Source organism: Maricaulis sp. (genome assembly GCF_048268525.1).
Classification (GTDB): domain Bacteria; phylum Pseudomonadota; class Alphaproteobacteria; order Caulobacterales; family Maricaulaceae; genus Maricaulis.
The window spans coordinates 1-54,587 of record NZ_JBLWVH010000023.1; the positions used below are offsets into that span (position 1 = coordinate 1).

Consider the following 54,587-nt stretch of genomic DNA (forward strand, 5'->3'; position numbering starts at 1 on the left):
GGGCGTCCAACATGCTGGAAGGTCGATCTTCGGCCTATATTGATGGCGTCGAGCAGGCGGTGGATGGTGATGATGCGCAGGTCGAGGAAACCCGTTCTGCGCTGCTGGCCTCTGCCACCTGGATCCCGACACCCAGTGTTTCGGCGACCTTCGGGACCCGGTTCGAACAATTCTCCCTGGAGTCATCCAATCAGGGCGGGGCTTCGCTCAGTCTGACCGATGTCGCACCGCGCGCCGATCTCAACTGGTCCGTGTCCGATCAATGGACCGTACGGTTGAGTACCGAGCGCAATGTCGGCCAGCTCGACCTCGATCAGTTTCTGGCCTCGACCGATCTGAACAATTCCCTCAATACCGCCGGCGCGTCGACGCTGGAGCCCCAACGCGACTGGACCCATATGATCACCCTCGAGCGCCGCTCGGGCGAGCGTGACCTCGTGCGCCTGGAAGCAGCGACGCAGGAGATTGAGAATCCGATCTCCAGCATCCTGGATGGCGACGGTAGTGTCCGTCCGGCCAATGTCGGTCCGGAGAGCATTCAATGGGTCAATGCGCAGTTCGAACTCGAGCTGGACCGTTACGGCCTGCCCGGCCTGAGTGTTGAAGGCAGTGCCAATCGCCGCTGGTCGGACCGGATTGACCAGCTGCAGGGCTTTGCGCGCACCACATCCGGTCATCGCGACTACAACATCAAGCTGATCATTCGCAAGGAATGGTCGGAAGGGCGATATGTGGCGTCGTTCGAGGTCGAAGACCGGGCCCCGGCGATGCATTACTGGCTGACCGAGATCCGTGAGGAGAACAACGGGATCCGGCTACGCTTCGACAGCGAGTGGCGGCATGTTCCCGAATGGCGGTCGGGCTTTTTCATGCGCTGGAACGGTGACCGGCGTGACACGATCCAGGTGTTTGATGGCGTTCGCGAGCCGGGGGTCGATCCCCTGCTCATCAACACGATCGACCGTTCCGAAGGCGTGTTCGCGTCGGTCTGGTCGGAGTGGGAGGTGCGCCGCGCGGGCTTCCTGCGTCTGTCGCTCCGGTCAGGACGCGACGAATCCGGTGTCAGCCGGGTCGACTCGCCAGCAGGCGCCTTTCTCGACCAGATCGCCAGCCAGTCCGACAATGTGCCGTCAGTGAATGTGCGCCTGCGATTCCAGCGCTAGCGTCGGCTGATCCGCATCGGCATCGGTGTGTCGGGCTGAAGGGTGATGCGCATAACCGGCACCGGGTCGCGTTCGCCGCAAAAGTCGAGACGGAGCCGGCTGGCCAGGCAGGCCATGACGATCACCATCTCCATCATCGCGAAGCGGGCCCCGATGCAGACACGCGGCCCAAGGCCGAAGGGCAGATAGGCGTCACGCGGGATGGCACTGGCGGCCTGGCCCAGGAAGCGGTCGGGCCGGAAGTCATCGGGATGCTCCCAGATGTCACGCTGCCGGTGCAGCAGCCAGGTTGAAACCAGCACGTCGGATCCGGCGGGGACAGGCAGGCCGGCGACGAGATCCCAGGCTCTCGATGTCCGCGCCAGGATTGGCGCCGAAGGGTAGAGGCGCAGGCTTTCCTTCAGAACAGCCTCGGTGAAGGGCAGCAGGGACGACCAGTTCGCCGGATCGGTCCCGGTCAGGTCCGCAGCGTCCACCTCGGCCTCCAGCCTTGTGCGGGCCTCTTCGTCACGGGAGAGCAGGTAAAGCGTCCAGGCGAGGGTTCGGGCGGTGGTCTCATGGCCGGCGGCCAGGAAAGTCAGCAGATTGTCGATAACCGCCGTGTCGTCGAGCCCCGCGCCGAGCAGAAGGTCGAGAAAGTCGGGTGTGCGACCGGCTTCCTTGGCCGACGGCGCGGCACGGCGGGCACCGGCCACGGTGCCGACCTGCTCGCGCAGGTCCTTGATGACCCGGCGCGACTTGCCCTGACCGATACGCGGTATCCAGCCGGGCAGGTGGATCAGGTCGAAGGGATGGGGGATGCCGGAAATCTCAAGCAGATCACAGATGCCGCGTGTGAAACGCGCCTTGTCGAGGGCCTCGTCGCCGGAGAACAGGGTCTCGATCAACACGTCCAGCGTCAGTTCGACCATCAGGTCGGAAGCGTCGACAGTCTGGCCATCACGTTCAGCCAGCGCTGACAGCGTCGCATCGCAGACGGTCCGGATCTGGGGCGCGAACCCGTTGACCCGCCGTGGTGTGAAGACGGGCGAGACAGCCTTGCGTGCGGTCTTCCAGACATCGCCTTCAGCGGTGAGTAACCCGTCGCGCAAAAAGGGCTTCAGTACCGCCTGGCGCACCGGGTTCATGCCGTAATTGGCGGCATTGGTGACGAAGCAGTGGTGGATGCCGGCCGGATCGTTCAACAAGAGACTGGACCGACCCAGAAACTGAAACGGCGCCATGCGAATGGCGAAATGTTGTTCGCCCCAGACCTCCAGCGGATTGCGCTGCATGGCCTGGAAATAAGTCCAGTAATCCGAGAGTTCCAGTTTCCCGACGCCGCTGTATTGGGCACAGGGTGGTTTGGGCGGCGTGAAGGCGACGGTCATGGAAACATCCTCTGGCGAGGCAAACCTAGCGTGTTCGTCGCCCTTCGCCAGCGCGCGAAAAGTCGCGCTTCGCAGTTTGCGTGGTTGCGAAGCTGAATTAGAGTCATTGCATGATCCGAGCTGCGCTATTCCTCCCTCTCCTTCTGTTGTTGATCGTCGCGCCTGCACAGGCCGACCGGGCTGCCGCGGAAGCCGCATACGAACAGGGCGCCTGGGAGCTGGCGGCCTACGAGGCGCAAAGGCTCGAGACGGCCGATGGCTATGCCTTTGCCGCCGGCGCGCTGCTCGCGCGGTTGATGGTCGAAGATGTCGGCGAGGACCGGGAGGCGCTGGCGGAACGGGCGATCGACCTTGCCGAATACGCCCTGCGTCTGGACGAAGATCATGTGGAAGCGCGCCTGCGCCTCGCTGGAGCGCTGGGATTTCGTGGCCGCTATATGGGCGGCTGGCGCGCCTATCTGACCCGTCTGCCGCAAAGAGGCCGGAACCTGTTGGAAGAGGTCGTTGCCCGTCAGCCGGACAATGCCTGGGCGCTTGGCATGCTTGGCGCCTGGCATCTGGAAGTGGCGCGCCGCGGCGGATCGCGGGGGCTTCGCGCTCTGGACGCTTCGATCGAGGCCGGGATGGGATACTACTCACAGGCCATCGCGCTCGACCCGCAAAGCCCCGCGCCGCGCTATTTTCTGGCACTCGGGCTGGCTGCGCTCGATGAGCCCGCCTACCAGACCCGTATCCAGGAACTGGTCGGGTCGGCCCGGGCTTTGCCGCCACGCGATGCCTTCGAAACGGCCATATTGGGCGAGTTGGACGAGTTTGCGGCCCGTCTGGGCGATCGCCGGGCCGTCAGCGACTGGGCCGATGCCCGCCTGCAGCGTTAGCGCTACTGACTGACCCAGACGATCCGGGCCAGCCAGGCGACCTGGGTCAGCGGCAGGGTCAGGGTCGGCTGCAAGGGATCAAGCGGTGACAGGCGCAGGGCCTGGACGGTCTTTTCACTCAGCGTCCAGGCTGACCGGGTTCCGTCACGCCGCTGCACCACCACGCGATCGCCCACACGCGCCGGCGCTTCGTGTGACACGACCAGCCTGTCGCCGGGCCGGTAGACCGGCAGCATGTGGGTGTCCTGGACGGTCAATGCGAAGGCTTCTCCCGGTGCCAGGCCCGGGAAGGGGATGGCATCCCAGTCCGGACCGGCCGGATATCCGCTCGCATCGAACGGGTCTGCAATTTCTCCGTCCGCCAGCGCCCGCGATGGCAGCGCGCCGGCGCGTGGTTGTCCCGAGACCAGGCCGGCAAAATCATCGAAATCGAGATGCGCAGCCGCCAACGCCTTGGCGATGCTCTCCGTCGAAGGCCAGCGCGGCTTGGAGCCATCCGCCGAGATGCGCTTGGAAGGATTGAAAGTGGTCGAATCGAGCCCCGCGCGCCGGGCCAGGCCGGACGGGCTGGTCTGCGCGTGCCGAGCCAAGCGGTCGATCCCGCGCCAGATATCGTCATGGGTCAGCATCGGACTGAAACGCTATAGGAAAACTATCCCATGCGCGAGTCGCCCTTGCCCGAATCCGCGGTGGGGGTTAGGCCGTGATCATGACGACAACAACCGCCTTTCGCCTTGCCACACCCGACCGCTGGTCAGAGGTGATGGCCGCTGGGTCTTTCGCTGGCGACCCGCATGATGTGGCCGATGGCTTCATCCATCTGTCCGCCGCCGACCAGGTCGAGGGCACGCTGGTCAAGCACTACAATGACCATGAGCGCTTGTTGCTGGTCGAGATCGATCTGTCAGCCCTTGGCGAGACGGTGAAGTGGGAGAAATCGCGCGGTGGCGCATTATTCCCGCATGTCTATGGCGAGATCCCGGTCACTGCGGTTCGTGGCATGCGTCATGTCCGCCGCAATGAGGAGGGCGACTGGATCCTCCCCGCCGATCTGGAGAGCCGGTCATGATCCACGATCTGGCGACACGGATGCTGCACGGCCTCGATCCGGAAACCGCGCACCGTATCGGCATCCTCGGTCTGAAGGCCGGACTCGGACCGCGCCAGTTCGGACGCGACCCGTCTGTCCTGCGGACATCCCTGGCCGGGCTCGACCTGCCAAACCCGGTCGGTCTGGCCGCGGGCTTCGACAAGAATGCCGAGGCCCCGGACGCACTCCTCGCGGCCGGGTTCGGCTTTGTGGAGTGTGGCGCTGTGACGCCGCGCGCCCAGGAAGGCAAGCCGCGACCGCGTATCTTCCGGCTCGATGAGGACCGGGCGGTGATCAACCGCATGGGCTTCCCCAATCAGGGGCTGACCCTCTTTCACCAGCGTTTGGTGCGCCGGTCAGCGCGTTCGGGTGTCGTTGGCGTCAATCTGGGGGCCAATCTCGACAGCGAGGACCGGGTTGCCGACTATGTGGCGTGCCTGGACGCCCTCAAGGATCTGGCCCAGTTCTTCACGGTCAATGTGTCTTCGCCGAACACACCGGGTCTGCGCACGCTGCAATCGTCGGGCGCGCTCGATGACCTGCTGGCCGCCGTCGCCGCGGTCGGAGCAGAGGCGCCGGTCTTCCTGAAGATCGCGCCAGATATCGACGACGCAGAGGCCGATGTCATGGTCGCTGCGATCGCGCGTCACAAGCTCGACGGCATCATCATTTCGAACACCACTATCACGCGCCCCGAGAGCCTGGTCAGCGCAAACATGGGTGAGGGCGGTGGCCTGTCCGGGCCGCCGGTCTTCGCCCGCTCGACCGAGCTGGTCCGCGCCTTCCGCAAGGCGGCGGGGCCGGACATGGCGATCATTGGCGTTGGCGGTGTGTCTTGTGCGGAAACGGCGTACGCCAAGATCCGCGCCGGTGCCAATGCGATCCAGCTCTATACCGCGATGATTTATGAAGGGCCGGGTCTGATCCAGCGTATCAAGCGCGGCCTGGCAGAGCGGCTTCAGGTCGATGGGTTCACGTCGGTCGCGGATGCTGTCGGCGCCGAGTGAATGCGGCGTTGCAGCGTCGGATAGGCGGCGAGCAGGGCTCCGGCCCGTGCCAGATAAAAGACCACGAATGCGGCCCAGACACCGTGATTGCCGTATAGCGGCGCCAGCACGGCATCGGCTGCCAGATAGATCGCCACCGCAACCAGCCCGGCATTGCGCAGCACCCGGCCACTGGTCGTGCCGATGAAAACCCCGTCCATCAGCCAGGCCGGCGCTCCCAGCAGCGGAACGGCAGCACACCAGGGCAGGTAGGTGATGGCCGCGGCCCGCGCTTCCGGGTCTTCGATCAAGGCGGTCAGGGCGGCGTCTCCCCACCACCAGGTCGCCAGCGCAAACACCGCGCCCGACAGGATCATTGGTTCGGCAGTCAGCTGCACACAGCGGCGTAGGGCGCGCACCGAGCGTCGCCCGAAGGCGCGCCCGGCCTCGGTCTCGGCGATGAAGGCAAAGGCGTCGAGCACGAAGGCCCAAACCGAGATGACTTGTAGCAGGACGTGATTGCCAGCCAGCGCGGCAGTACCCTGACGGGCGCCGGCATTGGCAAACCAGGTGAAGCCGATCACCAGCGTCCAGGTGCGGATCATCAGGTTCACATTGACGTGGAAGAGTTCCCGAATGGCCGCGCCATCCAGCAGACGGGCGCGGTCGAGAACGCCATTTGCCCAGCCCTTCTGATGTTTCAGCGTCATGACGAGGAAGCCGCCGCCGACCAGCAGGGCCAGCCACTCGGCGATCGCGGTCGCCGCGCCGACACCGCCGGGGCCGAAGCCCAACCCCAGCACGAACCACAGGTCGAGACCGATATTGACCAGGCTGAAAGCGACATAGATCGCCAGCGTTGCGGCATTGCGGCCAAGCCCGATCAGCCAACCGGACAGGGCAAAGGCGGCCAGTGCTGCCGGCGTCCCCCAGGCACGGGCGAGCAGATAGTCTGCCCCCTTGCTCTCGACCCGCGCCTCGCCTTGCAGGATGGCGAAGCCGGCCAGGGCGATCAGGTCGCGCAGAAGGAAGACCAGCAGGCCGAGCGTCGCCGCGATGGCGAGTGCGCGCAGCAGGATGCGCTGGGTCTCGGCCCGGTCACCGGCGCCGTCGGCCTGGGCCGTCAGCCCGGTCGTGCCCATGCGCAGGAAATAGAAGCTCCAGTAGAAGACCGAGAACAGCGCACTGCCCAGGGCCACTCCGCCCAGATCCGCCTTGTCGCCGGACAGGCCGAGCACAAATGTGTCAGCCACACCGGCGAGCGGGACAGCGGCATTGGCGAAGACGAGGGGCCAGGCGCGCTTGATGACATCGAGCCGGGTCAGGGGCGAAGCAGACATGCCTCGCACCTAGCCCGGCCCGATGAGGCAGGCAATAGCCGTCAGTCTCAGCGCTGCTCGACCGGTGTTGTTTCTGCCGCAGCGAGAACCGTTGCGCGATGGTCGGTGAGTTGGGCCAGCGCCCGCTCGGTGCTGTCACGGATGCAGGATCTCATCGTGACCGGGCGCAACAGGTCGCCCAGCAGGGCTTCACGGCAGACTTCGCGTGCAGCCTGTTCGATCCGGGCATGCAGGGCGTCCAGTTCCGCCGGGTCGATCAGCTCGGCTTGATCGAACTCGATCTCGACTTGCGGCGTTGGCGTGGACTGTGCGTACGTTGGCGGGGCCAGCGCGATATGGCTGCTGCCAAGGGCCAGGACGGCAAGGGTGTGCAAGAGGAAGCGTTTCATTGGGCTCTCCAGAGTTGGGCCGCATCATGCGTTTATGCATGATCGAATATGTCCAACTTGGGAACGCTTTGATCGGATTCCAGCCCTGAAGTATTGCCGCGCGCGTCTGGCAATCATTCAAAAATGAATGCCTACTGCGTGCCGCTTGTGCAAACCCCGTCACGACAGGTTCGTCGAGGCCGCCATGGGGCCAGCCACAGATAGATCTGGTTGAGCGGGATGCGGATCGGGGCAGGGCGGGTCAGCGCCGCGAGCCATCGCCATCTGCGGTCCGGAAGACGATCCCAGATGGCGAGGAAGGCGAGCCATCCATCGACCACCTGGCCATCGGGCAGGCGGACATGCAGGCTTGCCAGGGCCGCGTCGCGGTCGATGTCGTCGGGCAGCTCACCATTGCAGTCATGCAGCCGGATCATATCCGGTGCGGCATCGGCGTAGTGCGCCATCTCGTTGACGCAAATCGGGCAGAGCCCGTCGAAATAGGCCGTGACTGCATTGGCGTGGGTCATGCCCTCAAACTGATGCGCGTCCTGGCACCGGACAATTGGTCATAGCGCCGCAGGTGGTCGCTCCAGCCCCTTGAGCGACCAATGCTGGCGAACCATGGCCGCCTCAGCGCGCCGTGATGACGACAGCGACCGTCCGATTGTTGGCCTGGGCGTATTGGCGGTCCAGCTGCCCCATCGCATCGGCAAAGGCACCATCGAAACAGGCACGGCGGGCCCGCTGGGCATCGAGGCCACGCAGACCATGCGGACGGCACACGCGGTTGGTGGCCCGGCGAATACGGGATTCGATCGACTCCCAGCCGGCGTCACTTTGCAATTCACCGGTACGGACGTGGACAATCTCGGTCGGCGCATTGGCGTCGATGGCTGTGGCGGGCGTGGTGAGTGCAAGGCTCGCGGTCATCGCGGCAAGAACGGAAAGTGTCATTGGGCTGTCTCCTGCGACGTGGCCGGTCACCCCTCGTGACCCGTCACCACGCCATCAAGACTGCCCGCCGTCGGCTCTCCGCGTGCTGGCCGGTGATGTAAACCTTTGAGAGAAAGCGTTCAGAAACTGTCGCGCTTGTAAGGCCCGGGTAAGCGCCGCTCAGTCTTTCGCGACGAACGGCAGTTTTGACGGGTTGAACGACATCGCCCTGCCGTTACTCCCGGTCGGCACTGTCATGGTCCGGTGTGATCAGGAAATGTCCGTGCAGCGTCGCAACCGGTGCATCGATGCGCTTCTGCCAGGCTTCGACCCGGACATTGGCCACTCGTCGGCCTGATCGCGCGACGACTGCCCTGGCATAGACATCCTGGGCGCGGGCCGGCCGCAGATAGGCGATGGCGACATCGATCGGCTTGGGCAGTCTTTGCAGCGGCTGGCTGGCTAGCAGCGACGCCGAAGCGACAATCTCGAGGAAGGCGCCGACCGCACCGCCGTGCAGGGCCGGGATGAGCGGGTTGCCGACAAGATGATCGGCGAAGGGCAGCACGCCGGTCAGCTCATTGCCCTTGCGTTCCAGCCGTACGCCAAACCGTGCGACATACGGGGCGGCCATCAAGGTGTCGATCAGCGCCTGGCTCATGACATTCGCCCTTCGGTGTAGAGGCGCTTGGCCTTTTCCTGGGCAGCTTTGGAGGCCTTGGTGATCATGAAGGCGGCCTGGGCGATCGCGACAGGGTCTTCAATGTCGCCGTCATGGGCTGTGGCCCGCACGAAGGCGACCAGGCCATGGGATTTCAGGCAACTCGCCTCGGCGGTCACATCAAGGCCGGGCCTGGCCGGGCGCATGTAATCGATCCGCAAATCCAGTGTCGCCGGTGTGTCCCGTGCGCCGAAGCCCGCGAAGGCGGCCATGCCGCAAGCATGGTCGAGCAGGGCTGTCACCACGCCGCCATGCAGCGTGCCGGAGTCCGGATCGCCGATCAGGCTCTCGTCATAGCGTGCCCCCATGACCGCGTGACCCGGGGTCAGCGAAATCAGCGACAGGCCCAGCGCAACAGCGTGCGGCGAGCCATCCACGATCAGCGGGGCGATGGAATCAAGGCGGGACTGAATGTCGTCGGTCATGGCGTTCCTGGTCAGGTCATCCAACCTAGATAGGACAGGCCGGGCGTCGCAGGAAGCGTGGTTAGCGGCGACCCATCCGCTTGGCGACCACCTGCTCCAGGCCGGTGACGACCGGTTCGCGCAGCGGATTGCCCTCTTCCGCCATGCGCAGCAATTGCGCCAGGGCGGCGCGGTGCATCTCGACCACCTCGGCTTCGATGGCGGTATAGTCGGAAACAGCGGTGATGAAGCGTTGCAGCGAGCGACCGACCCGGATCGCCAGCCGGTCACCGGTCAACTGGGTTTCGTGCGCGAGGGCGACGGCTGCGGCGCGGGCTGCGGCCATCGGACTTGTGAGGCCTGCTGCGACATCGGCCATGCGTTTGTGAACGGGGCCTTCGGCTCGGCGCTCCCGGCGACGACGGTCCGGACCGTTGAAGCGTGATGAGCTGATGAAGTCGCGTGGCTGCTCGTCCAGTGAGCGCAGGCGGTCTTGCAGTGTGACCGGGGCGATCGGCGTGAACAGGAACTCTGACACCCCGACATCGCGGGCACGCTCGATTTCCCGCCGCGTACGGGGCTGGGAGATAAGGACGATGGGTGTGTCGCGAAACGGCGCGCCGTCACTCTCCCGAATTGTTCGGACCAGTTTCAACCGGTCCTCGTCCGGGGCCGAGTTGGTATGCCAGTCGGCAATGATGACGCTGGGTGTCCGTTCGGCAATCTGGTTGAGGGCCGTGTCACCGCGTTTGGCGACCATAACGTCATTGGCGCCGGCGTCGCGGAGCAGGCCCAGTAACATGTTGCGAAGAAAACTGTTGGATTCGAGCAACATTGGCGCATCGTTGCACCCGTCGATTTCCCGGGTCGGGATGCCGTTCGCCGTCAAGGGCAGGTTGCGTGCGCTCGCTGTTATGAGGCAGCTGTAGCAAGCCTTCCTTGCCATCCGGCAAAGGAAGTTGGTTAACAAACCACGACTTGGCGAGTTCAGCGGCGGCGGAGCGCCCCGAGGACCCGGAACACGATCCAGATCGGGATGACCAGGATTGCACCGAGCAGGAAGTACTCGATCGCCCAGCCAACCGAATGAGTCAGGAAGTCGATGAAACGACCCCAGGATTCGGCAATTGTGCCGAAGAAATCGACCCAGAGGCGTCGTGGGTTGACGTGGAAGGCCGCCAGGATGAAACCGGCGATGACGCACAGCACCACGACGCGGATAATGTCGGTCGAACCGACGCGGATCAGCCGTTGGACGAAAGTCCGGTCATCGGTTGGTCTGTCATTCGATGTGTCACGATCTGTCATGGCGTCAGATTACCCCAAATTGCGGCGCAATCGGGGCCGTAGCCCCGATTGCTGCCAGGCTCAGGCCTTGCGGGTGATATTGACCTGGTGCGGGTAGGGTATGGAGATGCCATTGGCGTCGAAAGCTTCCTTGACGTTCTTCATCGCGTCGAAATGAACGCCCCAGTAGTCACCGGTATTGCACCAGGCGCGAGTGACGATGTCCACCGAGGACGCACCATGCGCGGCAACCGCGGTGAAGACGGCCGGATCGCTGTGGACGCGTTCGTCGGCGCTGATCGTGTCCTGGATCACTTTCATCGCCTTGCCGATATCGTCGCTGTAATCGATCGAGAAGGTCAGATCGACCCGCCGGGTTGGATTGGCGGAATAATTGGTGATCGTGTCACCCCAGGACTTCGAATTGGGGATGATGATCTTCTTGTTGTCGCCGGTCCCAAGCACGGTGGTAAAGAGCGTGATCTCCTTGACCGCGCCGGACGTGCCGGCCAGTTCCACCCAGTCACCGAGGCGATAGGGCCGGAACAGGATCAGCATCACGCCGGCAGCCAGGTTGGAGAGCGTGCCCTGCAGCGCCAGGCCGATCGCCAGCGAAGCGGCGCCAAGTGTGGCGACAAAGCTGGTGGTGGGGATGCCGAACGTACCCATCATGGCGATGACGACCATCGCCATGATGCCGTAATAGGCCAGCGACCCGAAGAAACCGCCGAGCGTGTCGTCCATCGTTGCGCTCTTGTGAACGGCGTTGCGAATGGCCTTGCGTACGGAGCCGGCAATGAAGAGGCCGATGATGAGAATGATGGCAGCAAGCACGACATTCGTACTGGCAGCGATTCCCATCTCGACCATGGTGGCGAGCGTTTCAGGATTCATGAGGTCTTCGGGATTCATGCGGATTCCCCTTTCGGGCGTTTGGTTCTGAACCGCTCCCTAGCCCTTTCTTCGCGTCAAGGGAAGGCGATTTCGGTCAGTCCTCGTGCGCAACCTTCTCATTGGGTTGCGCGGCCCGGACGATGTCGATCTTCTGCCAGATCTTGGCCGACATGTTCGAGGTCAGGGATTCGATGTCATTGACCGCGGCGATCACGACGGGATCGCGCGAGCTTTGTGCGTACAGGGCGGCGACCTTGCCGGCCAGGCTGAGCGTCTCCGCGCAATAGTCCAGGTAGCGGCCGAGCTCGAATTCGCTCATCGACCGGACGGGTGACGAGGTGGTGCTTGGTCCGAGGCGCAGCAGGGCGGTCGGATCCTTGGTCAGCTGGTGCATGTCTATGACGTGTGCAACGGAGCGCAATTCATGCAGGTCGTCCAGGGCGAGTGATCGCTTGAGTCGCTCCTCGACACGGGTCAGCGTGAAGATTGCGACGGCAGCCAGGATGACAATGTTGAGACCGGCTTCGACACCTTCAAAGACCGTGAACACGTCAGCCGAGGCCCCGCTCTCCTGTGCCCAGTTGAAGACCCGCTCGCCGACATAGACCAGACCGACCAGAGCCAATCCGACGGCGAGGAAAGTGCCGCTGCGAAGAAGAAGATAAGGGCGGGACAGGCGCTGGCTGCGCCGACGGTCCCGCTTGGCCAGGCCAATCAGCTCGTCGATGACATTGTTCAGGCTGGCGGTCGGGAAGCGGTCCCGTGCCCGCTTGGCCAAGCGTTCAAGCGTGTCGACGATATGATCGGAACTCAGTTGACTGAACGGCACGAATTTCCCCCACGTACACCGACCCGGCAGGGTCGATGTGAGTTTTAGCGCGGGCAGTGCGGCGATGTCACCTTTGCTCAGGACGCGGCGGCGACCGCCGCTGTTGATCCGGCGACCACCGCGATGATGGCCGCCTGCGCCGCCAGGATGGCGGCGAGATCGCGCGCCGCCGCGTGAGGTTCGCTGGCACCGGTCTGCGCCTGGGTCAGGCGCATGGCCAGCCGGGCGGCGACCTGCCCGGACGGGCGGGGACGCAGGGCGCGCACCGCCTCGAAACTCGAAACGAGCATGTCGGCAGTCTCGGGCCCACGGCCGCGCGCTGCGAGCACGGCGAGACCGGTCCTGCCGACGCCATGACGCAATACCGGGCGTCCGCGCACCGCGGTGTTCAAGCTGGTCCAGGCGGCGGCAATCTCGCCGCCGTCGACCGGGGCAAGACAGATTTCCTGGGCTGCGCGTTCGACGTGGTGGCCGGGCACGCCAGCCGACCGCAGGGCCAGGCGTGCCCGGTCCAGCTTGCGGCGCGCATCTTCCGGGGTCTCACCGGTTGCTGCGAACGTGGCCGCCAACACGTCCTCGCGTGCAGGGACGCGGTTCCACCAGGGCAGTGTGATCTCGTCGAGAATGTCGAAAAAATTGTCGACCTGGCAGGTGCCCCCTCCGGCAACCACCAGAGCCAGTGCCGCGCAGGATCCGCCATGGCTGAGCATGCGGGCACCCCGTTCCTGGCGCCGCTCATTCAGGGCAGTCCGGACGGTAAAAAATGTGTCGGCGGTGCGGTCTGACGCAGCCAGTGCTGCGGAGAAAACCAGGCGCATCGCACGTCCTGGTGAACGCCAGGTGCCCAGCCCCTCATTCATGCGGTCGCGAATGTGGAGACTGCGATCGACCAATTTCTCGGGCGTTTCGTCGCTGGATATGCAGGCGAGGGCGGAGAAGCGCCCATACAGACGCTCACCCTTGCTGGCGCGTTCGCTGAACGCGGCATCAAGCCGTTGAAACCGTTCGATGACGGCGTTGACCATGGGCCAGTTTCCCTCGCTAATGTCAGGTTCGGCCACAAGCATGGCGAAACCGGGGCATAACCGGCAGGGGGACGCTTCGGGCAGCCATCCCCCCTGCAAGGAAAAGAGAGCGTCATCACTGGCGCTGGAAGCGAGACATGCCGACACGCCTGGTCGCCGACGCCTTGCCTGAACGCTTTGCAGACTGGTTCGCGACACGCGGCTGGACCGCCCGCTCGCACCAGCTTGAGATGATCACGGCCGCCCGGGCGGGCGAGGATGCATTGCTGGTTGCTCCAACCGGAGGCGGCAAGACGTTGGGCGGATTCCTGCCCAGCCTGATCGACCTGGCACAGCGTATCCAGGGGCAAGGCCCGACCCGTCCGCACGCCTTGCACACGCTTTACATATCGCCGCTCAAGGCGCTTTCGGTCGATGTTGCACGCAATCTGATGATGCCGGTCGAGGAGCTCGGCCTAAACGTTCGCATCGAGACGCGCACCGGCGACACTTCGGCCTCCAACCGCCAGCGTCAGCGGGCCAGCCCGCCGGACATTCTGCTGACCACACCGGAACAACTGGCGCTGTTCTGCGCCACCGCCAACGCCGAAGCCTTCTTTCGTGATCTCAAGCGTATCATCATCGATGAAGTTCATGCTCTGGCAGCGCAAAAGCGCGGCGACCTGCTGGCGCTCGACCTCGCGACGATACAGACTTGGGCGCCGGATGCGACGCGCGCCGGCCTGTCGGCGACGGTGGCTGACGAAGGCGGTCTGGCGCGCTGGCTGGTGACCCAACCGGTCGGTGGCGACCGCTTTGCGAAGATTGTGCGCGGGTCGGCCGGGGCCCGACCCGAGGTCGAAATACTCGATCCGAGCGACCGCATTCCCTGGGCCGGACACTCCGGGCGGCACGCGCTGGGCGATGTCTATGCCCGCCTCAAGACGGCGAAGATGGCGTTGGTCTTCGTCAATACCCGCTCCCAGGCCGAGCTGACCTTCCAGGCGCTGTGGGCGCTCAATGATGCCAACCTGCCGATTGCCCTGCATCATGGCTCGCTGTCGCCGGAACAGCGCCGCAAGGTGGAAAAGGCGATGGCCGAAGGCCGGCTAAAGGCGGTCGTCTGTACCTCGACGCTCGATCTCGGGATCGACTGGGGTGATGTCGACCTGGTCATCCAGATGGGCGCGCCGAAAGGCTCATCCAGACTGATCCAGCGTCTGGGCCGCTCCAATCACCGTCTCGATGCTCCCTCCAGAGCCCTGCTGGCACCGACCAACCGGTTCGAGCATCTCGAATGTCAGGCCGCCCGCGAGGCGGTGGCCGAGAACGCGCTTGATGGCGAACCGTTGGGAGCCGGCACCCTGGATGTCCTCGCCCAGCACATCATGGGCCGCGGTTGTGGTGACGGCTTTGCGGCAGACGCCCTGTTTGACGAAGTCCGCAGCGCTACACCCTATGCCCATCTCGACCGCGCGACCTTTGACCGCCTGCTCGACTTCACCGCCACCGGTGGCTATGCGCTCAATACCTATGACCGCTTTCGCCGCCTGGTCTGTCGCAAGGACGGCATCTGGCGGGCGCGCACGCCGCAGATCGCCCAGCGCTACAGGATGAATGTCGGTACCATTGTCGAGGCGCCGATGCTGGACGTGGTGGTCTCGGGCCGGGGCCGCGGCGGGCACAGGCTGGGTCAAATCGAGGAATGGTTTGTCGAGCAGCTCAGCCCCGGCGACACCTTCGTCTTCGCCGGCCAGGTGCTGCGGTTCGTCGGCATTGAGGAGATGCAGGCGAGGGTCACGCGCGCGGCCGACGCAGACCCGAAAGTCCCGTCCTACCAGGGCGGAAAATTCCCGCTCTCGACCTATCTCGCCGAACGTGTGCGCGACCTGGTCCAGTGTCCGGACCGATGGCATGAGCTGCACGAACAGGTGCGTGACTGGTTAAGCCTGCAATCGACCCGCTCGCGCCTGCCCGATGCGCACGGCCTGCTGGTCGAGACCTTCCCGCGCGCCGGGCGACACTATCTCGTCTGCTACCCGTTCGAGGGCCGGCTGGCGCACCAGACGCTGGGCATGTTGCTGACCCGCCGGCTGGAACGCATGGGCCTGCAGCCGATGGGCTTCGTCGCCAATGAATACGCGCTCTCGGTCTGGGGCCTGCGCGATCTGTCCGATGTCGATTTCGACCGGCTGTTCGATGAAGACATGATGGGCGATGATCTCGATGCCTGGCTCGCAGAGAGCCAGTTGATGAAGCGCACCTTTCGCAACTGTGCGGTGATCGCCGGGCTGATCGAGCGGCGCTTTCCGGGCATGGAAAAGACTGGCCGCCAGGTCACTTTCTCGACCGACTTGATCTATGACGTGCTCCGCGAACACGAGCCGGACCACGTCCTGTTGCGCGCCGCCTGGCACGATGCCGCCTCCGGCTTGCTCGACATAAGACGGCTGGGTGAGGCCCTGTCCCGCGTGAAAGGCCGGATCAGTCATGTCCGGCTGGATCGCATCTCGCCGCTGGCCGTGCCGGTGATGCTGGAGATCGGCAAGGAAGCGGTCTATGGCGAAGGTCATGACAGCATACTTGAAGATGCCGCCGAAGATCTCATCGCCGAGGCCGTCCGGCTTGACTGACAAGCGCGCCGATCTCCCGTTCGACCTGGACGGACAGGCGGCCATCGCTGACTTTGACGGTGTCCTCGTCCTGCCGGAGCTTGGAACCTTGGTCGTCTCGGACCTGCATTTCGAGAAGGGCTCGTCCTACGGCGCGCGCGGCCAGATGCTGCCGCCCTACGACACGCGCACCACCCTGCGCCGCCTTGCCGCCGCCATTGACCGTCACGCGCCGGACACCGTCATCGCGCTTGGTGACAGTTTTCACGACCGCCTTGCCGACCGCCGCATGGATGGCGCCGATGCCGAGCAATTGGCCGTCCTCGTCGCCGGCGTGTCGCGCTGGATCTGGATCGAAGGCAATCATGACCCGGCTCCACCGCCGCAGTTTGGCGGCGAAGTGCTGCACGGGCTGGAGCTGGGCACACTGGTCCTGCGTCACGAGCCTACTGAAGGGCCGGCGCCTGGTGAGATCGCCGGCCATCTACACCCATGCGCCAGGGTGCGCGGCAGGGGCCGCTCTGTTCGGGCACGGTGCTTTGCGACAGACGGCTCGCGGCTGATCATGCCGGCTTTCGGCGCCTATACCGGCGGCCTCAACATTCTCGATCCGGCCTTTGAACGCTGTTTCGGACAGGTGCCCGATGCCCTGGTGATGGGGCGTTCCCGCGTCTATCCCGTCGGCGCCAGGTCCTGCGTGCGGGACCGGCGTTAGCGCGCATCTGAAGCCGTCGGACCGGAGGTCGGGCGCCCGGTCAGACAGTCATCGGATAAAGCGCCAACATTGCCAGCGCGGCCGTGCAGGCCCCCAAAGTCAGGACGCTGCGCAGGCGGCCATACCAGGCTGGCAGAATGCTCTGCCAGGTCGATGCAGTATCCCATCGCCAGTGCATGAACAGGCTGGCAAACACCAGGGTGAAGGCGGTCAGCGGGGCGCCTGCCCAGTAGAGGAATGTCGCTGCGAGACCCGCAAGGCTCGGGGTGATCGACAGCGTGAAGGTCAGGGCATTGCTGTCTTCGTCGGACAGGGCCCGTCCCCATCGGACGCCGCCCAGAAAGCCGAGGATGATGGCGGCATAAATAACGAACAGTCCGGCCTCGGCCGCGGCACTCCGGCCGGAGAAGGCCGCCTGGGCGGTCAGTATGACCGGGAGCCAGAAGGGTATCCAGCCGGCGAGGCCAAGCAATAGCGGGGTTTTCGGAACGGGTTTTCTGTCGATCATACGCCAGAGGTAGGCGGAGACGGTGCGCGGGAAAGGGTCAACGCCGGCTGAAGGCCAGATTTGCGGCATAGCCGGCAATCATGGCGATAAAGACGCAGAACAGGCCATAGAGCATCGGGCGGTCGTGAGCGAGTTCATAGACGAAACGCTCGATGCCGGCTTTCTCGACGCGCAGGCTGGTCGAGCGGCTGGCGATTGGGCGGCCGTCCCGGAACAGGTAAACTTCGGCGACATAATTGCCGACCGGGGTCAGGGGGGGCAGCGCGATGGTGGCGCGAAACAGGCCACCATCAAGGATTTCAACGCCGCGCTGGGCTTCGGCATAGACATTGTCGCGAAAACCGGCGCGGGCAATGGCAGCCAGATAAGGGTCGGACTGGTCCCGGTCCGTCACCGCGCCGGTTTCGCCCGCATTGCTCTCGAGGGTCGCGGTCAGGCCGATGCCGCTGCCCGCCAATTGCTCGTGGGTGGCGATATCCGAAAGGGGCAATGACGTGGCGATGGCGTAATAGCTGGGGATGTCCTGGAATTCGCGTGGTGCGGAATTAACCCAGATGCCGAAATTGCGGGCTTTCTCCATCACCCGCAATTCGCGCCCGGGACCGCGCAGCACCACCACCACCTCGTCCTGGATCGTCATGCCGCGGGTGGCGCCGTAGAGTACCAGCTCCATTCCCGCAAAGTCCTCGCGAATTTCCACGGTCTCATGGGTCAGCGCGGCGACGATGCCGGGCGCCTCATTGGCGATCTGGGGCTGGACCTGGAGGGCCAGGCCGAGGATCAGGCCGGTCAGCATCTAGTGACCCTCCCCGCCGCGCGGTAAAACCACGAACAGGTCAGACGGCTGCGCGACCAGGTCCCAGCCCAGTTTCAGGCAGACGATCAGCACCATCATCGCCAGCAAGGCGCGCAGCTCCTCTGCTTTGACATTGCGGCCGGCTCGGGCGCCGAGCTGGGCTCCGATGACTCCGCCGATGATCAGCAGGACAGCGAGCACAACGTCGACGGTCTGGTTCTGGGTTGCCTGCAGGAAGGTGGTCAGCGCCGTCACGAACAGGATCTGGAACAGGGATGTGCCAACCACGACATTGGTCGGCATGCGCAGGATGTAGATCATCGCCGGGACCATGACGAAGCCGCCACCAACGCCCATGATCGCGGCGAGTGTTCCGACGAAGAAGCCGATCAGGACCGGCGGGATCACCGAGATGTAGAGGCCGGAAGCCGGGAAGCGCATCTTGAACGGGAGCTTGTCGATCCAGCCGCGCTTGCGGTGCCCGGAGTGGGCACGGGCGGCTGCCGGATCATTGCGTCTGAGGATGGAGCGGGCGCTTTCGACAAACATCAGTCCGCCGACAATTCCCAGGAAGCTGACATAGCTCAGCGAAATGATGAGATCGATCTGGCCGAGGCTTCGCAGGAAGGCAAACAGCTGGACCCCGAATATCGAGCCGGCCGAGCCGCCAACCAATAATAGCGAGCCCATCTTGATATCGAGGGTCTTGCGCTTCCAGTGCGCCAGCGCGCCGGAAGCCGAGGAGGCGACGATCTGGTTGGCTTCGGTCGAGACCGCGACAGCCGGCGGAACCCCGATGAAGAAGAGCAGGGGCGTCATCAGGAAGCCGCCGCCGACACCGAACATGCCTGACAGGAAACCAACACCGAGGCCCAATCCAAGCAATAGGAAGATGTTGACTGAAATTTCTGCGATCGGGAGGTAGATCTGCACCGCCGATCAGCCCGCAGCGGCGCGTTCGAGCCGTTCAACAAGAACAGCATCGACACGTCCGGTGCGGGGCAGGCCCTGGTCTGCCTCGAATTGCATGATGGCGTCGCGGGTTCGGCCACCGATCTCTCCGTCGATCGGGCCGGGACCATAGCCGAGCACCGAGAGGAAGCCCTGGGCACGGCGAACCGTTGCTGTGTCCGTTGTCGCAACCCGCTCCCATGGCAGGCCGGTGTAAAGTCCGTTCGCTTCGGGATCGAGCGGGCGCGGCGTAAAGCCGGCGGCAGTTGCCCGGGCCGCTTCGAGCGCGGCGGGTTCGATCAGTTCAGCAAGTGTCGCTGCGCGCTCGCCGGCGGTCGGGTCGCTGTCGCTGGCGGCAATCGAGAACCAGGCATAGGCGTCGGGCAGGCTCAGCGGGACGCCGTCGCCGGTCTCATAGAGCAGCGCCAGATTGAATTGTGAATCACGCAGACCGAGCAGGGCCGCCTCCTGGAACCAGCGCGCCGCGGTTTCCATGTTCTGGGCGGCGCCGCTGCCATAATAGTACATCACACCGAGATTGTGCATGGCCCGTCGATGACCGGCATTGGCGGCGCGCTCGGTCCAGCGGCGCGCGTCCTCGAGATTGATCTCGGTACCTTCGCCGGTTTCCAGCAGTTTGCCATAGCGATATTGCGCCGCGGGGACACCCTGTTCGGCGGCACGGCGCAGGAGAATGGCGGCGGTTTCTGCATCACCGGAATCCAGCGCGCGGACGCCGAGTTGATAGCGGGCGACCGGATCGCCATCTGCGGCGGCGCTTTCCAGCGTTGTGCGGGCGGGCCCGGTGGAGGTGTCCGGTGCGGTCGTGCGCGGTGCGGGTTCGGGCGTGCGCGATGTCGGCGCCGCGGTATCGCGGGCGGTACTGGGTGCCGGCAGGCTGGTGCCGCTGGCATCGGCTACCTGATTGGTCGGAGCCCGTGTCGTGCCGGCGTCGGGTGAAGTCTCTGCCATACGCGTCTCGGCGGCCCGCGTGTCGGCAGGTGTGGCGGCTTGGCCGGCGTCTGACGTTGCGGGAGTCGCGGCTGTATCAGAAGGGTCTGGAGTCCCGGAGGGCTCTGCGGCGTGCATGGCATCGGTGCCGGAGAGGTCGGCTTCGACCTGGGCGATAAAGTTGCGTTCGGCCGCGGCTTCTGCGGCGACTCGTTCGCCATCGCCTTGCCAGGCTTCCCAGATCAGCAGGGCGCCGGCGCCGGACAGCATCACGAGGGCGACCACTGGCAACGCGTAGAGCAGGGTCCGTCCGAGATTGGATCGCGGCGCGCGTCGGGTGATGTTCTCGGCCGGCTGCCCCGGCATCCCGGCTCGTGTGCGTTCGCGGGCTGCGGCAAGGAAATCGGCGTCGGCTGTCGCGCCCATGCGCTGGGGACGTGCGGGCTGGGCCGGAGGCTGGACAGGGCCCCGGGCTTGGGTTGGCGCTGGGCGCGGGGAGGACTGTTCCCGCAGTATCGGCGCGGCGGCCGCCGCGGCTGCCTGGGCGGCTGGCTTGCTGGCAAGCGGTGCGGCAGGGCCCGCCTCGGCGAGGAATGGGTCATCGCCATCAATCTCGAAGCCGCCGGCCGGGGTTTCCGCTTGCGGTGGCGGCGAGAGCGGCGTGTCGAAATCAATGTCGTCGGCCGTCGCGCCGGGGGCGTGTTCCGCTATTGCCTTTGCGTTGTCTTTGGCGGGTGTGGTGTCTCCCTTGCCTCGCCCTTCGATGGCTTCAAGACGGTCGGCGAGGGCTGACATGGCGCGCTGGACCGGTGACAGGGCCTGCTCGGTTTCGGCCTTTACGGCGCTCATCCGGTCCTTGACCCCGGTCAGCGCCTCTTCGATCCGTTGCGCCGTACGCTCTTCCGACTGGCGCAGGCGGCCATCCAGATTGTCTTCGCGGCCGGACTGTTCCAGCCGGTCCATCATCTGGGCCATGCGGTCGGTGGCGGTCTCGACGACGGCACTGGCGCGCTGTTCGGATTTGACGATGCGTTCGCCCAGGGCGCGGCCGAGGCGGGTGACCTCTTCGCCCATGCGCTTCATGGAGTCCTTTTGTTCCTGACGGACTTCATCGAGGCGGCGGTCGAGCTTCTGTTCGGACTGGTTTTCGCGCAACGCCTCGGTCGAGCGACGCTCGCTCTCGGTCAGGCGGCGGTCGATCGCGCCGGCGAGCTTGGTGATCTCCTCGCCCAGGCGGGACATGTTGTCGCCTTGGCGGCGCTCGGCGGTATCAATCCGGTCGAGGGCCTTCGCGAGCGCGTCTTCAAGCCGGTCGACGCGGGGCTCGGCGGCAGCCTTGTTGAGCGCCTGGCTGACCTGGTTGCGGGTGTCGGCAATGGTGCGGGCGACGTCATCGGTCAGACGCTCGAAGCGCCGCTCCAGGTCGACGGTGTCGGAGGAGTTACGGGTCTCGAGCTGGCGCAGGCGGTCGTCGAGCCGGGTGAAGGACGTCTCCAGAAGCCGGGCCGCATCATTGGTGACGCGCTCGGTGCCCTCGATGCGGGCCTTCAGCATTTCGGTGGAGGTGTGCAGTCCGTTCAGCGTTTCAGACGTCCGGTCCTCTCGCCGCTTGTTGATGTCGGCAAAGTCTTCGGCTCGGTTTTCCAGCCTGGCAAGACGATCCTCAAGGCTCTCGGCGAGGCGCTTGGTGTCGTCGCCGACTTCGTGGACGCGGGCCGCCGTGTCGTTCTCGTGTTCGTAGAGACGGCGGGCCAGCTTCATGATGGTGGTCTCGACCGCCTTCACTGTGTCGGGAGAGGCGCCGCTGCCACCGGAAGTCTCGATCGAGCGGACGCGCTCGCCGAGCTCGTCCTGGGCCTTCTTGACCCGGTCGATGCTGTCGCGCGCCGTTGCCAGCTGCGCATTGGTACGTTCACCGGTCTTGCTGATTTTTTCGGCGAGCTGGGTGATCGCCTTGTCGATGCCGCCGAGTGTGCGGGCCGACATCTGTTCGCTGCTGTCGACGCGTTCGGACAGGCGGTTGACCATTGCCCGAAGCAGCTTGTCCTCGTCCTCGCTCAGACCGTCCTGTCCGCCAAAGCCCGGAAAGGCTTCCAGGGCGTCATCCCATTGCGGGGACGAGGGGTCATTGTCTTCGAGGATGACGCGATTGAGCCATTCGCCGAGGGTCATGCCCTCCTTGCGCGCGGCCGTCTTGGCTCTCGCCCGGGCGCGGGGATCGATCCCCTTTACGCTCCAAGGGTTACCCATAGACGACATTTGATTCGCTCGCTCAGCCTAACCTGCGGAAGGCTATTCCGTGGTTAATATTGTGTAAACCGAGGGTGGAGACCCAATATGTAGTGTTTCCACACCAAATCTCAGATCGACGCACGCGGGCGCCAAAACCTGAGTCTGAACAAGGCTCTGACTCGGTTAATGGTGGGTAAAATGTGTGGATAAGTGTGTGCCGGGACTCAGTTTTCGTCGCTGTCGCCGGTTTCGTCTGCGGGGTCCGCTTCCGCTGCCGGCAAATTTGTCTGGACGAAGAAGCCGGGGGCAAGTGTCTGCAACTGCTCGCTCATCGCTGCAGCTTCAAGCGAGGGTGGCATCGAACGGGAGGCCGGCAGGGCCCGCGCGATGTCAAACAGTAGCCAAGCCGTCTCCACATCGCCCTGGCTCGCGACATAGCGGCCGCCATGCCAGAAAGTCATCGGCGCAAAGGGATCATTGCGGGCGCTTGTGGCGAACAGGGCGGGCAGATTGAGGTCAGGAAGGGCATCCGGCTGGGCGCTGCGAAGTGCGGCGAGCGCCTGGGCGGCGAGCAGATTGGCGGCGGCGCCTTCCAGGCCGTCTCGCCGCAGGTGCTCGCGCAGGATGGTCAGGGCGGATGGCCGGTCGCTCTGCATGCGGCTGATGCCGGTCATCAGGGTTTCAAACGTGCTGTTGCCGATCCCGGCGGCTGTCACCTGACTCATCCGGTTGCAGACCGGCGACGGGGTGTCGTTGCCGCACGGCCCCTGATGGTGAGAGCTTTGATAGAGGGCGAGATAGGCGCCGGCTGGATCGGCGCGGCGCTGGGCGGCGTCGGCGGCTGCCAGGAAATCAGCTTCGATCGGCGTGGCGGAGGGCTGGGCGGCGGCATCGAGACCTGTCTGCAGCAGCAGGCCAATGGCCGGATCGTCGATCTGGTAGCTGTCGGCGCGCGCCGGTGCCAGTCCGTCCGGCCAGGGGAAGCTGGCTTGGTCTTCATGGCTGCTCAGCCGTGCCCAGGACTCGCGACGGCCTTGCGGGCTGGACGGGCTGTAGACGAGGAAGCTGAAACTTTCGGGCAGGCCTGCCGCGTCGCTGAGCGTTGCAAGTGCGTCCGGGTGGACCGGCACGGTGTGTTGCAACCAGCCGCGGAAAAGGGCCGCTGGCGCGCCGGCGCCCAAGCCGTCGCTGCGGTGACTGAATACCGGTGCGCCATCGGCCGAGCGGCGCAGGTCAATGGGGCCATCCGCGGTCGTGCTTGATATCAGGTCCGCCTCGGCGAGGCGGACGCCCATGGCGGCCTCGATCCAGAAGCGGTCGAAGGAGGTGCCGCCTGGACCGGTCACCGCGTCCAGCGTGCCGCCTTCGGTATAGAACGCGAATGTATTCATCTGCCGATGCACATGCGAGACGACCGGCTCGTTGCGCATAACCGGACCGTCGAGTGCCGGTGCCCGGGTCAGTGTGCGGGCGGTGGCGAAGTCCTGGATGATGCGCTCTGCAGTGCCGGTCTCGGTGACATAGCCGTCTCCGATGACGATTTCGCGCTGTTCGCGGCCCAGCTCCGTACCGTCCAGCGCTGTGCGCACGATTTGCCAGCGGGTGCGCAACACATAGTCATCATCGGTGCCGCGCAGGGCCAGATAGGCGTCGCGGGTCAGATGGGGCCCGATGACCGTGTAGTTTTCATCACTGGTGTCGGGTGTTTCTTCATCCGGCGTCAGCTCGGTGATGCCGGCCGGTTGGGCGAGAATGGAAAAGCCCGGATCGGGCTCGCCCGCCTGGCCGAGCGTCTCCGCCGTGAGGGTTGGCAAAAGCAGCAGGGCTGCTAGCGGAAGGGCGGGTAAAGCAAGGTGACGCGACATGGAGCGGACTTTGCCGTGCGCGCCACGAAGATGAAAGGGGCAATGGGTGAAGAATGCCGTGGGCACTGCGGATTCCGGATTGTCATATATTTGACGTTGACGTTCGCGTCACTTCATGAACACCATTCACCCCATGATCAAGCCTGTCGCACCCGATGCCGAATTCACCATTCGCGAGCTCGCTCACGAGTTCGATATCACGCCGCGTACGCTGCGCTTCTACGAACAGAAGGGGATGATCCATCCGCTGCGCCGCGGTGCAGCGCGGGTCTATACCGCCGAGGACCGGGCCCGGATCGAGCTGATCCTGCGTGGCAAGCGAGTCGGTTTCGCCCTCGACGAGATCAAGGAAATTCTCGACCTGCAAGCCATCGACCGTGGCGGCCGCGAACGGTTGGAACCGGCGATCAAGCGCTTCGAGCATCGCATCACCGTGCTGCAACAGCAGCGAGAGGATGTTGCCCGTGCCCTGGCCGAGCTCGAGGCCGGTCTCGACTGGATGCGTGAGCGTCTGGAAGACAGAACCCCGCCGGACGATGTCCGCCGCCGCGCCCGCGCCTTCGAAGCGCTGGCCAACGCCCATCTTGAAGACTGGAGCGGATTGTCGCCGGGCTGAGACCCGAGACGTCGCTGCCGACCTGAACCCGTAATCAAACAATCCACATCCCGCTCCCCGGAGACCCATCATGACCACCCCGTATCGCGCCCCGGTTCGTGACCAGCGTTTTGTCCTGCATGACGTGCTCAATATCGCCCAGTATGGCGACCTGCCCGGCTTTGCCGATGCTGATGCCGACACGGTCGACGCCATCCTCGAGGAGGGTGCCAAATTCTGTGAGGGCGTGCTCGCCCCGATCTCCAAGGTCGGCGATGAGGAAGGTTGCACGCGCGATGCCGACGGCAATGTGAAGACGCCAACCGGCTGGAAAGAGGCTTTTCATCAGATGTCGGAAGGCGGCTGGACGGCGCTGTCTTCGGACCCGGCCTATGGCGGCCAGGGCCTGCCGCATGTTCTCAACCTTGCCTTCAACGAGATGGTGTCCTCGGCCAATATGGCGTTCGGCATGTATCCGGGTCTGACCCTGGGTGCCGCGGCGGCGCTGGCGACCGGCGGAACTGATGAGCAAAAAGCGCTCTACCTGCCCAAGATGATCTCCTGCCAATGGGGCGGGACGATGAATCTGACCGAGCCGCATTGCGGCACCGATCTCGGTCTCCTGCGCACCAAGGCCGTGCCGCAGGCTGACGGCTCCTACAAGATTACCGGCCAGAAAATCTGGATTTCCTCCGGTGAGCACGACATGGCGGAAAACATCATCCACCTCGTCCTCGCCCGCATCGAAGGCGCGCCGGAAGGCGTGAAGGGCATCTCGCTTTTCGTGGTGCCGAAATTCATCCCCGATGCCGATGGCAATCCGGGCGAGCGTAACGCGGCCAAGTGTGGCGGCCTGGAACACAAGATGGGCATTCACGGCAATGCCACCTGCGTCATGGACTATGACGAAGCAACCGGCTGGCTCGTCGGTGACGAGAACAAGGGCCTCAAAATCATGTTCATCATGATGAATGAGGCGCGTCTGGGCGTCGGCCTGCAGGGCTACGCCCTGGCCGAGGCCGCCTATCAGCAATCGCTCGGCTTTGCGAAGGACCGCCTGCAGGGCCGCTCCCTGACCGGACCGAAGAACCAGGACGGCCCGGCCGATCCGATTATCGTCCACCCGGACGTGCGTCGTATGCTGATGGACCAGAAGTCCTTCGTCGAGGCGGCCCGTTGCTTTGCCCTGTGGACCGCCCTGCAAGGCGATCTCGAGGAGAAGGCCTCCGATCCGGCGATGCGCGAGAAGGCCGGCGACTACATGGCGCTTTTGACCCCGATCGTGAAGGGCTATCTGACCGGCAAGGGTTATGACATGGTCTCCTCCGGCCTGCAGATCCACGGCGGCTCTGGCTTCACCGAAGAGTGGGGCGCGTCCCAGCTCCTGCGCGATGCCCGCATCACCCTGATCTATGAAGGCACCAACGGGATCCAGGCGCTCGACCTCGTGGGTCGCAAGCTGGCGATGAACGGCATGCGTCCGATCACCACCTTCTTCGCCGAGCTGGACGCTTTTGTCGCCGAGGGCGGCAATGACGAGACCCAGCCCTTTGTGCAGGCCGTCGCCGACACCAAGGCCAAGCTCAAGCAGGCCACCGACTGGCTGATGAACAATGCGCTGGAAAACTTCGACCATGCCGGCGCTGGCAGCCACGATTATCTCAGCCTCTTCGGCCTGACCTCGCTGACCTATATGTGGGCGAAAATGGCCAAGGTCGCCTCGGCCAAGATCGCCGCCGGCGAGACCGACCCGATCTATGCCAACAAGCTCACCACCGGTCGCTATTTCCTCGACCGCTGGGTCCCGGAAGCGGCCATGCACTTGGCCAAGGTCGAGGCCGGCGCCGACTCGATGATGGCGCTGGAAGCCGACGCCTTCTAGGCGCTAACTGACGTGCACACCGGCGGGACCGTTCCGGCAAAAGAGAACGGCCCGCCACACAATTCCGGTTGATAAAGGGCATCCGCCAATCTGCGGTCAGGCCCGTCACACAAAGAACCGTCTGGGGAGGACGTTTCATGTTTCAGGATCCACTCAATGTGCCGCGTCCGGCTTTTCTCGAGCGCGAGGATGTGCGGATGTTCGAGGACTCGGTGCGCGGCTTCATGGCCAAGGAATGCGTGCCCAATGCCGAACGCTGGGAAGAGCAGGGCATGGTCGATCGCGAGATCTGGACCAAGGCTGGCAAGGCCGGGATCCTGTGCCCCTCCGTGCCCGAGGAATATGGCGGCGCCGGTGGCGATTGGGGCCATGAATACGTCTTCCACACGGCAGGCGCCGAAATCGGCGCAGCCGGCTGGGGCGTCGGCCTGCACAATTCCATCATCGCGCCCTATGTCACCCATTACGGCTCGGAAGATCAGAAGAAGTCGGTCCTGCCGCGGATGATTTCCGGTGATCTGATCGGCGCCATCGCCATGTCGGAACCGGGCACGGGCTCGGACCTGCAGAGCGTCAAGACGACGGCGATCAAGGACGGCAATGGCTATCGCATCAATGGCCAGAAGACCTTCATCACCAATGGCGGTTCGGCCAACTTCATCATCGTGGTGGCCAAGACCGACCCGTCCAAGGGCTTTGACGGCGTCTCCCTGCTGATGGTCGAGACCGACAAGGTCGAGGGCTTCCGTCGCGGCCGCCTCCTCGACAAGGTCGGCATGAAGGCCCAGGACACGGCCGAGCTCTTCTTCGAGGATGTCTGGGTTCCTGCTGACGCGCTGCTTGGTCAGGAAGAGGGCCAGGGCTTCATCCAGCTGATGCAGCAATTGCCCCAGGAACGCTTGCAGATCGCCGTCCAGGGCGTCGGCGCCATGAAACGCGCCCTGCACGAGACGATCAACTACACCAAGGAACGCGAGGCGTTTGGCCGTCCGATCCTGAAATTCCAGAACACCCAGTTCAAGCTCGCCGAATGCAAGACCAAGGCGACCCTGGCCGAGGTCTTCACCCATCACTGCTCGGAACGCCTGATGAAGGGCGAACTCGACGCCGCTACCGCCTCGATGGCCAAATACTGGGTCTCCGAAGCCCAGAATGAAGTCATGGACGAATGCGTCCAGCTGCATGGCGGCTACGGCTATATGCGCGAATACCCGATCGCCAAAATGTGGACCGACAGCCGCGTTCAGCGGATCTATGGCGGGACGAACGAGATCATGAAGCTGCTGATTGCGAGGACGCTTTAGGCTGATGAATGAGAGTGCGACATTTGCCGGGTCGGTCGATCACAGACCAAAGGCGCTGTCCGTCCTCGCGGGCATGGCGCCTTTGCTGGCCTATGACTTGGCGTCAGGTGTTTTCAGCTCGTTAGTAAACCTTCTGCCCGCGGATTTCATGTCCGAGCCGCGCACAATGCAGGCCGTTATGGACGCCCAGATTGCCGTTAGCGGGATTGCGGTGGCGTTGGCTTGCCTGTTGGTCGGCGCGCTTTTGAAGCGCAGCGGGACCGTTGTCTGGGGCATCTCGGGCCTGATTGTCGTCTTCGTCTTGCAAGTCATTGGCTACGTTGGAGCCATGCTGCCGCACTGGATCAGCGCCGCTCCGGATAGTGCTTTCGGTGCTGGGATGTTCTCGTTCGGAGAGACAGGGCTGAGCGTGCTGTTGCTGATTGGGCTGATCGTGCTGGGAAGCTGGCTGTCTAAATTCCGGAGACGCGCATGACCGCCGCCCGCGACAATTCCCTGCGCTCCCTCCTCATCGCCGCTCTCGCTGGCGGTGCGGGGACAGTGCTGGCGGCGCGGCTGGGCTCGGGCATCTGGTTCGGGGCGAGTTTCGCGCTGGCGGATTATCCGCAATGGCTGGGCCTGGCCCTGCCGCCGGTCGTAGCGACCCTGTTTGCGCTGGGGATGTCGTTTCTGCTTGGCTCGCGGCTGCGCGTACTGGCGGCGTTGATCGGCTATTGGGTGATCGCCACCGCGCCGATCCTGATCTCCATTCCGACCCATCTCCTGCTCGGCGGTGAAAACCCGGCCGAGTTTGCGCAATTGCGGCTCTACTCGCTGGTGCCGATGGTCCTCACCCTGCTGGCGCCCAGCGCCGCCTTTCTTGTCGCCCTCATCTTCGTCTCCGGGAAGCGCGCCTGATGTACACGCCCACACATTTCAAGATGGACGACGAGAGCGAGATGCGGGCGGTTATGCGCTCGTATGATTTCGGTCTGCTGCTGATCCCTGGCGAGCCTGATCTCGCCGCCACGCATATCCCCTTCAAACTGGCCGATGAGCGCCTGGTCCTGATCGGCCATGTCGCCATGGCCAATCCGGCGTCCGAGGCGATCAAGGCGGGCAGGGAGGCGATGGTGGTTTTCACCGGTCCGCATGCCTATGTCTCACCGACCTGGTATTCGCGGCCGGACGAGAATGTGCCGACCTGGAATTATGTCGCCGTGCACGCCTTTGGCACGCTGGTGCCGCTTGAGGGTGTCGAGGCCGAGCGGGCGCTTTCGTCGCAGATCGCGGACTTTGAAAGCGAGTGGCGGATCACCAATCTGGAAGAGAAGCGTCGGGCCATGCTGGAACTGGCCATCCAGCCTTTCGAGTTCGAGATTGACCGCCTGGAGGGCAAGGCCAAGCTCTCCCAGAACAAGCCATTGGAGGAACGCCTGCGCATCGCCCAGGCCCTCAATGAACGCGGCGAACACGCCGTTGCCTACCACATGATCGAAGACGAGGCGGAAGAGGATGACTAGTCCCGTGCCGCGCCTTCATCCGAGTTTTGAGTCGATAAAGGGAAAGATCCCGCCAAGGGAAAGGAACTGACCATGACAGAAGCCTATATCTTCGACGCCACGCGCACGCCGCGCGGCAAGAAAAAGAACGGAGCGCTCAACGAGATCACTGCGCTGCAGCTGGCCACCCAGCAGCTCGCCGCGATCCGTGACCGCAATAATCTCGACACCTCGCTTGTCGATGACGTGATCATGGGTGTCGTCTCGCCGGTCGGCGAACAGGGCGCCAATATCGCGCGCTCGGCCGTGATCAATGCGAATTATGCCGAGACCACCGGCGGCTACCAGATCAACCGTTTCTGCGCTTCGGGCCTGGAAGCGGTCAATGTCGCGGCCGCCAAGGTCATGTGTGGCGAGGCCGATTTCGCCATTGGCGGCGGTGTCGAAGCCATGTCGCGCGTGCCGATGGGCTCGGATGGCGGCGCCATGGGTGTCGACCCGGAGATTTCCTTCGACCATTACATCGTGCCGCAGGGCATCTCCGCCGACCTGATCGCCACCAAGTACGGCTTCTCGCGCGATGATGTCGACGCCTATGCGATGGAAAGCCAGAAGCGCGCCGCGCGGGCCTGGGAAGAGGGCCGGTTCGCCAAGTCCATAGTTTCCGTGAAGGACCAGCTGGGCACCACGATTCTCGCCCATGACGAGCATATGCGTCCGGGCACGGACATGCAGGGCCTCGGCTCGCTGAAATCGGCCTTCAAGGACATGTCTGACTTTGTCGGTTTTGAAGCGGTCGCCACCCAGCGCTATCCGGAAGTCGAATATCTCAACTGGGTCCACACCGGCGGCAATTCCTCGGGCATCGTTGATGGCTCGGCCATGGTTCTCGTCGGCTCGAAAGAGGCAGGCGAGCGTGCCGGTCTCAAGCCGCGGGCGCGTATCCGCTCGATGGCCTCTGTCGGTTCCGAGCCGACCATCATGCTGACGGGTCCGGTTCCGGTCACCGCCAAGGCCCTGAAAAAGGCCGGCATGGACGCCAAGGACATTGATCTGTGGGAGCTCAACGAGGCCTTCGCCGCCGTCGTTCTGCGCCTCATGCAGGCCTACAACATCGACCACGACATCATGAATGTGAATGGTGGCTCGATCGCCATGGGTCACCCGCTGGGCGCAACCGGTGCGATGATCCTCGGCACGGCGCTGGATGAGCTGGAACGGTCGGACAAGGAAACCGCCCTCGCCACGCTCTGCGTCGGCGGCGGCATGGGCACCGCGACCATCATCGAGCGGGTTTAAGGGGCGAGCAGGAGATACAGACGATGAAAAACTTCACACTCGAAATCGATCAAGACGGCATTGCCCTGGTCACCTTTGACAGCCCGGGCAAGTCGATGAACGTCATCTCGGCCGATGTCATGGATGACTTCGACGCGCTGACCGACAAAATCATCTCAGACGACGCCATCAAGGGCGTGGTCATCACCTCGGGCAAGGCGGCGTTTTGTGCCGGGGCCGATCTGTCGGAACTGGGCAGCTCCTCCTCCGAGCTGGCCAAGCTGCCGGAAGAGGAAATGAAGACGAAGCTGTTCGAGCAATGCTTCCGTCTCAACAAGACTTTCCGTGCGATGGAAACCTGTGGCAAGCCGATCGCCGCGGCGATCAACGGCCTCGCCCTCGGCGGCGGCTTCGAGATTGCCCTGGCCTGTCACTACCGGGTCATGCCGTCGGACAATCCCAAGGCCAAGCTCGGCCTGCCGGAAGCCATGGTCGGCGTGCTGCCGGGCGGTGGCGGCACCCAGCGCCTGCCGCGTCTGGTCGGCCTGATGAATGCCGCGCCGATCCTGCTGCAGGGCAAGCAGCTCGATGCCGCTGCTGCGCAGGCTCAAGGCATTGTTGACGCCCTGGCCCCGCTCGACGAGCTGGTCGCCAAGGCCAAGGGCCTGGTCAAGGAAGACCCCAAGGGTGCCAAACAGCCCTGGGATGGCGACAAGTTCCGCTTCCCGGGCGGTGGTCCCTACCACCCCGCCGGTGCCCAGATGTTCGGTGCCGCTTCGCCGATGCTGCGCAAGACCAGTTATGGCAATTACCCGGCCCAGCGCTACATCCTGTCCTGCGTCTATGAAGGCTCGCAGGTCTCGATGGACGCCGCGATCCGCATCGAGAGCCGGTATTTCACCAAGCTTTTGCTGCGCCCGGAAAGCCGCAACATGATCCGCTCGATCTTCCTGTCCAAGCAGGACCTGGACAAGGGCGGACGTCGTCCGGCCGGTCAGGACAAGGGCGAGATCAACAAGATCGCCATCATCGGTGCCGGTTTCATGGGTGCGGGCATTGCCACGGTTTCGGCCCAGGCCGGGATCGAGATTGTCCTCATAGACGCCACGCAAGAGGGCGCCGACAAGGGCAAGAAGCATTGCACCGACCATTTCGCCAAGGGTGTTGCCCGCGGCAAGCTGAGCGAAGAGAAGGCGGCCAAGCTGGGCGGTCTGATCACGCCGACCACGGATTACACCCTGATCAAGGATGTCGATCTGGTCGTCGAGGCCGTGTTCGAGAATTCCGAACTGAAAGCCAAGATCACCAAGATGGCGGAAGAGCAGATCGGCACCACGGCGGTGTTCGGCTCCAACACCTCTTCCATCCCGATCACTGACCTCGCCAAGGCGTCGGATCGTCCGGACAACTTCATCGGCATCCACTTCTTCTCGCCGGTCGAGAAGATGAACCTGGTCGAGATCATCATGGGTGAGAAGACGGGCGATTATGCCCTCTCGCGCACGATCGATTTTGTCACCCGGATCAAGAAGACGCCGATCGTCGTCTCCGACACGCGGGGCTTCTACGCCAACCGTTGCGTCATGCGTTATATCGGCGAGGGCATGAACCTCCTGGCCGAAGGCGTGAAGCCGGCCCTGATCGAGAATGCCGCCAAGATGGCCGGCATGCCGGTCGGCCCGCTCTCCCTGCAGGACGAAGTGGCGCTGGATCTCGGCGTGAAGCTGATCAAGCAGACCAAGGCTGATCTGGGTGACGCGCACAAGCCGTCCAAGACCGAGCCAATCCTGTTCAAGATGGTCGAGGAGTATGAGCGCTTCGGTCGCAAGAACGCCAAGGGCTTCTACGACTATCCGGCCGAGAAGGGTCAGCCCAAGCGTCTCTGGCCGGAGCTGGAGCAGTTTGCTCCGGGCGGCAAGTACGCCGACGAGCAGCCGACAGCGGACGAGATCAAGGACCGCATCCTCTACGCCCAGGCGCTGGAAGCGGCGCGTTGCATGGGTGAGGACATCGTCCAGGATCCGCGCGAGGCCGATGTCGGCTCGATCCTCGGTTGGGGTTTCGCGCCCTATACCGGCGGCACGCTGTCCTTCATCGACACCATCGGCGCCAAGGCCTTCGTGGCCCGCGCCAAGGAATTGGAAGCCGCCTATGGCGACCAGTTCGCGGTGCCGGACCTCCTCATCGAAATGGCCGAGAAGGGCGAAACCTTCTACGGACGCTTCGGCGCTCCGGCGGCGGTGGCGGCGGAGTAATCCGGGCTAAGCCTCACGGCGACTGCAAGAAACCGGCGCGGTATTGTTCGCGCCGGTTTTTTCTTGGGGCATGGAGTAAATGGTGTGTGCCTGTCCTTTGCGTCATCCTGACGAAAGTCAGGACCCAGTCTCGCAGGCGCGGTTTCACCAGACTTGCCAACAACCAGAGTCGCAATCTGGGTCCCGGCGTTCGCCGGGATGACGGTATTTAAGTCCAGGAATGGATGAGGACGCACGTCATTCTTGCGCGCTGCAGAGGCCGAGCGGACTCAATGAGCGCCCCTCGCTCCCGGCGCCTCCGGCGCAAACCCCACCCTAAACCGCTTGCCGAGAGTCCGCCGTATCCGCTTCTTCAGGTCAAGGGCCGCATCGCGGCCGCTTCGCGGTTTCACCCTTGAGCTGAAGAAGCGGATACGGCCTGCTGGCTTACAAGCGATTTATGGATCGCTCCGCGCGCGGCGCCTGGATCACAGAGGCAAGGTAGGCGCTTCGAGACTGTCCGTACAAATAGGGGTGCACACCAAGCAACCTGACGAATGCCTTATAAAATCAAGCCGAAAGAGCTTGCAAACAGATGTGTGGCCCTGTTCGTTCGAAACAATGGCCGGGTTCTGCGATATCCATTGGCGACCCTGCGGGCATGAACAAGCCGCCCTGCGAGGAGCGGCGAGAACGTATCGGTTGGCGGTACATTTTGGTTGACATGCGTACCGGCTATCGGTACAAAAAGTCATCGAAGTGGACGAGCCGATGATCCGCAGCTTTGCCGACAAGAACACCGAGAAGGTTTTTTATGGCGAGATGCCGAAGGGCTTTCAAAGCGAGCTGTTTGGCCGGGCGCGTCGGATACTGAACCGCATAGAGGCCGCACATGACGTCACCGATCTTCGCGTCCCGCCGTCAATGCGTCTCGAAAAGCTGACCGGCGACCGCAAGGGCTTCTGGTCAGTGCGTGTCAATGATCAGTTTCGGATCACGTTCAAATTCAAGGGCAATGATGCCTTTGAGGTGAAGTTCGAGGATTACCACTAAGCCGGGCCTGTCCCGGCGTGCCAAGGAGGGCCGCGTCATGAAGCAACATCTCATTCCGACCGCTACGGTTGGAGAGCATCTGCGGGAAGACTTCCTTCCCGACTACGGCATAAAAGCCCCCACCCTGGCCAAGGCGCTGGGCGTTCCCCGGTCTCGCGTTGTCCGCTTGCTGGACGGCGCACGCTGCGATGGTGATATGGCGCTCAGGCTGGGCCGCCTGTTCGGCACGTCGCCACAGTCCTGGCTAAATCTGCAAGCGCTGCACGATCTGTCTACTGCCCAAGCATTGGCCGGCGCGGAAATCGAAGCCAGCATTACGCCGCTTGAAGCGGCTTAGATTCAGCTCTGGAATAGCCGGCCAGACGCAATTAGTTCCCTAGAAAAAGCGTATACGGCCTGCTGGCTGACAAGTTATCTATGGCCAGGTGTGCGTTCGGCGCCCGGGCCCACGTGGCGGGCCGGTCCCCAGTCCAGAAACTGCAAGAAACCGGCGCGGCACTGTCAGCGCCGGTGTTTTTCTGGTCGCGCCTGGGCTAATCAGGGCGTGAAAACAGGCTGTTGAAAGTTTTCACCAGCTTTTCCACAAATTTCGGAATGTTTTCCACCAAACCCGAAAACTTGTCCACGAAATCGCACTTTCCATGCGTTGCGGCGCCGGGTCCGGCCTGTTTTACTTTGGTCATCGACAGCGACCGAAGCGGTTCGAAAGGACCGGGGATCGCCGGAGAGGATGGCCCGGGAAGGCAGGTTCGCAAGAGCCGGTTTTTAACGGGCAGGCAGGAAAGACAGGCCCGCAAGGGCCCGGAATTCAGGTCAGGTTTCGAGGCAAGGGTCCGCAAGGACCGGCGCTGAAGGGCTCACCGACCCGGAGAGACTGAACCGTCCGCGAGGACGGCGACCAGGGCGCCAAGATCCAGCGCTGCCTCACCGTGGTGCTGCCCCGGACGCAAGAAAGGGGAAGCCGAAGGGAAAGGTGTCAAAACCTCACCGGACGCAACACGGCCGCCCGCCTCCTGCCCCCTTGCCGGGACAGGGGCGGGCGGTTGGTGCGTTTGGGCGCTGCTGTCATGGCGTCCCGATGGCAACCGGATCGATGCGTGCCGAGTTGTGCATCGCCGCCAGACCTCACCCATCCCCAGACCTCGCCCATCGCCAGACCTCGCCCATTCCCAGGCCTTGCTCATCCCCAGACCGTCTGGCGACGCGAAGCCCGCATGCCGGGGCCGATCCGCCCGGGTTGTGGTGGCCTCTCTTCGCTGTTTTCCCCTCACAGGCGAATATTGTATTCGTTCGTTGACACAACCGGACTTGCAAGGTGTTGAAATCGGCACCGAAACACGTCTGGCGCAAAAATTGAACAAGATGTTAATCAAATATGAGATGCGTTAACCCATTCGTTGGCGACAATGCCCCTCGACGGGCAATCAAGCCCGGCAGACGAGACAGGTAGGCGATGTTTTCGCGAATTCCTCTTCGCTGGACCCTGAGTGCCTGGTCGGGCCATGCCCGGTCGCTGGCGCTGGTGTGCTGGACTGTCGCAGTCATCATGACCGGCGTCATGGGCTGGTCTGCCTGGCGGGCAGTCGATACGGCATCAAACGGCGTTGATCGCGTCGTCGCGCGACACGAAGCCGGTATTGTCTCAAAAGGTCGCGACCTTTTCATCGCTCGCCGCTAGGCACCAGACTTCCTGTACATGACCTGAAGGCTCGACATGCCCGTGAGCGGGCTGGCTGACCTGCCGAAGCAGGCTAGGCTCCGCCGGACACTATCTGCGGAGCGTCCATGACCTACACACTGATCGGTGCCCCTGTATCCCTGTACACAGGCAAGGTGCGCGGTTACCTGCGCTGGAAGAATGTCCCCTTCGTCGAGCGCCTGTCGACGCGCGAAGTCTACAAGGCGGATATTCTGCCCCGTGTCGGGTGGCCGGTCATTCCTGTGGTCATTCATGATGACGGGTCCGAGCACGGAACGACGCTGCAGGATACGACCGAGATCATCGATCATGTCGAGGCCAACGCACCCGGCCCGTCAGTCTATCCGGACACACCGCGCCAGCGCATGGCGGCCCTGATCCTGGAGCTGTTCGGCGACGAATGGCTGGTCATCCCGGCAATGCACTATCGATGGGCTTACAACCGGGAATTCGCTCAGCAGGAGTTTGGCGCCACCAGCCATCCGCACCTGACACCGTCTGAACAGTTCGCGGCCGCAGAAAAAGCGGTGGGATTTTTCTCGGGCTCGGTCGGTGGTCTCGGGGTGAATCCGGCCAGTGTTGCCGCCATCGAGGCTGCCCACGAGGACTTTCTTTCGGTGTTCGATGCCCATCTGGGAGAGCATGATCATCTGTTCGGGTCACGACCATCAATCGCGGACTACGGCCTGCTGGGGCCACTTTACGCGCATTTGCTGCGCGATCCGAAGTCTGGCGAATTGATGCGGCGGCTGGCGCCCCGTGTCGCCCGCTGGGCAGAGCAGTGCCATGCGCCGCAGCATTGCCTGACCGGTGACTTTCTGCCGGACGATGAAATTCCAGCCGGCGTCAGTCAATTGCTGCAGAGATTTGCTGCGCAGCAATTGCCGGTTCTGCTCGATACCACGGAGGCGTTGGATGCGTGGGCGGACGGCCAGGATCCGGGCAGTGAGGTGCCTCGTATACTTGGCTTCCACAAGGCGATTCTCGGACATGGCGCCAAGAAGGTCGAAACCGATCGTGCGGTCATTCCCTATCCCTTGTGGATGCTGCAACGGGTGACCGAATTCCGCGACAGTCTGAACGCGGCTGATCGTGCATCGGTCGACGAAATGCTGCGCAATACCGGTGCAGCAAAACTGGTCGATTTTGTCCCGCCCCGCCGACTGCAGCGGCGCAATTTCAAGATCGCGCTCGCGGACTGATCACGAAATTGTTGAGCGCGACCGGGAGTAGGCCGATCTAACCTGTTGCTCGAGGACAGGGAGGACATCATGCGCTCAATAATCATCTGCCTGGTTGCCGGGCTTGCCCCGATTGTCGCGACAGCGCCGACCGCCGCACAGATTCCATCATCCGTCAGCACCGCTCTCTCCGACGGCGATGTCCAGGCCTTGACCGAGGCCCTGGAGGCTGGAGCCGATCCTGATGCCCGCGTCGAGACCGGGCTGCAGGCGACCGCCTTGATGCTCGCCGCCTCCAATCCTGATCCGGGTCTGACCCGGGTCCTGATCGCGGCGGGGGCCGATATCGAAATCCGGGACACGATGGGTGATCCGGCGATCAACTGGGCGGCCTATTACGGTCATTCGGCCGTCGTCGCGGAATTGCTCGAGGCGGGCGCCAGCCACAGCCAGGTCGGGCATGGCAGTGTGTCGGAAATCGCGATCCGTCGCGGCAATCAGGCGACCATCGCGCTGGCGCTCGAGGCGGATGGTCAGCTTCCCGCGCGTGACCGCTTGGCCATCCTGCTGGAGACGGCCGCAATGACCGGCGATCTCGCAATGATGGCTGAGATCGGCCAGTTGCGTGATCTGTCGATGGCGACCGATTGGGCAGGGCGACCTCTCCTGCACGCAGCGGCACGCGCCGGCCGGGCCGACAGCGCAGCGGCCCTGGTCGCGGCGGGCGCGGATGTCGACGCCGTCGATGCCATCGGATTCACAGCCCTGTTCGAAGCCGCCCGTGATCGCCGGGCTGAGGTGGTCGATGTGTTGATTGAGGCGGGAGCGGATGTCGATCATGTGGCATTCGAGAATGGCATGTCCCTGACCGCAGTCCACCTCGCGGCTATCGGCGGTGACGCCGGGATCGTCCGTCGGATCGCTGCTGCCGGTGCCAATCTGGACCGACAGGGTGTGACGGGTGCGACCGCCCTCTACTGGGCCGCCTTTGAGGGTCAGCAAGACGCGGTTCTTGCCCTGCTTGATGCGGGCGCGGACCCCGATATCCGACCGGATGGTACACCTGACTTCGCCGCAATCGCCGAGATGCTGGACTGGCCAGATGTCGCGGCCCGCCTGGCGGAGCGACCTGCGGACTGATTGTTCACCCAGCGTAAAATCTGGCCGTGTCAATTCCTGCCGAAATGGGATAAATACGCGCCTGGACGGGTTTCACTTGCTGGTGAGGAATGAATGGACCGGATCGATGCGTTGCGGCTTTTCTGTTCCGTTGCCGAATTGGGAAGCTTCACCAAGGCGGCCGAACGCGAGGCCATGACGCCAGGTGCGGCGTCCAAGCAGATCACCGCGCTCGAGCAACGCCTGCAGGCCCGACTGTTCGAGCGGACGACGCGATCTGTGCGCCTGACTGACGCTGGTGAGGCCCTGCTGGACCGGGTCCGCCCCTGGCTGGACGAGTATGACGGTCTGGAACAGGGCGTCGCCGATGCCCGGTCGGCCCCGGCCGGTGTGTTGCGTGTCGCTGCGCCGGTGGATTTCGGCGCCCGCCGTCTGATGCCGATCATCACACAGTTCATGAATGACTGGCCTGGCGTCGAAGTCCGGCTGTCCTTGGCCGATCGCATGGTCGATCTGGTCAATGAAGGTTTTGATGTCGGAATTCGCATCGGCAACCTCCCCGACAGCGCGCTGATCGCCAAGCGCCTCGCTGCGGCCTGTATGTCGGTTGTCGCGTCGCCGGAGTATCTCGCCCGGGCCGGCCAGCCGACGCATCCGTCCGAACTGGCCCAGCACCAGATCGTCATCGACCGCAACAAGCCGGCACCGCACCTGCTCAAATTCATCCGGGATGGCGACGAGGTCGAGGTCCGGGTGAACGGGCGGCTGACGCTGAATGGTGCGGTTGCGGCAGTGACGGCCGCGTCGGCCGGCGTCGGTATCGCCTGCTGCCCCCGCTGGGCTGCGGAACAGGCGCTGGCCGATGGTCGTGTCGTCGAAATTCTCACTGACTGGAATAGCGAGTTGCGGTACCTTTGGGCTGTCTTCCCGTCCAATCGCTATCTCGCACACCGGGTCCGGCTATTCGTTGACTTTGTCGCCGATCAGTTTCCCGACCGGATCTGAGCGGCGCTGCGGGTGCAGGGCGGCGGGCCGGGTCAATTTCTCCCGCTCAGCTTCCGTTCATGTGTTAGGCTATTCAAAGGCAAGTGCTGTTCGCGCGGAGAGCAGCCAAGATGCGGGTTCGCGAATTGAGGGGCTTCGGGGCAAATGGTTTTACGCACACTTCTACTGGCAATGGTCGCCACTAGCCTCGCGGCTTGTGCCACGACCACGGTTTCCGACAGTCGCAATGGCGGCAGCATGGCAAGCGCTGCGTTCAACTACGCCCCGTCCAGCCGAGCGCCGGTCACTGGTGCGGGCTATGATCTGATCGGTGATGCCGGTTGGAGCGGTCGTCTCGCCTACGTCGATGACGAGGGCGATGCCCGCGCCCGCCTGACCATGGCCTATGATGGCGGCGATGCGGTCGAAGTCGATCTGGATATCGCCATGCCCTATCTCGATGGCGGTGTGCGCCGCTTTCACGGGACCGACAGCAATGGCCGTGCCGTTGAAGTCGAGCTGCAGGCGGGGCCGTGCCACGAGCCGGGTGGCGACACGCTGATCTATTCAGCCGATGTGATGATTGCCGGGCGGCAGACGGCAAGCGGTTGCGGCCGCGAGGCTGGCGGCGCCCTGGACCGCTGGTCGAACTATCTGATGACCTATCTGCCGGTGATCGACATGTGCCTGGGCGAATTTCGCGACCAGGCGCAGCATGTCTCCTACGCCTATACGATGAGCGGCGGTGAAACCGGTGTCCGCCTGGTCGATCTGGACTCCCGTACCTGGGAATGCGCGACGCGTGAAGGTGGAGAGGCGATCAATTCGGTCCGGCCCCTGGACGCTGCCGATGCCATGTTTGGCGAAGGCGATCCGATCTTCGTTCGCGGCTCGATGCCCGCCTTCGGCGAGGGGTGTTATGTGTATGAAGCTGTCCGTGCGGAGGATCAGACCCTGATAGGGGCGTTCGGATTTGATGCCTGCGACACGGGTGACATCGCGTCGCTGGACCCGGATGTCGGCTGAACTCTCCGCTTAACCGCGTCTTTACACGACGCAGATCATGGGTTGGCCCATGCGCGCGACTATCCTGACCCTTCTGAGCAGCCTCGTCCTGACCGCCCCGTCAGCAGCCGAGATCACCGACTTGCGGGCCCGCCTTGTTGGGGACGCCGGACAGATATGGATTGCCTTTGATGAGCAGCCAGCCGGGGTGACCGGCGAGGCCACCGAAAGCGGGCTGATTGTGACGCTTGAAGGTGTCACCGTGCGGCCCCGCTCGATCAGTCCGGCCTCGGATGACCTGGTGGCAGGCGTATCTGTGGAGCCAACCGATGGCGGCGGAATTGTCCGTCTTTTTGCCAGTCGCGGCTGGCAGGGTGCCCGGGCTGAATTGCGCCAAGGTGGAGTGTTGGTCAGCATGACCGTCACCGCGGCTGCGGAGGTCCATGTTCCTGCCTCGGTTTATGCGGTCAGTAACGCCGGACCGGCGTCGACCGTCGCCGCCCCACGGCACAATGAAACAGATGTCCAGGACGCCAGTGACCCGGCGTCCCGTCCGGTCATTGACCATACGCCCTCCGACGCTGCTGCGGCTCAGCCCCGGCCCGGTCCGGCCAATCTCTTTGCCGGCAATGCGACCCCGGACGCCGCGGCGTCCGGGGGTTCCGTGGCACCGCCGGGCGTCTGCGTCGAACAGGCCCGGGCCGTGACTGCGAGCCCGTGGGATGATGAACTTCTTCACGCTCAGGCCGCCTGCCTCAGTGCGGGCGGGCATCTGGAACCCGCTGCTGCCATCTACGAGCAGATGCTGGCTTTCGAGCCGGAGAGTTTCCGGGCCACGGTCGCCCTGGCCGAAATCCGGGTGGAACAGGGCGACACCGCCTCCGCACGCGAGCTCTATGACCGGGCCGCCTCGCATGCCATATCCGACGCTGAAGCCGCCCGCGCACGCTCTCGCCTGAGAGCCCTGCGCGAGCAATAGGATCGACCCCGCGCACGGGATTTCAACAATATGGACGACAGCGAACCGAAGGGCCGGGTGCTCATCATTGCCGGGTCGGACAGTGGCGGCGGTGCCGGCATCCAGGCCGACATCAAGGCGGTGACCGCGATGGGCGGCTATGCGGCAACCGCGATCACCGCCATCACCGTCCAGAACACACTGGGCGTCAGCGCCATCCACCCGGTCCCGTTGGACATCATCAAGGGTCAGATCGAGGCGGTCCTGTCGGATATCGGCGCCGATGTGATCAAGACCGGCATGCTCGGCACAAGCGAGATCGTCGCCCTGGTCGCCGATTGCCTGAACGCTTTGGAGGTCCCGATCCCGCTGGTGCTCGACCCGGTCATGGTCGCGACGTCCGGCGACATGCTGGTGGATGACGGCGCGCAGACCGCGATCCGTGACCGTCTGCTACCGTTGGCCACGCTGGTCACGCCGAACATCCCCGAAGCGGAAAAACTGACAGGCCTGGAGATCGAGGACATTTCCGGCCAGCTGGAAGCCGCCAACCGCCTGATAGAGATGGGCGCGCGTGCGGCGCTGGTCAAAGGCGGGCATCTGGAAGGACCGGCGGTCACCGATGTCCTGGTCTCGACCCGCGGCATGGAATTGTTTGACCGTCCGCGCCTGCCCGGACGAAATACGCATGGCACCGGTTGCACGCTGGCATCCGCAATTGCCGGACTGCTGGCCGATGGTGCCTCACTGCATGATGCCGTGCGTCGGGCCGGTGACTATCTGCATGAGGCCATCGCCCGCGCGCCCGGTTTCGGAGCCGGTCATGGTCCCGTCAATCATGCCTGGGTGACGCGGCCCTAGTCGTGCATCTGGATGTATTCGAGCCGACCGATCGGTGCGATCGCGGCCTGGACATCCGGGCGGGCGACAATCCGGTCGCGGGCCTCGCGCAAGGCGGCATCCGCCGGGAAGTGCTCGGCCGGATACTGGGTGTCATAGGGCTGGAGACGCATCAGTACATTCTCGGCCTGGGCCGGGTCACCAAGTCGCTCCAACAGGAATGCGGCGGCATCCTCGTCGCGATCCTGACACAGCAGCAGGTCGAAATACCCGTCCCGATCAAGCGCGCGATGTTCTTCCGAAAACGCCAGCGATGGGGCCATCTGGGCGGGTTCACCGAGGCGGTGTGCGGCGCAGGCACGGGCCAGATGGACCTGCAGCCAACCATATTCCGAGGCGCCGCGCTGCTCCATCGATGACAGGCGGTCCAGAACGGCCTGGTCGTCGCCGATTGCCAAATCGACATAGGCCAGGTTGATCAACTGGTTGACATTGGGACGGCCATCCTCATTGCGCCGGCTGGCGGTCTCCAATGTGGCGCGGCCGAAGGCGATGTGTCCGAGCGTCAGCTCGGCATGGCCCCAACGGTCGAGCAGCCAGTTGGTGTAGTCGTCGGCATCCTCGAACGTGTCGCCCGACTGCATGCGGCGCCAGGCCGCGGCGGCCAGCTCGCTGGCCGCGGCATGACGGCCCAGATCGACCAGATAGCTCATCTGGTCGGTGATCGGCTCGATATGGTCCGGATGGGCTTCGCTGTCGGCCACGCTGCGGGCCAGCATGTCGAGTGTCTCGGCGCGCGGATCGGTGAGGGCAGAAAATCCCGGTTGCTGCCACAGGGGCGAGAACTGGTTGAGAACCCGCAGACGGCGGGCGCCGCTGGCACTGGTCATCTCCGCCAGCAAGGCCATCGCCGCGTCGACCTCGCCGGTCTGTGTGAGGTGGCGGATGCGCAGATAGTGCAGGGAACCGCCATGGTCGAACGGATTGTCGGAGGTATATCCCGCGATCATCAATTCGAGCGCCTCGCCTTCGGCGACGTGGTCACCCGCCCCGTTCAGCGTGTCGATGATGTCGTGCAACTGACCCGATGACAGGGCGTTGCGGGCGTCCGGGAAGTCAGCGTCCAGGTCGCGATAGATGGCCAGGGCGCGGGCGCCATCCTCGCGGCGAATCGCGATCGGCAAGGCCTCCGTCAGGATTTCGTGGCGCGGCGTTCCCAGGGCCTCGGCCTGTGCCCAGTGTGCCTCGCTTTGCGCGTGGTCGCCGGTTTCGGCATAGGCCATCCCGACCTGGAAATGCAGGCCGGCGCGATAACTTTCCGGCATGAAGGACACGCGATCATGGGCGAGAAGGGTTTCGCCCGCGCTCTGGGCCTCGGTCCAGTCGGAGGCTAGCCAGGCTGCATCGAGGGCCCGCACCAGATCCATCGGATTGACCGCGTCATCGGCTTGGGCCGCTGGACCGAATGCCAGGGCAAGGCTGATCGCCACGGCCCGCAAGATGCTTTTCATAAAACTCCCCCCACACAGGCGGCCAACAGAGCAACCCGCTGCAATATTTGCGACAATGCTGGCTGACTGCAAGGTCAGGTTTACACCCGGTTACGCAGTGTCCGATTGCCGCCGCGGGCGAGCCAGACCCCTGTCAAGATAACGACCAGAGCCAGAGCCGCGGTCCAGCCAACCAGCTCGCCGATGACAAGGCCGGTCAGAAGTGCGGCAATCGGGGTGAGATAGTTGGCGACGGCGAGGAAGTTTGGCCCCGCGGTGCGCGCGACATGCATCAGGATGACCGAGGCAAAAGCTGTCGGGCCCAGGGCCAGCCAGGCCGCCGCGAGCCAGGCGCTGGGGGCGACATTCTCGACCTGTACCAAGTCCCATATGCCCAGTGGCAACGTAAATATCGTTGCCATGATCAACATGCCGGCTCCAGCGACCGAGGGAGAGGTGTCGGGCATCAGGCGGGCCTGGATGGCATTGATGGCGTAACAGGTCGCTGCGCCAATCACTGCCAGCTGCGCCAGCGTGTCGGCGCCGCCCAGAGCCGCCAGAGCCGAGGGGCCGAGCAGGAGGATGACACCGGCAAAGCCGACAATCAGGCCGAGCAGGGCTCGCAGCGTCATACGTTCACCGGGCACGAAGGCATGGGCAAGGCCGACCGTGACGAGCGGCATGGTCGCCACCAGAATGCCGGCCAGCGCGCTGTCGATGTAAAGCTGCGCCCAGCTGACCAGGAAGAAGGGCAGCGCATTGCCGAACAGGCCCAGCCCGGCCATCCACAGCCAGCGCCGGTCGTTCAGCGGCGGCAGACGGCGCCCGCGCATGTGGGCCCAGACAGTCAGGGCAAGAGCGGCGAGACTGAGGCGGACAAAGATCAGCGCGCCCGGCGGCAGGGTTTCGACGCTGTGCTTGATGAAGGCGAAGGCGGAACCCCAAAGCACGGTCAGCAGGAGCAGGGCAGCCCAGTCGCGCGGGCCGACCGTGTGAGGCGTGGGAGTGGATGTCAAAGCAAGGTTTCCAGTACCGATGCGAACCGCTGGAAGTCTGCCTCATCATTGTAGACATGGGGTGTGATGCGCATCCGGTCTCCGCGCTGGGAGACGAATATTTTTTGAGCGGCCAGTTGGGCGAGCAGGTCTGCCGGGGCGTTGTCCGGCAGGGACAGGCTCAGATAATGCGGCGCACGGTCCGGCGTGGTTTCGCGTAGTCCCAGCGGCGCCAGTCGGTCGGCGAGCTGGCGATTGGCCTGACCCAGCGTAGCGGCCAGTGCCTCGCTGCCCCAGTCGAGCATGGCTGACAGGCTGGCCGAAGCAGCGGGGACCAGCTGGAAATTCGAGCGCTCGCCCATGTCGAAACGGCGGGCACCGGGCGCATGGGCGTCGGCATAGTCGACCAGGCGGGCGAAATCCTCGGCCCGGTCGCGCACGATCCAGTTCTGCTCCAGCGGTTCGCCGGATTGATGGTGCGGTGCGACGTAAAGGAAGCCCATCGCATAGGGGCCTAGCAGCCATTTATAGCTGGCGGCGACGGCGAAATCGGGTTGGATGGCGGCGAGGTCGAAGGGCATCACGCCCAGCGACTGGGTTAGGTCCAGCACCAGCGCCGCGCCTTGCCGCCGGGCCGCGTCGCTGATCGTGGCAAGGTCGAGCGCGCCGCCATCGGCCCAGTGGACCTGCGGGCAGGCGACGATGGATGTGGCGGGTGAAATCGCCGCCAGCATGGCCTCGGTCCAGCTCTGATTGTCCGACCGGGAGACGGTGCGGACGCGGGCACCATGCTCGGTCGCGAGGTCGCGCCAGACATAGACGTTTGACGGGAATTGCTCGGCCAGTACCAGGATTTCGCTGCCGGCATCGGGCGCCAGATTGCGGGCGGCCGTGGCGAGGCCATAGGAGGCGGCGGGGACCAGCGCGATGTCGTCGGCCGTGGCGCCGAACAGGCGCGCGGCCTGCGCGCGCAGCTGCTCCGGAGCGTCGAAGAAGTCGGCCTGGACCTGGTAGCGCCAGGGTTGACCCTTGCGGGCATAGCTGTCCTGTCCGGCGGCGATGGCCGACTTCGGCATCGGACCCATATAGGCGGCGTTAAGATAGCAGGTATCGCGCGGCAGATCGAAACGGTCGCGTTGCGGGGAAATCAGGGGCGTTGAAATCATGGCGAAAGCTCTTGCCCCGCGCCGGGGAGGGCGTCAACGTGCGCTGCAACATGAACCGTCCGACCCACCGCGATTCTCCGGAGACCGAATTGGCCGATACCAGCACGCCTGCCGAAACCCGCCCGCAAAATCCCAAGCCGGTCCTGCGCCCTGCCGATCCGCGCTTTTCCTGCGGTCCGGTGAAGAAATATCCCGGCTGGTCCTGGGATGCGCTGGCCGACGCGCCTCTGTCGCGCACCCATCGGGCCGGAGCCCCTGTCGCGCGGATCAAGGAAGCCATCGAGCGCACCCATGCCCTGCTCGAACTGCCCGAGGGCTACAAGGTCGCCATGCTGCCCGGGTCCGATACCGGCGCCATGGAAGCGGCGATGTGGTCGCTGCTGGGCCAGCGCGGCGCCGACGTCTTCTCGTGGGACGTGTTTGGCAATCGCTGGACGCTGGACGCCCGGGACGAGTTGAAGCTGAAGGATTTGCGGGTCTTCCAGGAGCCGGCCGGCACACTGCCCGACATCAGCCAGTACGACCCCAAGCGCGATGCGATTTTCACGCTCAATGGCACCGCCGCCGGCGTCTGGATCCCGGATTTTGACTGGATCGATGCGGACCGTGAAGGCCTGACCTTGTGCGACGCCACCTCCGCCGCCTTCGCGGTCGAGATCGACTGGTCGAAGATCGATGTGCTGACCTTCTCCTGGCAGAAATGCATGGGCGGCGAGGCCCAGCACGGCATGCTGGTGATGAGCCCGCGCGCCATCGAACGCCTCGACAGCTACCGCCCCGACTGGCCGATTCCCGGCCTGTTGCAGCTGCACACCAAGGGCAAGGCCAATATGGCGGTCTATGAGGGCTCCACCCTCAACACGCCGTCCCTGATGGCCGTCGAGGACTATCTTGCGGCGCTGAAATGGGCCTCACGCATTGGCGGTCTGCCGGAGCTTATCCGTCGCCGCGAGGAGAATTTTGCCGCGCTGGATGAGTGGGTCAGCCAGGCCGACTGGGTCGCGTATCTGTGTGAAAATCCGGCCCATCGCTCGCCTGTTTCGGTGACGCTGAAATACACCGACCCGGACGTCATCGCGTCGGGCGAGGACGCGCAATGGGACCTGACCAAGCGCATTTCCTCGCTGCTGGAGCGCGAGAATGCGGCGCTCGACATCACCATGCACCGGGCCTCTGTGCCGGGGATTCGTATCTGGTGCGGGCCGACCGTCGAGCGTGACGATTTGGCCGCACTGGGGCCGTGGCTCGACTGGGCATATCGCGAAGCGCTGGACGCGGGCTGAGACACGCTTTATCCCGTTTGCACCAGCCAACAGACCGGTCGCATCGGCGGCCCGAGGGGACATCATGAAATCCATCCTGACGACGACCGCCGCTTTCGCCCTGCTGACCGGAACCGGCCTCGCCGATGATCGCGGTATGGAATTCCGCCTCGGCGTGACCGCGCACGATCTCGCCGATCACGTGGAAGATGGCCCGAATGTCACGCTCGACCTGCTGTTCGGCTCGCCGGACTTTCTCGAGGTGATCTGGTCGCCGCGCCCGTATCTGTACGGCTCGTTCAACACCAATGGCCTGACCAATTTCGGCGGTACGGGCCTGGCCTGGGACTTCGAGGTCGCCGACAACCTGAACTTCGAATTCCGCACCGGCCTGAGCTATAATGACGGCGTCGAGGATATCGACCCCAACTCGCCGCCCGGCGATCCGACCCGCATCCGTCTGGCGACCACGCGCTCGCTGATGGGCAATGAGATTCTGTTCCACAACGCCATCGGTCTTGATTACGACCTCAATGACCGCTGGTCGGTCGGCGCCTATTACGAGCACATCTCCCACGGCCAGATCCTGGCCTCCGGTCGCAACCAGGCGCTCGACAATGCCGGCATCCGTTTCGGATACCGCTTCGGGAATTAAAGGGTGCGAGCTTTAGCTCCGACACTTTTCCTCCCCATCTTGATGGGGAGGTGTCTCGACGCGTAGCGGCGAGACGGAGGGGCCGCCGCAGGCGGCGAACTCCCCTCGCTGCGCTCGGCCCCATCGACCCCTGCTACTCCAAGACTACGCAGGGCCCACTTCCCCATTTCATGGGGAAGAAAAGTGGCTCACCAAGTCCTCGCCCTTGATGGGCGCGGCACTGCTTACTCGCCCCGCGCCGCTGCCGCCTCGCCCGCGCGAGGATCGTCAGCCTTGGGGACATAGATACCGACAAACACCGTCTGCCAGTTTCCTTCGGCATCGCCTTGGTCAAACTGTTGGGTGACAGTGCCGTCCCCGTTGGGGGTCCAGGTGCCGCGCAGCGGGGCGCGGGTGTCGGTCTGGACGGTGTAGGCCTCGCCGGTCAGGACCATGGCGCCGGCCTCGTCGAGCCCGCCGGTATAGTCGATATACCAGCCATTGCTCATCCAGACCTGGCGCCAGGCGCCGATCAGCGGGTCGTGGACATTGATACTGTCGCCGGTATTGCCGCTGGCGCCGACCCAGTGTTCGGTGACCAGGCACCCGCCATTGATGCGTTCGATTCTATTGTGGCCGAGATACGGGCCAGTGGCTTCCTCGGTGCCGGGGGCATAGACATTCCATTCCCCGACCCAGAAATCGAACGCGTCCCAAGGCGCGCCGACGCAGGCGTCGGGCGGCGTGGTGGGCGTTTGGGAGAGGGCGGTGCCGGCGCTGGCGAGGCTCAGTCCGGCGGCGATGAGAACGGTTTTTGCGGAAATCATCGAATACCCCCTTTTATCGTGCTTCCCAGCGATGAACAGTGCACGAGGCTACCCAATCCACCGCATTCCTGCAAACGGGTCTGGTCCAAATAACGGCTTCGTGACAAATAATCGGCCCGCGGACAGGACTCGCGCGCGTGCGAGGCTGCTAGCGAGGAGGCTCTCATGGCCAATGTAACCGTGGTGGGTGCCCAGTGGGGCGATGAAGGCAAGGGCAAGCTGGTCGACTGGCTGTCGCACCGCGCCGATGTGGTGGCCCGTTTCCAGGGTGGTCACAATGCCGGCCACACCCTCGTTGTCGGCGAGAATGTCTACAAGCTTTCTTTGCTCCCCTCCGGTGTCGTGCGCGGCAAGCTGTCGGTGATCGGCAATGGCGTGGTCGTCGATCCCTGGGCCTTTGTGGCCGAGGTTGATCGCATTGCGCAGCAGGGCGTGAAAATCACCCCGGACGTGGTCAAGATTTCCGAGACCGCCACCCTGATCCTGCCCATCCACCGCGAACTCGATGCCCTGCGCGAGAACCGCGATGATGGCGAGCCGATCGGCACCACCCGCCGCGGCATCGGTCCGGCCTATGAGGACAAGGTCGGCCGCCGTGCCGTCCGGGTTATCGATCTGGCCGATCCGGCGGCGCTCAAGGCGCGGGTCAAGGATATCCTGCACCACCACAACGCCCTGCGCCGTGGCCTTGGTCACGAGGAATACAGTGCCGACCAGCTGGTCGCAGAGCTGACCGAGATCGCCCCGAAAATCCTGCCCTATGCGGCGCCGGTCTGGCGTGTGCTGAAAGACGCCATCAAGTCGGATCAGAAAGTCCTGTTCGAAGGGGCGCAGGGCGCGCTGCTGGACGTTGATCACGGCACCTACCCCTTTGTTACCTCGTCCAACACAGTGTCCGGCCAGGCCTCGGCCGGCACCGGCGTCGGGCCGCGCGATGTCGGCTATGTGCTGGGCATCGCCAAGGCCTATATGACCCGCGTCGGCGAAGGCCCGTTCCCGACCGAGCTCAATGATGCCGACGGCCAGATGCTGGGCGAGCGCGGCCATGAATTCGGCGTGGTGACCGGGCGCAAGCGGCGCTGCGGCTGGTTCGATGCGGTCATCACCCGCCAGACCCTGCAGGTCGGCGGCGTGCACGGCGTTGCCCTGACCAAGCTGGACGTTCTGGACGGCTTCAAGACCATCAAGGTCTGTGTCGCCTATGATCTGGACGGCGAACGGCTCGACCATCTGCCCGCCGGCAAGGAAGCCCAGGCCAGGGTCACGCCGGTCTATGAAGAGTTGCAGGGCTGGGAAGGCTCAACCGCCGGCGCCCGCTCCTGGGCCGACCTGCCGGCCGAGGCGGTCAAATATGTGCGCCGCATCGAAGAGCTGATCGAATGCCCGATCGCGCTTGTCTCGACCTCACCGGAGCGTGAGGACGTGATCCTGATGCAGGACCCGTTCAGAAGCTGACCGGCTCTTCCGTCCGGACCATGGGCCGGACGCTCAGCCCGCCTTGCCTGCCAGGTCGATCCCCAGATCGTCCCAGATTTCGTTCACGCGGGTTTTTGTCGCGTCATCCATGTCGAGCTTTTCGCCCCATTCGCGATTGGTCTCATGGCCGGTCTTGTTTGTGGCATCGAGTCCGATCTTCGAGCCAAGCCCGGACACCGGCGACGCGAAGTCGAGATAGTCGATGGGCGTATTCTCGACCGTGACGATGTCGCGGGCGGGGTCCATGCGGGTGGAGACGGCCCACATCACGTCTTTCCAGTCGCGCGCGTCGATATCGTCATCCACGACGATGATCCACTTGGTGTACATGAACTGTCTGAGGAAGGACCAGGCGCCCATCATCACGCGCTTGGCGTGGCCGGCATAGGCCTTCTTCATCGAGATCACGGCGATGCGGTAGGAGCAGCCCTCGGGCGGCAGCCAGAAGTCGAGAATTTCCGGGAATTGCTGCTGCAAGAGCGGGATGAAGACCTCGTTGAGCGCCTCGCCCAGCACGGCCGGCTCGTCCGGGGGGCGTCCGGTATAGGTGGTCAGGTAGATCGGGTCGGTGCGCATGGTGATCGCGCTGATCTGGAAGACCGGGAAATGCTCGACGGAATTGTAATAGCCGGTGTGGTCGCCATAGGGGCCTTCCGGGCCGTACTCGTCCAGCAGGACATGGCCTTCCAGCACGATCTCGGCTTCGGCGGGAACTTTCAGCGGCACGGTCCTGCAATCGACCAGCTCGGCCTTCTGACCGCGCAGAATGCCCGCGAACTGGTATTCCGACAGCGTGTCGGGGATGGGCGTGACGGCCGCCAGGATGGTGCCCGGGTCGGCGCCGAGCACGACGGCGGCGGGCAGCGGGTCGGGCTTCTTGTCCTTCCAGCGCTGATAATGCTGGGCGCCGCCGCGATGCTTGAGCCAGCGCATCAGGGTGCGGTCCTTGCCCAGTTTCTGCATGCGGTAAATGCCGAGATTGAAATCATCCTGTTTGTCGTCGGACGGTCCCTTGGTGACGACCAGCGGCCAGGTGATCAACGGCGCCGGTTCGCCGGGCCAGCAGGTCTGGATCGGCAGGCGATCGAGATCGATATCTTCGCCTGTGAGTACGATGTCCTGGCAGGGCGCTCTCTTCACCGTCTTTGGCCGCATCGACATGACGGTCTTCGCCAGTGGCAGCATGTCGAGCGCGCCCTTCATGTCGCGCGGCGGTTCGGGCTGGCGCAGGAAGGCGAGAAGCTCGCCGACTTCACGCAGTTCCTCGCCGGTTGTCCGCGCTTCACCGCCTAGCGTGACCGCTTGGGCGACGCGTTTGACCGTGCCGAACAGGTTGACGAGGCACGGCATCTCGCTCTTTTCGCCGCGCTCATTGATGACGTTCTCGAACAGGATCGCCGGCCCGCCCGCATGCAGGGTGCGCTTGTGGATCTCGGTCATTTCCAGCTCGGTCGAAACCGGCGTGGTGACCCGTACCAGATCGCCCTCGGCTTCCAGCTGGTCGATGAAATCACGGAGCGATTTGTAGGCCATGGCCGCAGTCCTGCTTTGTTGTGCATCTGAAACTGCAATTTCGCCGGGGAAAGTCCAGCCCGCTTTCCGTCGCAGGCTCAAGGCGATGGCGGGCGATCCTGAAAGTTTGATGCAATTTCGAGAAAAATGTCGGTCAAACAATTGAATGAAGCTTCAGGTCTGACCCTTAGAGGGCGTCACGAGATCGCGCCAACTGGATGACCGCATGCTGCACCGAATGGTCCTCACTGCCCGCTCGAATATCGACACCGGCCCCGGTGCGCTCAATGGTGCCTTCGGGTCCGTGCTGGCATGTTGCATGCGGACCAGTGTCGCCGAGGGACTGACTGGTGGCCTGGTGGTCGAGGATGGCCTGTTCCTGGAAGTTCTGGAGGGCAATGGCGAAGCCCTTTGCGCCTATCACACCCAGGCGGCCAGTGATGACCGGCTGGACGACCTGCAGGTGCTGGAATTCGTGCCTGTCCTGCGGCGCGATTACGAGACCTGGGCCATCGCCACTTCCAAAGCCGCAACGGCGCAGCCGGACCTAATGGGCGCGGTCAGTGAAAAGCGCGCCGGTCCCTTTGCTGTCAGCCAGCATGTGCGGCGGGTGTTGAAGAGCGGTGTCCTCGCCGAAACCCCGCCGCTTTGCGTGGCGGCCTGACGGATCTTATTCGTCGGGCCCTGACGGAGCGTCCGGTGCATCGGACGGTTCCGGCGTCTCCGGGGCGGCCGGCGGCTGCAAGGCGGCCCGAACGGCATTGGCCAGCCCGCCGGTTCGTGAGTTGACGCCGGTGGTGGCGCCAAAGCGCACGATGACCAGCTCCTGCTCGGGCATGACATAGCCCCATTGCCCCTGAAAACCGCTCATCATGATGGTCTCCGGTGGCAGGGTGCTGCGCTCATTGGGCAGCCAGAATCCCATCCCGTATTCGCCATTGGAGCCCGGTGTCGGCTCGCCGACGATTGAATACCAGTCTTCCGGCAGCAGGCGCTCGCCATCGACGACTCCATTGTCGAGATAGAGCTGGTTCAGCCGCGCCCAGTCATGGGCGGTCGCATACATGTAGGACGAGCCCTGAAAGACCCCGTTCTCACCCGGCTCCATGATCGCCGAGTAGATGCCCAGCGGCTCGAAGATGCGCTCGCGCAGCCCGGCGACCTGTTCGGGCAGGCTGTCTCCGAGCATGCGTTGCATGGTGTCGGTCGCCAGGATGGTATTGCCGCTCATGTACTGCCAGTGCTCGCCGGGCGCATGCAGGCGCTCACGGGTGGCGGCGTAGCGCGGCATGTCGGACTGGGTGAACAGCATCTCCGAATTGGGATCCATGCCGGTATTTGTCTCGGCGATGGCGAGGCCGCCAGCCATGCGTAGCAGGCTTTCGACGGTGATCTCCGACAGACGGATATCGTCGATTTCGGCGAGGGCGGGAACGGCGCCTTCGGCCTCGATGTCCAGGCGGCCTTCCTGGGTCAGGGTTCCGGCCAGCGTGGTCATGGCGCTTTTGGTCATGGACCAGCCGTGGAAGCGGGTCTCCTGGCTGGCGCCGGGTGCATAGTGCTCGGCGACCAGGCGGCCCTGGTGCAGCACCGCGACAGCCAGGGTCTGGCGGCTGTCGGCCTCGCTGTCATCAAAGGCATCCATCACCGCGGCGTCCAGGGCCGCGGTGTCGAACCAGGCGTCGCGGTGGGCGGTGTCGAGCGTCATCGGCTGGAAGTCGCGCGCGACCGGGACGGTCAGGTCGGGATCGAAATCGCCGGTGCCGTGGACCAGCGTACAGCCCAGCCCGTCGCGCCAGACTGCCCGCTGCTGCCAGAACAGGCCAAGCACGGATGAGGAGACCTCGCGGTTCTCTTCATCCATCTCATAGCCGATCACGCTGGCCGCATCGCCCAGCAAGGGGTTGAGATAGAAATCATAGGCCTGGTCCGGGTCGAGACCGGATACCCAGGTCAGAGAGCACATCTGTTTGGCAACGATACCCGTGCCCGATGGCAGGTAGACCCGACCGATCGGCGACAGGTTGAGTGCCGTGATCCCGGCGGCCAGCAGGACGGCCAGCGTGGCCCCGGCGATATAGCGCTTTTTCATGTCAGTCCCCCGAATGTCGTTGTTTTGTGGCTTAGCCCAGCTTGTCGAAATCCGGTGCCCGGCGTTCCAGAAAGGCCCCCGCGGCCTCGGCGAATTCCGGCGATTGCAGTTGCGAGGCGAAGATCGCATTTTCGCGATCCATGCGGTCCTCGATGCTTTCGACCGGCTGGCGCATCAGGGCCTTGGACGCTTTCAACGATGTCGGCGCCTTGGCCGCGAGGATGGCGGCGATGAAGCGGGCGGTTTCGTCCAGCTTGCCCGGCTCGGTGACGCGATTGACCAGGCCGGTCTCGCGGGCGCGCGTCGCATCCCATGTGTCGCCCAGCAGCAGGAGCTCGGCGGCGACGGCATGACCGAAAATGCGTGGCATGAGCTGCGAGGAGGCAAATTCCGGCGCCAGGGCCAGGTCGACGAAAGGCGTCTTGAACACGGCTCGGTCCGAGGCGACGACCAGGTCGCAATGCAGCAGCATCGTCACGCCGATCCCGATGGCGAGGCCGTCCACCGCCGCGACGACCGGCTTTTGTGCGTTCAGCAGCGCCAGCATGAAGCGGCGCACCGGCGGGATGTCGTGCTCGGAAAAGTCTGGCGGGCGCTGGGTGAAGTCGACAATGTCATTGCCGGCGGTGAACACGCCGTCGGTACCGGTGATGATGCTGACCCGGACTGACGGATCAGTGTCGGCACTTTCCAGCGCCTCGGCGGCGGCGTCATACATGTCCTGGGTGAGGGCGTTTTTCTTCGCCGGACGGTTGAAGCGTATCGTGCGGATACGGTCCGCGGTTTCGACCAGAACCTGTTCGCTCATGCGAGCCTCCCTCATGGGTTTGCCCATTCGGGCTTGTGGATATGACGGGAGCCTAGAGCAAAATGCAGGCGCTTGAACACCGTTAATCAGTTGACGTAAACGTCACTCCGGCCACGCGGTCGGCCATCAGAAATCCACCGCGATCCGGGTCAGGACGCGGTGCAACATGTCGGCATCTTCTTCGCCCAGCCGGTTCTCCAGCTCGGTATTGAGGTCGCGCAGGATGTGATCGGCGGTATCGCCCAGGGCCCGGCCTTTTTCGGTCAGCGAGACGATGGCCGAACGCTTGTCGCTGGGGGAGGTCACCTTGATGACAAGGCCCAGCGCTTCCATGCGATTGACCAGGCCGGTCACGGCCGGCGGGTGCAGGGAGAGCATCTCGCCGATATCGCCCATCCGGCGCTCGCCGCGCCGGGCCAGCAGGAACAGGACGGCAGCCTGGGCCGAAGTCACGCCGGCCACCGATTTCAGACGTGCGTCGGCATCCCGGTTGAGCTTGCGGGCAGCAATTTCGAGCAGCAGGAATAATCGCCGGTCAACGGCGCGAGCGCGGGCCATGGCGGACAGACTGGGTTGATTCTTGCCGCGGGGGGAGCGTCAGCGGTACTTCCAAACCTTGGCCTGTCGCACCTCACGGTCTTCCAGGTCGCGGGTGACGGGCACGGTGTATTCAGCCAGCTTTTCCAGCCTGTCCTGGGGCAGGAAAGAGCGTCCCGGATCGCCGATCAGCACCGTCGCGCCACGGGCATTGAGGGTCTCCAGCCAGCCGCCAATCAGGCGCGCCGGTTCGGCCTCGTAGAAGACATCTCCGG

At 64.2% G+C, this 54,587-nt stretch carries 55 protein-coding genes (1 of these 55 running past the window's edge); 27 read left to right on the forward strand and 28 right to left on the reverse strand.

The window, feature by feature from the left end; translation table 11 throughout:
* Positions 1-1,163 (forward strand): TonB-dependent receptor domain-containing protein (locus tag ACN0X9_RS11855; protein ID WP_417487786.1); only part of this gene is annotated, 1,163 nt, incomplete at its 5' end.
* On the opposite strand, the gene ACN0X9_RS11860 is transcribed toward ACN0X9_RS11855, so the two are convergent.
* On the reverse strand, positions 1,160-2,533 hold the full coding sequence (locus ACN0X9_RS11860) for a cytochrome P450 (protein WP_417487787.1): 1,374 nt from the start codon (positions 2,531-2,533) through the stop codon (positions 1,160-1,162). The genes ACN0X9_RS11855 and ACN0X9_RS11860 overlap by 4 nt on opposite strands.
* A 110-nt stretch (positions 2,534-2,643) precedes the next feature.
* Between ACN0X9_RS11860 and ACN0X9_RS11865 the strand changes: the two genes are divergently transcribed.
* Complete coding sequence (locus tag ACN0X9_RS11865) at positions 2,644-3,411, forward strand: hypothetical protein (RefSeq protein WP_417487788.1); 768 nt, start codon at positions 2,644-2,646, stop codon at positions 3,409-3,411.
* A 2-nt stretch (positions 3,412-3,413) separates the two neighbouring features.
* Here ACN0X9_RS11865 and ACN0X9_RS11870 read toward each other — a convergent pair whose 3' ends face one another.
* Positions 3,414-4,040 (reverse strand): S24 family peptidase, encoded by a 627-nt coding sequence (locus ACN0X9_RS11870; protein ID WP_417487789.1) that lies wholly within the window; start codon positions 4,038-4,040, stop codon positions 3,414-3,416.
* Positions 4,041-4,120: 80 nt separating this feature from the next.
* Between ACN0X9_RS11870 and ACN0X9_RS11875 the strand changes: the two genes are divergently transcribed.
* Complete coding sequence (locus ACN0X9_RS11875; RefSeq protein ID WP_417487790.1) at positions 4,121-4,480, forward strand: DUF952 domain-containing protein; 360 nt, start codon at positions 4,121-4,123, stop codon at positions 4,478-4,480.
* The gene (locus ACN0X9_RS11880; RefSeq protein WP_417487791.1) at positions 4,477-5,508 is read left to right on the forward strand and encodes a quinone-dependent dihydroorotate dehydrogenase; all 1,032 of its coding nucleotides are present in this window, start codon (positions 4,477-4,479) and stop codon (positions 5,506-5,508) included. Before ACN0X9_RS11875 ends, ACN0X9_RS11880 begins: the two co-directional genes overlap by 4 nt.
* Here the strand turns inward: ACN0X9_RS11880 and ACN0X9_RS11885 are convergent.
* The 11 genes from ACN0X9_RS11885 to ACN0X9_RS11935 form a co-directional block, all read right to left on the reverse strand.
* Entirely contained in the window at positions 5,460-6,827 is a 1,368-nt protein-coding gene (locus ACN0X9_RS11885; protein ID WP_417487792.1) for an MATE family efflux transporter, read from the reverse strand. The genes ACN0X9_RS11880 and ACN0X9_RS11885 overlap by 49 nt on opposite strands.
* Positions 6,828-6,874: 47 nt before the next feature.
* Positions 6,875-7,216, reverse strand: a complete 342-nt coding sequence (locus ACN0X9_RS11890) for a UrcA family protein (RefSeq protein WP_417487793.1) — start codon at positions 7,214-7,216, stop codon at positions 6,875-6,877.
* 131 nt (positions 7,217-7,347) lie between these two features.
* Complete coding sequence (locus ACN0X9_RS11895; protein ID WP_417487794.1) at positions 7,348-7,725, reverse strand: thiol-disulfide oxidoreductase DCC family protein; 378 nt, start codon at positions 7,723-7,725, stop codon at positions 7,348-7,350.
* A gap of 103 nt (positions 7,726-7,828) precedes the next feature.
* On the reverse strand, positions 7,829-8,152 hold the full coding sequence (locus tag ACN0X9_RS11900) for a UrcA family protein (RefSeq protein ID WP_417487795.1): 324 nt from the start codon (positions 8,150-8,152) through the stop codon (positions 7,829-7,831).
* A 214-nt stretch (positions 8,153-8,366) separates the two neighbouring features.
* Positions 8,367-8,792 (reverse strand): PaaI family thioesterase, encoded by a 426-nt coding sequence (locus ACN0X9_RS11905; RefSeq protein WP_417487796.1) that lies wholly within the window; start codon positions 8,790-8,792, stop codon positions 8,367-8,369.
* The gene (locus ACN0X9_RS11910) at positions 8,789-9,277 is read right to left on the reverse strand and encodes a PaaI family thioesterase (RefSeq protein ID WP_417487797.1); all 489 of its coding nucleotides are present in this window, start codon (positions 9,275-9,277) and stop codon (positions 8,789-8,791) included. Before ACN0X9_RS11910 ends, ACN0X9_RS11905 begins: the two co-directional genes overlap by 4 nt.
* A 61-nt stretch (positions 9,278-9,338) precedes the next feature.
* Positions 9,339-10,091 (reverse strand): response regulator, encoded by a 753-nt coding sequence (locus ACN0X9_RS11915; protein WP_417487798.1) that lies wholly within the window; start codon positions 10,089-10,091, stop codon positions 9,339-9,341.
* 152 nt (positions 10,092-10,243) lie between these two features.
* Positions 10,244-10,564, reverse strand: coding sequence for a DUF6460 domain-containing protein (locus tag ACN0X9_RS11920; RefSeq protein WP_417487799.1), 321 nt, complete (start codon positions 10,562-10,564; stop codon positions 10,244-10,246).
* Between the two features lie 60 nt (positions 10,565-10,624).
* Complete coding sequence (locus ACN0X9_RS11925) at positions 10,625-11,455, reverse strand: mechanosensitive ion channel family protein (protein ID WP_417487800.1); 831 nt, start codon at positions 11,453-11,455, stop codon at positions 10,625-10,627.
* Positions 11,456-11,531: 76 nt separating this feature from the next.
* Positions 11,532-12,266, reverse strand: coding sequence for a hypothetical protein (locus tag ACN0X9_RS11930; RefSeq protein ID WP_417487801.1), 735 nt, complete (start codon positions 12,264-12,266; stop codon positions 11,532-11,534).
* Positions 12,267-12,343: 77 nt separating this feature from the next.
* On the reverse strand, positions 12,344-13,291 hold the full coding sequence (locus ACN0X9_RS11935; protein ID WP_417487802.1) for a hypothetical protein: 948 nt from the start codon (positions 13,289-13,291) through the stop codon (positions 12,344-12,346).
* A gap of 137 nt (positions 13,292-13,428) precedes the next feature.
* On the opposite strand from ACN0X9_RS11935, the gene ACN0X9_RS11940 reads away from it, so the two are divergent.
* Together ACN0X9_RS11940 and pdeM are read left to right on the forward strand one after the other, a co-directional pair.
* Positions 13,429-15,903 (forward strand): ligase-associated DNA damage response DEXH box helicase, encoded by a 2,475-nt coding sequence (locus ACN0X9_RS11940; protein ID WP_417487803.1) that lies wholly within the window; start codon positions 13,429-13,431, stop codon positions 15,901-15,903.
* Entirely contained in the window at positions 15,896-16,597 is a 702-nt protein-coding gene (gene pdeM / locus ACN0X9_RS11945; RefSeq protein WP_417487804.1) for a ligase-associated DNA damage response endonuclease PdeM, read from the forward strand. Before ACN0X9_RS11940 ends, pdeM begins: the two co-directional genes overlap by 8 nt.
* Before the next feature lie 40 nt (positions 16,598-16,637).
* Here the strand turns inward: pdeM and ACN0X9_RS11950 are convergent, their stop codons facing one another.
* The 5 genes from ACN0X9_RS11950 to ACN0X9_RS11970 all read right to left on the reverse strand — a co-directional run bounded on the left by ACN0X9_RS11950 (position 16,638) and on the right by ACN0X9_RS11970 (position 23,900).
* A complete protein-coding gene (locus ACN0X9_RS11950) occupies positions 16,638-17,105 on the reverse strand; it encodes a DUF3429 domain-containing protein (RefSeq protein ID WP_417487805.1) in 468 nt (155 codons plus the stop codon).
* A 37-nt stretch (positions 17,106-17,142) separates the two neighbouring features.
* On the reverse strand, positions 17,143-17,901 hold the full coding sequence (locus ACN0X9_RS11955) for a TIGR02186 family protein (protein WP_417487806.1): 759 nt from the start codon (positions 17,899-17,901) through the stop codon (positions 17,143-17,145).
* Positions 17,902-18,834: a sulfite exporter TauE/SafE family protein gene (locus ACN0X9_RS11960; protein ID WP_417487807.1), complete on the reverse strand. Its 933-nt coding sequence runs from the start codon at positions 18,832-18,834 to the stop codon at positions 17,902-17,904.
* Positions 18,835-18,840: 6 nt separating this feature from the next.
* On the reverse strand, positions 18,841-21,975 hold the full coding sequence (locus tag ACN0X9_RS11965) for a peptidoglycan-binding protein (RefSeq protein ID WP_417487808.1): 3,135 nt from the start codon (positions 21,973-21,975) through the stop codon (positions 18,841-18,843).
* A gap of 284 nt (positions 21,976-22,259) precedes the next feature.
* Positions 22,260-23,900: a hypothetical protein gene (locus tag ACN0X9_RS11970; protein ID WP_417487809.1), complete on the reverse strand. Its 1,641-nt coding sequence runs from the start codon at positions 23,898-23,900 to the stop codon at positions 22,260-22,262.
* A gap of 133 nt (positions 23,901-24,033) precedes the next feature.
* On the opposite strand from ACN0X9_RS11970, the gene ACN0X9_RS11975 reads away from it, so the two are divergent.
* The 10 genes from ACN0X9_RS11975 (at position 24,034) to ACN0X9_RS12020 (ending at position 34,064) form a co-directional block, all read left to right on the forward strand.
* Positions 24,034-24,516, forward strand: coding sequence for a MerR family transcriptional regulator (locus ACN0X9_RS11975; RefSeq protein WP_417487810.1), 483 nt, complete (start codon positions 24,034-24,036; stop codon positions 24,514-24,516).
* 70 nt (positions 24,517-24,586) lie between these two features.
* Entirely contained in the window at positions 24,587-26,377 is a 1,791-nt protein-coding gene (locus ACN0X9_RS11980) for an acyl-CoA dehydrogenase C-terminal domain-containing protein (RefSeq protein ID WP_417487811.1), read from the forward strand.
* A 137-nt stretch (positions 26,378-26,514) separates the two neighbouring features.
* A complete protein-coding gene (locus ACN0X9_RS11985; protein ID WP_417487812.1) occupies positions 26,515-27,681 on the forward strand; it encodes an acyl-CoA dehydrogenase family protein in 1,167 nt (388 codons plus the stop codon).
* A gap of 4 nt (positions 27,682-27,685) precedes the next feature.
* Positions 27,686-28,156, forward strand: a complete 471-nt coding sequence (locus tag ACN0X9_RS11990) for a hypothetical protein (RefSeq protein WP_417487813.1) — start codon at positions 27,686-27,688, stop codon at positions 28,154-28,156.
* A complete protein-coding gene (locus tag ACN0X9_RS11995) occupies positions 28,153-28,578 on the forward strand; it encodes a hypothetical protein (protein ID WP_417487814.1) in 426 nt (141 codons plus the stop codon). The genes ACN0X9_RS11990 and ACN0X9_RS11995 overlap by 4 nt, the downstream gene beginning before the upstream one ends.
* Complete coding sequence (locus ACN0X9_RS12000) at positions 28,578-29,183, forward strand: FMN-binding negative transcriptional regulator (RefSeq protein WP_417487815.1); 606 nt, start codon at positions 28,578-28,580, stop codon at positions 29,181-29,183. The genes ACN0X9_RS11995 and ACN0X9_RS12000 overlap by 1 nt, the downstream gene beginning before the upstream one ends.
* Before the next feature lie 72 nt (positions 29,184-29,255).
* Positions 29,256-30,461: an acetyl-CoA C-acetyltransferase gene (locus tag ACN0X9_RS12005; protein ID WP_417487816.1), complete on the forward strand. Its 1,206-nt coding sequence runs from the start codon at positions 29,256-29,258 to the stop codon at positions 30,459-30,461.
* Between the two features lie 23 nt (positions 30,462-30,484).
* On the forward strand, positions 30,485-32,695 hold the full coding sequence (locus tag ACN0X9_RS12010; RefSeq protein ID WP_417487817.1) for a 3-hydroxyacyl-CoA dehydrogenase NAD-binding domain-containing protein: 2,211 nt from the start codon (positions 30,485-30,487) through the stop codon (positions 32,693-32,695).
* Positions 32,696-33,445: 750 nt separating this feature from the next.
* Positions 33,446-33,727: a type II toxin-antitoxin system RelE/ParE family toxin gene (locus ACN0X9_RS12015; RefSeq protein WP_417487818.1), complete on the forward strand. Its 282-nt coding sequence runs from the start codon at positions 33,446-33,448 to the stop codon at positions 33,725-33,727.
* Positions 33,728-33,764: 37 nt separating this feature from the next.
* The gene (locus ACN0X9_RS12020) at positions 33,765-34,064 is read left to right on the forward strand and encodes a HigA family addiction module antitoxin (protein ID WP_417487819.1); all 300 of its coding nucleotides are present in this window, start codon (positions 33,765-33,767) and stop codon (positions 34,062-34,064) included.
* A 196-nt stretch (positions 34,065-34,260) separates the two neighbouring features.
* Here the strand turns inward: ACN0X9_RS12020 and ACN0X9_RS12025 are convergent, their stop codons facing one another.
* On the reverse strand, positions 34,261-34,410 hold the full coding sequence (locus ACN0X9_RS12025; protein WP_417487820.1) for a hypothetical protein: 150 nt from the start codon (positions 34,408-34,410) through the stop codon (positions 34,261-34,263).
* A 770-nt stretch (positions 34,411-35,180) separates the two neighbouring features.
* Between ACN0X9_RS12025 and ACN0X9_RS12030 the strand changes: the two genes are divergently transcribed.
* The 7 genes from ACN0X9_RS12030 to thiD all read left to right on the forward strand — a co-directional run bounded on the left by ACN0X9_RS12030 (position 35,181) and on the right by thiD (position 41,534).
* On the forward strand, positions 35,181-35,405 hold the full coding sequence (locus ACN0X9_RS12030) for a hypothetical protein (protein WP_417487821.1): 225 nt from the start codon (positions 35,181-35,183) through the stop codon (positions 35,403-35,405).
* A gap of 107 nt (positions 35,406-35,512) precedes the next feature.
* On the forward strand, positions 35,513-36,628 hold the full coding sequence (locus ACN0X9_RS12035) for a glutathione S-transferase family protein (protein WP_417487822.1): 1,116 nt from the start codon (positions 35,513-35,515) through the stop codon (positions 36,626-36,628).
* A gap of 69 nt (positions 36,629-36,697) precedes the next feature.
* A complete protein-coding gene (locus tag ACN0X9_RS12040; protein WP_417487823.1) occupies positions 36,698-37,747 on the forward strand; it encodes an ankyrin repeat domain-containing protein in 1,050 nt (349 codons plus the stop codon).
* A 93-nt stretch (positions 37,748-37,840) separates the two neighbouring features.
* Positions 37,841-38,731, forward strand: coding sequence for a LysR family transcriptional regulator (locus ACN0X9_RS12045; RefSeq protein ID WP_417487824.1), 891 nt, complete (start codon positions 37,841-37,843; stop codon positions 38,729-38,731).
* Between the two features lie 144 nt (positions 38,732-38,875).
* On the forward strand, positions 38,876-39,736 hold the full coding sequence (locus ACN0X9_RS12050; RefSeq protein ID WP_417487825.1) for a hypothetical protein: 861 nt from the start codon (positions 38,876-38,878) through the stop codon (positions 39,734-39,736).
* Positions 39,737-39,785: 49 nt separating this feature from the next.
* The gene (locus tag ACN0X9_RS12055; protein ID WP_417487826.1) at positions 39,786-40,694 is read left to right on the forward strand and encodes a tetratricopeptide repeat protein; all 909 of its coding nucleotides are present in this window, start codon (positions 39,786-39,788) and stop codon (positions 40,692-40,694) included.
* A gap of 30 nt (positions 40,695-40,724) precedes the next feature.
* Positions 40,725-41,534 (forward strand): bifunctional hydroxymethylpyrimidine kinase/phosphomethylpyrimidine kinase, encoded by an 810-nt coding sequence (thiD, locus tag ACN0X9_RS12060; protein ID WP_417487827.1) that lies wholly within the window; start codon positions 40,725-40,727, stop codon positions 41,532-41,534.
* Here thiD and ACN0X9_RS12065 read toward each other — a convergent pair.
* From ACN0X9_RS12065 to ACN0X9_RS12075, 3 genes are all read right to left on the reverse strand, one after another.
* A complete protein-coding gene (locus ACN0X9_RS12065) occupies positions 41,531-43,024 on the reverse strand; it encodes a hypothetical protein (RefSeq protein ID WP_417487828.1) in 1,494 nt (497 codons plus the stop codon). The two genes, thiD and ACN0X9_RS12065, sit on opposite strands and share 4 nt — an antisense overlap.
* An 80-nt stretch (positions 43,025-43,104) precedes the next feature.
* Complete coding sequence (locus ACN0X9_RS12070; protein WP_417487829.1) at positions 43,105-44,019, reverse strand: DMT family transporter; 915 nt, start codon at positions 44,017-44,019, stop codon at positions 43,105-43,107.
* Complete coding sequence (locus ACN0X9_RS12075; protein ID WP_417487830.1) at positions 44,016-45,164, reverse strand: aminotransferase class V-fold PLP-dependent enzyme; 1,149 nt, start codon at positions 45,162-45,164, stop codon at positions 44,016-44,018. Before ACN0X9_RS12075 ends, ACN0X9_RS12070 begins: the two co-directional genes overlap by 4 nt.
* Before the next feature lie 50 nt (positions 45,165-45,214).
* On the opposite strand from ACN0X9_RS12075, the gene ACN0X9_RS12080 reads away from it, so the two are divergent.
* Both ACN0X9_RS12080 and ACN0X9_RS12085 read left to right on the forward strand, forming a co-directional pair.
* Positions 45,215-46,447, forward strand: a complete 1,233-nt coding sequence (locus ACN0X9_RS12080) for a phosphoserine transaminase (protein WP_417487831.1) — start codon at positions 45,215-45,217, stop codon at positions 46,445-46,447.
* A 64-nt stretch (positions 46,448-46,511) separates the two neighbouring features.
* Positions 46,512-47,081: an acyloxyacyl hydrolase gene (locus ACN0X9_RS12085; RefSeq protein ID WP_417487832.1), complete on the forward strand. Its 570-nt coding sequence runs from the start codon at positions 46,512-46,514 to the stop codon at positions 47,079-47,081.
* A 224-nt stretch (positions 47,082-47,305) separates the two neighbouring features.
* Here the strand turns inward: ACN0X9_RS12085 and ACN0X9_RS12090 are convergent, their stop codons facing one another.
* Positions 47,306-47,887, reverse strand: coding sequence for a hypothetical protein (locus ACN0X9_RS12090; RefSeq protein ID WP_417487833.1), 582 nt, complete (start codon positions 47,885-47,887; stop codon positions 47,306-47,308).
* 165 nt (positions 47,888-48,052) lie between these two features.
* Here ACN0X9_RS12090 and ACN0X9_RS12095 point away from each other — a divergent pair, with 165 nt between their 5' ends.
* Positions 48,053-49,342, forward strand: a complete 1,290-nt coding sequence (locus tag ACN0X9_RS12095) for an adenylosuccinate synthase (protein ID WP_417487834.1) — start codon at positions 48,053-48,055, stop codon at positions 49,340-49,342.
* Between the two features lie 33 nt (positions 49,343-49,375).
* Here the strand turns inward: ACN0X9_RS12095 and ACN0X9_RS12100 are convergent, their stop codons facing one another.
* Entirely contained in the window at positions 49,376-50,896 is a 1,521-nt protein-coding gene (locus ACN0X9_RS12100) for a UbiD family decarboxylase (RefSeq protein WP_417487835.1), read from the reverse strand.
* A 205-nt stretch (positions 50,897-51,101) separates the two neighbouring features.
* Between ACN0X9_RS12100 and ACN0X9_RS12105 the strand changes: the two genes are divergently transcribed.
* Positions 51,102-51,539 (forward strand): BLUF domain-containing protein, encoded by a 438-nt coding sequence (locus tag ACN0X9_RS12105; protein WP_417487836.1) that lies wholly within the window; start codon positions 51,102-51,104, stop codon positions 51,537-51,539.
* A 6-nt stretch (positions 51,540-51,545) separates the two neighbouring features.
* Here the strand turns inward: ACN0X9_RS12105 and ACN0X9_RS12110 are convergent, their stop codons facing one another.
* From ACN0X9_RS12110 to ACN0X9_RS12125, 4 genes are all read right to left on the reverse strand, one after another.
* A complete protein-coding gene (locus ACN0X9_RS12110; protein ID WP_417487837.1) occupies positions 51,546-52,967 on the reverse strand; it encodes a serine hydrolase domain-containing protein in 1,422 nt (473 codons plus the stop codon).
* 31 nt (positions 52,968-52,998) lie between these two features.
* On the reverse strand, positions 52,999-53,775 hold the full coding sequence (locus ACN0X9_RS12115; protein ID WP_417487838.1) for an enoyl-CoA hydratase: 777 nt from the start codon (positions 53,773-53,775) through the stop codon (positions 52,999-53,001).
* 126 nt (positions 53,776-53,901) lie between these two features.
* Positions 53,902-54,333: a MarR family winged helix-turn-helix transcriptional regulator gene (locus ACN0X9_RS12120; protein WP_417487839.1), complete on the reverse strand. Its 432-nt coding sequence runs from the start codon at positions 54,331-54,333 to the stop codon at positions 53,902-53,904.
* A 39-nt stretch (positions 54,334-54,372) separates the two neighbouring features.
* Positions 54,373-54,587 carry the end of a class I SAM-dependent methyltransferase gene (locus ACN0X9_RS12125; RefSeq protein ID WP_417487840.1) on the reverse strand. It continues 445 nt past the right edge of the window, so the window shows 215 of its 660 coding nt (coding positions 446-660); its start codon lies off the right edge, out of view — the gene reads right to left on this strand; its stop codon occupies positions 54,373-54,375.

What these genes read in the sequence shown, in the direction of transcription:
- ACN0X9_RS11860 (WP_417487787.1), bottom strand. Translation starts at nt 2,533, where the DNA reads ATGACCGTCGCCTTCACGCCGCCCAAACCACCCTGTGCCCAATACAGC.
- ACN0X9_RS11865 (WP_417487788.1), top strand. Translation starts at nt 2,644, where the DNA reads ATGATCCGAGCTGCGCTATTCCTCCCTCTCCTTCTGTTGTTGATCGTC.
- ACN0X9_RS11870 (WP_417487789.1), bottom strand. Translation starts at nt 4,040, where the DNA reads ATGCTGACCCATGACGATATCTGGCGCGGGATCGACCGCTTGGCTCGG.
- ACN0X9_RS11875 (WP_417487790.1), top strand. Translation starts at nt 4,121, where the DNA reads ATGACGACAACAACCGCCTTTCGCCTTGCCACACCCGACCGCTGGTCA.
- ACN0X9_RS11880 (WP_417487791.1), top strand. Translation starts at nt 4,477, where the DNA reads ATGATCCACGATCTGGCGACACGGATGCTGCACGGCCTCGATCCGGAA.
- ACN0X9_RS11885 (WP_417487792.1), bottom strand. Translation starts at nt 6,827, where the DNA reads ATGTCTGCTTCGCCCCTGACCCGGCTCGATGTCATCAAGCGCGCCTGG.
- ACN0X9_RS11890 (WP_417487793.1), bottom strand. Translation starts at nt 7,216, where the DNA reads ATGAAACGCTTCCTCTTGCACACCCTTGCCGTCCTGGCCCTTGGCAGC.
- ACN0X9_RS11895 (WP_417487794.1), bottom strand. Translation starts at nt 7,725, where the DNA reads ATGACCCACGCCAATGCAGTCACGGCCTATTTCGACGGGCTCTGCCCG.
- ACN0X9_RS11900 (WP_417487795.1), bottom strand. Translation starts at nt 8,152, where the DNA reads ATGACACTTTCCGTTCTTGCCGCGATGACCGCGAGCCTTGCACTCACC.
- ACN0X9_RS11905 (WP_417487796.1), bottom strand. Translation starts at nt 8,792, where the DNA reads ATGAGCCAGGCGCTGATCGACACCTTGATGGCCGCCCCGTATGTCGCA.
- ACN0X9_RS11910 (WP_417487797.1), bottom strand. Translation starts at nt 9,277, where the DNA reads ATGACCGACGACATTCAGTCCCGCCTTGATTCCATCGCCCCGCTGATC.
- ACN0X9_RS11915 (WP_417487798.1), bottom strand. Translation starts at nt 10,091, where the DNA reads ATGTTGCTCGAATCCAACAGTTTTCTTCGCAACATGTTACTGGGCCTG.
- ACN0X9_RS11920 (WP_417487799.1), bottom strand. Translation starts at nt 10,564, where the DNA reads ATGACAGATCGTGACACATCGAATGACAGACCAACCGATGACCGGACT.
- ACN0X9_RS11925 (WP_417487800.1), bottom strand. Translation starts at nt 11,455, where the DNA reads ATGAATCCCGAAGACCTCATGAATCCTGAAACGCTCGCCACCATGGTC.
- ACN0X9_RS11935 (WP_417487802.1), bottom strand. Translation starts at nt 13,291, where the DNA reads ATGGTCAACGCCGTCATCGAACGGTTTCAACGGCTTGATGCCGCGTTC.
- ACN0X9_RS11940 (WP_417487803.1), top strand. Translation starts at nt 13,429, where the DNA reads ATGCCGACACGCCTGGTCGCCGACGCCTTGCCTGAACGCTTTGCAGAC.
- ACN0X9_RS11950 (WP_417487805.1), bottom strand. Translation starts at nt 17,105, where the DNA reads ATGATCGACAGAAAACCCGTTCCGAAAACCCCGCTATTGCTTGGCCTC.
- ACN0X9_RS11955 (WP_417487806.1), bottom strand. Translation starts at nt 17,901, where the DNA reads ATGCTGACCGGCCTGATCCTCGGCCTGGCCCTCCAGGTCCAGCCCCAG.
- ACN0X9_RS11965 (WP_417487808.1), bottom strand. Translation starts at nt 21,975, where the DNA reads ATGACCCTCGGCGAATGGCTCAATCGCGTCATCCTCGAAGACAATGAC.
- ACN0X9_RS11970 (WP_417487809.1), bottom strand. Translation starts at nt 23,900, where the DNA reads ATGTCGCGTCACCTTGCTTTACCCGCCCTTCCGCTAGCAGCCCTGCTG.
- ACN0X9_RS11975 (WP_417487810.1), top strand. Translation starts at nt 24,034, where the DNA reads ATGATCAAGCCTGTCGCACCCGATGCCGAATTCACCATTCGCGAGCTC.
- ACN0X9_RS11980 (WP_417487811.1), top strand. Translation starts at nt 24,587, where the DNA reads ATGACCACCCCGTATCGCGCCCCGGTTCGTGACCAGCGTTTTGTCCTG.
- ACN0X9_RS11985 (WP_417487812.1), top strand. Translation starts at nt 26,515, where the DNA reads ATGTTTCAGGATCCACTCAATGTGCCGCGTCCGGCTTTTCTCGAGCGC.
- ACN0X9_RS11990 (WP_417487813.1), top strand. Translation starts at nt 27,686, where the DNA reads ATGAATGAGAGTGCGACATTTGCCGGGTCGGTCGATCACAGACCAAAG.
- ACN0X9_RS11995 (WP_417487814.1), top strand. Translation starts at nt 28,153, where the DNA reads ATGACCGCCGCCCGCGACAATTCCCTGCGCTCCCTCCTCATCGCCGCT.
- ACN0X9_RS12000 (WP_417487815.1), top strand. Translation starts at nt 28,578, where the DNA reads ATGTACACGCCCACACATTTCAAGATGGACGACGAGAGCGAGATGCGG.
- ACN0X9_RS12005 (WP_417487816.1), top strand. Translation starts at nt 29,256, where the DNA reads ATGACAGAAGCCTATATCTTCGACGCCACGCGCACGCCGCGCGGCAAG.
- ACN0X9_RS12010 (WP_417487817.1), top strand. Translation starts at nt 30,485, where the DNA reads ATGAAAAACTTCACACTCGAAATCGATCAAGACGGCATTGCCCTGGTC.
- ACN0X9_RS12015 (WP_417487818.1), top strand. Translation starts at nt 33,446, where the DNA reads ATGATCCGCAGCTTTGCCGACAAGAACACCGAGAAGGTTTTTTATGGC.
- ACN0X9_RS12020 (WP_417487819.1), top strand. Translation starts at nt 33,765, where the DNA reads ATGAAGCAACATCTCATTCCGACCGCTACGGTTGGAGAGCATCTGCGG.
- ACN0X9_RS12025 (WP_417487820.1), bottom strand. Translation starts at nt 34,410, where the DNA reads ATGACCAAAGTAAAACAGGCCGGACCCGGCGCCGCAACGCATGGAAAG.
- ACN0X9_RS12030 (WP_417487821.1), top strand. Translation starts at nt 35,181, where the DNA reads ATGTTTTCGCGAATTCCTCTTCGCTGGACCCTGAGTGCCTGGTCGGGC.
- ACN0X9_RS12035 (WP_417487822.1), top strand. Translation starts at nt 35,513, where the DNA reads ATGACCTACACACTGATCGGTGCCCCTGTATCCCTGTACACAGGCAAG.
- ACN0X9_RS12040 (WP_417487823.1), top strand. Translation starts at nt 36,698, where the DNA reads ATGCGCTCAATAATCATCTGCCTGGTTGCCGGGCTTGCCCCGATTGTC.
- ACN0X9_RS12045 (WP_417487824.1), top strand. Translation starts at nt 37,841, where the DNA reads ATGGACCGGATCGATGCGTTGCGGCTTTTCTGTTCCGTTGCCGAATTG.
- ACN0X9_RS12050 (WP_417487825.1), top strand. Translation starts at nt 38,876, where the DNA reads ATGGTTTTACGCACACTTCTACTGGCAATGGTCGCCACTAGCCTCGCG.
- ACN0X9_RS12055 (WP_417487826.1), top strand. Translation starts at nt 39,786, where the DNA reads ATGCGCGCGACTATCCTGACCCTTCTGAGCAGCCTCGTCCTGACCGCC.
- thiD (WP_417487827.1), top strand. Translation starts at nt 40,725, where the DNA reads ATGGACGACAGCGAACCGAAGGGCCGGGTGCTCATCATTGCCGGGTCG.
- ACN0X9_RS12065 (WP_417487828.1), bottom strand. Translation starts at nt 43,024, where the DNA reads ATGAAAAGCATCTTGCGGGCCGTGGCGATCAGCCTTGCCCTGGCATTC.
- ACN0X9_RS12075 (WP_417487830.1), bottom strand. Translation starts at nt 45,164, where the DNA reads ATGATTTCAACGCCCCTGATTTCCCCGCAACGCGACCGTTTCGATCTG.
- ACN0X9_RS12080 (WP_417487831.1), top strand. Translation starts at nt 45,215, where the DNA reads ATGAACCGTCCGACCCACCGCGATTCTCCGGAGACCGAATTGGCCGAT.
- ACN0X9_RS12085 (WP_417487832.1), top strand. Translation starts at nt 46,512, where the DNA reads ATGAAATCCATCCTGACGACGACCGCCGCTTTCGCCCTGCTGACCGGA.
- ACN0X9_RS12090 (WP_417487833.1), bottom strand. Translation starts at nt 47,887, where the DNA reads ATGATTTCCGCAAAAACCGTTCTCATCGCCGCCGGACTGAGCCTCGCC.
- ACN0X9_RS12095 (WP_417487834.1), top strand. Translation starts at nt 48,053, where the DNA reads ATGGCCAATGTAACCGTGGTGGGTGCCCAGTGGGGCGATGAAGGCAAG.
- ACN0X9_RS12100 (WP_417487835.1), bottom strand. Translation starts at nt 50,896, where the DNA reads ATGGCCTACAAATCGCTCCGTGATTTCATCGACCAGCTGGAAGCCGAG.
- ACN0X9_RS12105 (WP_417487836.1), top strand. Translation starts at nt 51,102, where the DNA reads ATGCTGCACCGAATGGTCCTCACTGCCCGCTCGAATATCGACACCGGC.
- ACN0X9_RS12110 (WP_417487837.1), bottom strand. Translation starts at nt 52,967, where the DNA reads ATGAAAAAGCGCTATATCGCCGGGGCCACGCTGGCCGTCCTGCTGGCC.
- ACN0X9_RS12115 (WP_417487838.1), bottom strand. Translation starts at nt 53,775, where the DNA reads ATGAGCGAACAGGTTCTGGTCGAAACCGCGGACCGTATCCGCACGATA.
- ACN0X9_RS12120 (WP_417487839.1), bottom strand. Translation starts at nt 54,333, where the DNA reads ATGGCCCGCGCTCGCGCCGTTGACCGGCGATTATTCCTGCTGCTCGAA.